At 62.3% G+C, this 55,793-nt stretch carries 54 protein-coding genes, 3 pseudogenes and 1 riboswitch (1 of these 58 only partly in view); of the genes and pseudogenes, 24 read left to right on the top strand and 33 right to left on the bottom strand.

The genetic code is table 11. The annotated features are described in order from the left end of the window. On the bottom strand, positions 1-219 hold the start of the coding sequence (locus tag NKJ37_RS01880) for a LysR family transcriptional regulator (RefSeq protein ID WP_127290810.1). 681 nt of this gene lie to the left of the window's left edge; the window shows 219 of its 900 coding nt (coding positions 1-219); it begins with the start codon at positions 217-219; the stop codon falls past the left edge of the window. Positions 220-347: 128 nt separating this feature from the next. On the opposite strand from NKJ37_RS01880, the gene NKJ37_RS01875 reads away from it, so the two are divergent. The 4 genes from NKJ37_RS01875 (at position 348) to NKJ37_RS01860 (ending at position 5,224) form a co-directional block, all read left to right on the top strand. Then, positions 348-2,087 (top strand): ABC transporter substrate-binding protein, encoded by a 1,740-nt coding sequence (locus NKJ37_RS01875; RefSeq protein ID WP_352772336.1) that lies wholly within the window; start codon positions 348-350, stop codon positions 2,085-2,087. A 526-nt stretch (positions 2,088-2,613) separates the two neighbouring features. After that, positions 2,614-3,846, top strand: a complete 1,233-nt coding sequence (locus NKJ37_RS01870) for a polysialyltransferase family glycosyltransferase (RefSeq protein WP_352772333.1) — start codon at positions 2,614-2,616, stop codon at positions 3,844-3,846. 36 nt (positions 3,847-3,882) lie between these two features. After that, entirely contained in the window at positions 3,883-4,764 is an 882-nt protein-coding gene (locus NKJ37_RS01865) for a hypothetical protein (protein WP_352772331.1), read from the top strand. 91 nt (positions 4,765-4,855) lie between these two features. Beyond that, a complete protein-coding gene (locus NKJ37_RS01860; RefSeq protein WP_352772328.1) occupies positions 4,856-5,224 on the top strand; it encodes a VanZ family protein in 369 nt (122 codons plus the stop codon). A 648-nt stretch (positions 5,225-5,872) separates the two neighbouring features. On the opposite strand, the gene smc is transcribed toward NKJ37_RS01860, so the two are convergent. The 3 genes from smc to NKJ37_RS01845 form a co-directional block, all read right to left on the bottom strand. Continuing rightward, on the bottom strand, positions 5,873-9,334 hold the full coding sequence (gene smc, locus NKJ37_RS01855; RefSeq protein WP_352721745.1) for a chromosome segregation protein SMC: 3,462 nt from the start codon (positions 9,332-9,334) through the stop codon (positions 5,873-5,875). 105 nt (positions 9,335-9,439) lie between these two features. Next, positions 9,440-10,183, bottom strand: coding sequence for a DsbA family protein (locus NKJ37_RS01850; RefSeq protein WP_352442782.1), 744 nt, complete (start codon positions 10,181-10,183; stop codon positions 9,440-9,442). 163 nt (positions 10,184-10,346) lie between these two features. Further along, a complete protein-coding gene (locus NKJ37_RS01845) occupies positions 10,347-10,847 on the bottom strand; it encodes a DUF721 domain-containing protein (protein WP_127290824.1) in 501 nt (166 codons plus the stop codon). Positions 10,848-10,900: 53 nt separating this feature from the next. Here NKJ37_RS01845 and mutY point away from each other — a divergent pair, with 53 nt between their 5' ends. From mutY to NKJ37_RS01830, 3 genes are read left to right on the top strand one after another with little or no spacing between them, the layout of a single operon-like run. Beyond that, positions 10,901-12,082, top strand: coding sequence for an A/G-specific adenine glycosylase (gene mutY, locus NKJ37_RS01840; RefSeq protein ID WP_352628650.1), 1,182 nt, complete (start codon positions 10,901-10,903; stop codon positions 12,080-12,082). Further along, positions 12,075-12,686 (top strand): HAD family hydrolase, encoded by a 612-nt coding sequence (locus NKJ37_RS01835; RefSeq protein ID WP_023808583.1) that lies wholly within the window; start codon positions 12,075-12,077, stop codon positions 12,684-12,686. The genes mutY and NKJ37_RS01835 overlap by 8 nt, the downstream gene beginning before the upstream one ends. 12 nt (positions 12,687-12,698) lie before the next feature. After that, positions 12,699-13,082 (top strand): WapI family immunity protein, encoded by a 384-nt coding sequence (locus tag NKJ37_RS01830; protein ID WP_023808584.1) that lies wholly within the window; start codon positions 12,699-12,701, stop codon positions 13,080-13,082. Between the two features lie 8 nt (positions 13,083-13,090). On the opposite strand, the gene NKJ37_RS01825 is transcribed toward NKJ37_RS01830, so the two are convergent. Then, entirely contained in the window at positions 13,091-14,224 is a 1,134-nt protein-coding gene (locus NKJ37_RS01825; RefSeq protein ID WP_023808585.1) for a site-specific DNA-methyltransferase, read from the bottom strand. Between the two features lie 176 nt (positions 14,225-14,400). Here NKJ37_RS01825 and NKJ37_RS01820 point away from each other — a divergent pair, with 176 nt between their 5' ends. The 3 genes from NKJ37_RS01820 to NKJ37_RS01810 all read left to right on the top strand — a co-directional run bounded on the left by NKJ37_RS01820 (position 14,401) and on the right by NKJ37_RS01810 (position 15,760). Then, on the top strand, positions 14,401-15,087 hold the full coding sequence (locus NKJ37_RS01820; protein WP_023808586.1) for an HAD family hydrolase: 687 nt from the start codon (positions 14,401-14,403) through the stop codon (positions 15,085-15,087). Between the two features lie 146 nt (positions 15,088-15,233). After that, positions 15,234-15,470 (top strand): transcriptional regulator, encoded by a 237-nt coding sequence (locus NKJ37_RS01815; RefSeq protein WP_023808587.1) that lies wholly within the window; start codon positions 15,234-15,236, stop codon positions 15,468-15,470. Next, complete coding sequence (locus tag NKJ37_RS01810; protein WP_023808588.1) at positions 15,470-15,760, top strand: type II toxin-antitoxin system RelE/ParE family toxin; 291 nt, start codon at positions 15,470-15,472, stop codon at positions 15,758-15,760. The genes NKJ37_RS01815 and NKJ37_RS01810 overlap by 1 nt, the downstream gene beginning before the upstream one ends. A 25-nt stretch (positions 15,761-15,785) precedes the next feature. Here NKJ37_RS01810 and NKJ37_RS01805 read toward each other — a convergent pair whose 3' ends face one another. After that, positions 15,786-16,517 carry a hypothetical protein gene (locus NKJ37_RS01805; RefSeq protein ID WP_023808589.1) on the bottom strand — a complete coding sequence of 244 codons (732 nt, stop codon included), beginning with the start codon at positions 16,515-16,517 and terminating at the stop codon, positions 15,786-15,788. Positions 16,518-16,645: 128 nt separating this feature from the next. Here NKJ37_RS01805 and thrC point away from each other — a divergent pair, with 128 nt between their 5' ends. From thrC to NKJ37_RS01785, 4 genes are read left to right on the top strand one after another with little or no spacing between them, the layout of a single operon-like run. Beyond that, on the top strand, positions 16,646-18,043 hold the full coding sequence (thrC, locus tag NKJ37_RS01800; protein WP_023808590.1) for a threonine synthase: 1,398 nt from the start codon (positions 16,646-16,648) through the stop codon (positions 18,041-18,043). A 14-nt stretch (positions 18,044-18,057) separates the two neighbouring features. After that, positions 18,058-19,350: a M16 family metallopeptidase gene (locus NKJ37_RS01795; RefSeq protein WP_127290840.1), complete on the top strand. Its 1,293-nt coding sequence runs from the start codon at positions 18,058-18,060 to the stop codon at positions 19,348-19,350. Positions 19,351-19,365: 15 nt separating this feature from the next. Next, on the top strand, positions 19,366-19,962 hold the full coding sequence (locus NKJ37_RS01790; RefSeq protein ID WP_352442778.1) for a GNAT family N-acetyltransferase: 597 nt from the start codon (positions 19,366-19,368) through the stop codon (positions 19,960-19,962). A gap of 3 nt (positions 19,963-19,965) precedes the next feature. After that, positions 19,966-22,854, top strand: coding sequence for an EAL domain-containing protein (locus tag NKJ37_RS01785; protein WP_128302499.1), 2,889 nt, complete (start codon positions 19,966-19,968; stop codon positions 22,852-22,854). Between the two features lie 298 nt (positions 22,855-23,152). On the opposite strand, the gene NKJ37_RS01780 is transcribed toward NKJ37_RS01785, so the two are convergent. Continuing rightward, positions 23,153-23,761 (bottom strand): YqgE/AlgH family protein, encoded by a 609-nt coding sequence (locus tag NKJ37_RS01780; RefSeq protein ID WP_023808594.1) that lies wholly within the window; start codon positions 23,759-23,761, stop codon positions 23,153-23,155. A gap of 170 nt (positions 23,762-23,931) precedes the next feature. Here NKJ37_RS01780 and NKJ37_RS01775 point away from each other — a divergent pair, with 170 nt between their 5' ends. The 3 genes and pseudogenes from NKJ37_RS01775 (at position 23,932) to NKJ37_RS01765 (ending at position 25,867) form a co-directional block, all read left to right on the top strand. Beyond that, complete coding sequence (locus NKJ37_RS01775; protein ID WP_352442779.1) at positions 23,932-24,738, top strand: protein-disulfide reductase DsbD domain-containing protein; 807 nt, start codon at positions 23,932-23,934, stop codon at positions 24,736-24,738. An 84-nt stretch (positions 24,739-24,822) separates the two neighbouring features. After that, entirely contained in the window at positions 24,823-25,299 is a 477-nt protein-coding gene (locus tag NKJ37_RS01770; RefSeq protein WP_023808596.1) for a peroxiredoxin, read from the top strand. A 91-nt stretch (positions 25,300-25,390) separates the two neighbouring features. Then, positions 25,391-25,867, top strand: a pseudogene (locus NKJ37_RS01765) (DUF2938 domain-containing protein). An 8-nt stretch (positions 25,868-25,875) separates the two neighbouring features. On the opposite strand, the pseudogene NKJ37_RS01760 reads toward NKJ37_RS01765, so the two are convergent. The 14 genes and pseudogenes from NKJ37_RS01760 to coxB all read right to left on the bottom strand — a co-directional run bounded on the left by NKJ37_RS01760 (position 25,876) and on the right by coxB (position 36,255). Further along, positions 25,876-26,186, bottom strand: a pseudogene (locus NKJ37_RS01760) (type II toxin-antitoxin system RelE/ParE family toxin). Further along, positions 26,176-26,457, bottom strand: a complete 282-nt coding sequence (locus NKJ37_RS01755) for a ribbon-helix-helix domain-containing protein (protein ID WP_127290846.1) — start codon at positions 26,455-26,457, stop codon at positions 26,176-26,178. The pseudogene NKJ37_RS01760 and the gene NKJ37_RS01755 overlap by 11 nt, the downstream one beginning before the upstream one ends. A 176-nt stretch (positions 26,458-26,633) precedes the next feature. Then, positions 26,634-27,164: a ribonuclease HI gene (rnhA, locus tag NKJ37_RS01750; RefSeq protein ID WP_023808602.1), complete on the bottom strand. Its 531-nt coding sequence runs from the start codon at positions 27,162-27,164 to the stop codon at positions 26,634-26,636. Positions 27,165-27,174: 10 nt separating this feature from the next. Further along, positions 27,175-28,137 carry a homoserine kinase gene (locus NKJ37_RS01745; protein WP_023808603.1) on the bottom strand — a complete coding sequence of 321 codons (963 nt, stop codon included), beginning with the start codon at positions 28,135-28,137 and terminating at the stop codon, positions 27,175-27,177. Between the two features lie 5 nt (positions 28,138-28,142). After that, on the bottom strand, positions 28,143-29,153 hold the full coding sequence (gene ispH / locus NKJ37_RS01740; protein ID WP_023808604.1) for a 4-hydroxy-3-methylbut-2-enyl diphosphate reductase: 1,011 nt from the start codon (positions 29,151-29,153) through the stop codon (positions 28,143-28,145). A 71-nt stretch (positions 29,154-29,224) separates the two neighbouring features. Then, positions 29,225-29,980, bottom strand: a complete 756-nt coding sequence (locus NKJ37_RS01735) for an SURF1 family protein (protein WP_023808605.1) — start codon at positions 29,978-29,980, stop codon at positions 29,225-29,227. Then, positions 29,977-30,363 carry a DUF983 domain-containing protein gene (locus NKJ37_RS01730; protein ID WP_352609452.1) on the bottom strand — a complete coding sequence of 129 codons (387 nt, stop codon included), beginning with the start codon at positions 30,361-30,363 and terminating at the stop codon, positions 29,977-29,979. The genes NKJ37_RS01735 and NKJ37_RS01730 overlap by 4 nt, the downstream gene beginning before the upstream one ends. A 21-nt stretch (positions 30,364-30,384) precedes the next feature. Then, positions 30,385-30,876: a L,D-transpeptidase family protein gene (locus NKJ37_RS01725; protein ID WP_352609450.1), complete on the bottom strand. Its 492-nt coding sequence runs from the start codon at positions 30,874-30,876 to the stop codon at positions 30,385-30,387. 92 nt (positions 30,877-30,968) lie between these two features. Further along, positions 30,969-31,850, bottom strand: a complete 882-nt coding sequence (locus NKJ37_RS01720; RefSeq protein ID WP_023808608.1) for a cytochrome c oxidase subunit 3 — start codon at positions 31,848-31,850, stop codon at positions 30,969-30,971. Between the two features lies 1 nt (position 31,851). Further along, positions 31,852-32,484, bottom strand: coding sequence for a cytochrome c oxidase assembly protein (locus tag NKJ37_RS01715; RefSeq protein ID WP_023808609.1), 633 nt, complete (start codon positions 32,482-32,484; stop codon positions 31,852-31,854). Continuing rightward, positions 32,484-32,648: a cytochrome c oxidase system small membrane protein gene (locus NKJ37_RS01710; protein ID WP_024503613.1), complete on the bottom strand. Its 165-nt coding sequence runs from the start codon at positions 32,646-32,648 to the stop codon at positions 32,484-32,486. Before NKJ37_RS01710 ends, NKJ37_RS01715 begins: the two co-directional genes overlap by 1 nt. Beyond that, positions 32,645-33,589 (bottom strand): heme o synthase, encoded by a 945-nt coding sequence (locus tag NKJ37_RS01705; protein ID WP_023808610.1) that lies wholly within the window; start codon positions 33,587-33,589, stop codon positions 32,645-32,647. The genes NKJ37_RS01710 and NKJ37_RS01705 overlap by 4 nt, the downstream gene beginning before the upstream one ends. Positions 33,590-33,664: 75 nt before the next feature. Beyond that, complete coding sequence (gene ctaD / locus NKJ37_RS01700) at positions 33,665-35,317, bottom strand: cytochrome c oxidase subunit I (RefSeq protein ID WP_023808611.1); 1,653 nt, start codon at positions 35,315-35,317, stop codon at positions 33,665-33,667. 38 nt (positions 35,318-35,355) lie between these two features. After that, a complete protein-coding gene (coxB, locus tag NKJ37_RS01695; RefSeq protein ID WP_031212224.1) occupies positions 35,356-36,255 on the bottom strand; it encodes a cytochrome c oxidase subunit II in 900 nt (299 codons plus the stop codon). 376 nt (positions 36,256-36,631) lie between these two features. Between coxB and NKJ37_RS01690 the strand changes: the two genes are divergently transcribed. Both NKJ37_RS01690 and tldD read left to right on the top strand, forming a co-directional pair. Further along, positions 36,632-37,186 carry an invasion associated locus B family protein gene (locus tag NKJ37_RS01690; RefSeq protein ID WP_023808613.1) on the top strand — a complete coding sequence of 185 codons (555 nt, stop codon included), beginning with the start codon at positions 36,632-36,634 and terminating at the stop codon, positions 37,184-37,186. Positions 37,187-37,343: 157 nt separating this feature from the next. Beyond that, the gene (tldD, locus tag NKJ37_RS01685) at positions 37,344-38,756 is read left to right on the top strand and encodes a metalloprotease TldD (protein ID WP_127811002.1); all 1,413 of its coding nucleotides are present in this window, start codon (positions 37,344-37,346) and stop codon (positions 38,754-38,756) included. Positions 38,757-38,952: 196 nt separating this feature from the next. Here tldD and NKJ37_RS01680 read toward each other — a convergent pair whose 3' ends face one another. Continuing rightward, positions 38,953-40,194 (bottom strand): class I SAM-dependent RNA methyltransferase, encoded by a 1,242-nt coding sequence (locus tag NKJ37_RS01680; RefSeq protein ID WP_023808615.1) that lies wholly within the window; start codon positions 40,192-40,194, stop codon positions 38,953-38,955. After that, entirely contained in the window at positions 40,191-40,955 is a 765-nt protein-coding gene (locus NKJ37_RS01675; protein ID WP_128302488.1) for a TlyA family RNA methyltransferase, read from the bottom strand. Before NKJ37_RS01675 ends, NKJ37_RS01680 begins: the two co-directional genes overlap by 4 nt. A gap of 325 nt (positions 40,956-41,280) precedes the next feature. On the opposite strand from NKJ37_RS01675, the gene NKJ37_RS01670 reads away from it, so the two are divergent. Both NKJ37_RS01670 and NKJ37_RS01665 read left to right on the top strand, forming a co-directional pair. Further along, complete coding sequence (locus tag NKJ37_RS01670) at positions 41,281-42,276, top strand: sterol desaturase family protein (RefSeq protein WP_023808618.1); 996 nt, start codon at positions 41,281-41,283, stop codon at positions 42,274-42,276. Positions 42,277-42,473: 197 nt separating this feature from the next. Next, positions 42,474-43,424 (top strand): GNAT family N-acetyltransferase, encoded by a 951-nt coding sequence (locus NKJ37_RS01665; protein ID WP_352772323.1) that lies wholly within the window; start codon positions 42,474-42,476, stop codon positions 43,422-43,424. Between the two features lie 89 nt (positions 43,425-43,513). Here NKJ37_RS01665 and NKJ37_RS01660 read toward each other — a convergent pair whose 3' ends face one another. From NKJ37_RS01660 to NKJ37_RS01635, 6 genes are all read right to left on the bottom strand, one after another. Next, positions 43,514-43,807, bottom strand: a complete 294-nt coding sequence (locus NKJ37_RS01660; RefSeq protein ID WP_023808620.1) for a hypothetical protein — start codon at positions 43,805-43,807, stop codon at positions 43,514-43,516. 148 nt (positions 43,808-43,955) lie between these two features. After that, entirely contained in the window at positions 43,956-45,869 is a 1,914-nt protein-coding gene (dxs, locus tag NKJ37_RS01655) for a 1-deoxy-D-xylulose-5-phosphate synthase (protein ID WP_128302487.1), read from the bottom strand. 130 nt (positions 45,870-45,999) lie between these two features. Next, on the bottom strand, positions 46,000-46,920 hold the full coding sequence (locus NKJ37_RS01650; RefSeq protein ID WP_352772321.1) for a pirin family protein: 921 nt from the start codon (positions 46,918-46,920) through the stop codon (positions 46,000-46,002). A gap of 39 nt (positions 46,921-46,959) precedes the next feature. Beyond that, complete coding sequence (locus NKJ37_RS01645; RefSeq protein ID WP_027035955.1) at positions 46,960-47,226, bottom strand: DUF2277 domain-containing protein; 267 nt, start codon at positions 47,224-47,226, stop codon at positions 46,960-46,962. A gap of 111 nt (positions 47,227-47,337) precedes the next feature. Next, complete coding sequence (locus NKJ37_RS01640) at positions 47,338-47,589, bottom strand: exodeoxyribonuclease VII small subunit (protein WP_127268720.1); 252 nt, start codon at positions 47,587-47,589, stop codon at positions 47,338-47,340. Positions 47,590-47,592: 3 nt separating this feature from the next. After that, positions 47,593-48,519, bottom strand: coding sequence for a histone deacetylase family protein (locus NKJ37_RS01635; protein WP_127290880.1), 927 nt, complete (start codon positions 48,517-48,519; stop codon positions 47,593-47,595). Between the two features lie 121 nt (positions 48,520-48,640). Then, positions 48,641-48,820: riboswitch (cobalamin riboswitch) on the top strand. Positions 48,821-48,835: 15 nt separating this feature from the next. Between NKJ37_RS01635 and bluB the strand changes: the two are divergent. Beyond that, positions 48,836-49,549, top strand: a pseudogene (gene bluB / locus NKJ37_RS01630) (5,6-dimethylbenzimidazole synthase); the annotation flags it as partial. A gap of 122 nt (positions 49,550-49,671) precedes the next feature. On the opposite strand, the gene NKJ37_RS01625 reads toward bluB, so the two are convergent. Both NKJ37_RS01625 and NKJ37_RS01620 read right to left on the bottom strand, forming a co-directional pair. Continuing rightward, complete coding sequence (locus NKJ37_RS01625) at positions 49,672-50,655, bottom strand: hypothetical protein (protein ID WP_352772318.1); 984 nt, start codon at positions 50,653-50,655, stop codon at positions 49,672-49,674. A 355-nt stretch (positions 50,656-51,010) separates the two neighbouring features. Further along, on the bottom strand, positions 51,011-51,619 hold the full coding sequence (locus tag NKJ37_RS01620; RefSeq protein ID WP_352772316.1) for a TetR/AcrR family transcriptional regulator: 609 nt from the start codon (positions 51,617-51,619) through the stop codon (positions 51,011-51,013). 121 nt (positions 51,620-51,740) lie between these two features. Here NKJ37_RS01620 and NKJ37_RS01615 point away from each other — a divergent pair, with 121 nt between their 5' ends. After that, on the top strand, positions 51,741-52,964 hold the full coding sequence (locus NKJ37_RS01615; protein ID WP_352772314.1) for an MFS transporter: 1,224 nt from the start codon (positions 51,741-51,743) through the stop codon (positions 52,962-52,964). Positions 52,965-53,001: 37 nt separating this feature from the next. Here the strand turns inward: NKJ37_RS01615 and ribB are convergent, their stop codons facing one another. Next, the gene (gene ribB / locus NKJ37_RS01610) at positions 53,002-54,102 is read right to left on the bottom strand and encodes a 3,4-dihydroxy-2-butanone-4-phosphate synthase (RefSeq protein WP_127268178.1); all 1,101 of its coding nucleotides are present in this window, start codon (positions 54,100-54,102) and stop codon (positions 53,002-53,004) included. Positions 54,103-54,203: 101 nt separating this feature from the next. After that, complete coding sequence (gene aroC, locus NKJ37_RS01605; RefSeq protein ID WP_352772311.1) at positions 54,204-55,313, bottom strand: chorismate synthase; 1,110 nt, start codon at positions 55,311-55,313, stop codon at positions 54,204-54,206. Between the two features lie 181 nt (positions 55,314-55,494). On the opposite strand from aroC, the gene NKJ37_RS01600 reads away from it, so the two are divergent. Further along, positions 55,495-55,755: a DUF1344 domain-containing protein gene (locus tag NKJ37_RS01600; RefSeq protein WP_352772308.1), complete on the top strand. Its 261-nt coding sequence runs from the start codon at positions 55,495-55,497 to the stop codon at positions 55,753-55,755. The last annotated feature ends 38 nt before the right edge of the window (positions 55,756-55,793 follow it).

Genomic DNA, 55,793 nt, shown 5'->3' with positions numbered 1-55,793 from the left:
GAGCAGGCTGCGCGCACGCGGAGCATAGTCGCGGCCCGCCTCGGTGAGGCTAAGACGCCTTGTGGTGCGATTGATGAGCCGGACGCCGAGGTCGTCTTCCAGTTCCTTGATGGTGCGGCTGACCGCCGTCGTCGACATGTTGAGATCGCGCGCCGCCGCCGACAGGCTGCCCAGCAGGCAGACCCGATCGAACACCCGCATCGCCGTCAGAAGATTCATCTTGCCTTTCCCTCGCCGTCGCGGCCCCGCCGCCATCGGCTGCGTCCTGTAGAAAACAGCGACCAGCAACGACGCGGCAAGGGCATTCCACCGAATTTGGGCGTAAAATCAACAATGGGAGAACCGATATGACATCCAGACCTCTTCATCCGGCGATCGGCACATTTGCGAAAGGCGCGAAGAGCGGCGCGCTTGGCCGCCGCGAGTTCCTGGCGCTGGCCAGCGCCTTCGGCGCCAGCACGGCGATTGCCTATGGGCTCATCGGTCAGCCGGTCCCGGCGCTGGCCGAGGAAGCCGCCCAACCCAGGAAGGGCGGCGTGCTGCGTGTTGCCATGCAGGTGATGGAGCTGGAAGACCCGCGCAAGTTCAAGGTTTCGCAGATGGGCAACATCGCCATGCAGTTTCTCGAACCGCTGGTGCGCTGGAAGCCGGATTTCACCTTCGAGCCGGTGCTGCTGCAGAGCTGGGAGATCAATGCGGACGCCACGGAATATGTGCTCAAGGTGCGCCCGGGGGTGAAATGGTCGAACGGCGACGATTTCACCGCCACGGATGTCGCCTTCAACATCACGCGCTGGTGCGAGAAGGATGCCGCCGGCAACTCGATGGCCGGGCGCATGACCGCGCTGATCGATCCCGACACCAAGGTGGCGCGCACTGGTGCCATCGAGGTTCGCGATGAGCACACCGTGGTCCTGAAACTGTCTCAGCCCGACATCACCATCATCCCGGCGATGACCGACTACCCGGCATTGATCGTCCACCACACCTTCAATCCGAAGGCAGCGCCACTGTCGGCCAACCCCGTTTCCACGGGTCCATTCGAGCTTAAAAGACTCGATGTCGGCGTTGCTGCTTCGGTGCGCAAGCGGCCGGACGGGTCGTGGTGGGGCGGCGAGGTGTTCCTCGACGGCATCGACTGGACCGACTACGGCACCGACTCGGCCGCCACCGTCTCCGCCTTCGAATCCGGTGAGATCGACCTGAATGGGCAGACGCAGTCCTATGACGTCGCCATGCTCGACAGGCTGGGCCTGAAGAAAAGCGAGATCGTCACTGCCGCCACCCTGGTCTCGCGCTGCAACGTCAACGCCAAACCCTATGACGACAAGCGCGTGCGCAACGCCATACAGCTTGCGGTCGACAACGAAGCGGTGCTGCAACTGGGCGCCGACGGCATGGGTATCGTCGCGCAGAATGATCATGTCGGACCGATGCATCCCGAACACGCCGACCTGCCGCCGATCAAACGTGATCCGGTCCGGGCCAGGGCATTGCTCGAGGAAGCCGGCCAGCTCGATTTCGAGTTTGATCTGATCTCGGTCGAAGCCGATTACCGCAAGGAAAGCTCCGATGCCGTCGCCCAGCAGATGCGCGACGCGGGCTTCAAGGTGAAACGCACCGTCATCCCGGAATCGGCATTCTGGAACGACTGGACGAAGTATCCCTTCGCGACCACCAATTGGAACGCCCGACCGCTCGGCATCCAGACCTATGCGCTTGCCTACCAGACCGGTTCGGCATGGAACGAGACAGGGTTCGCCGATCCCGACTTCGATGCCAAGGTCCACAAGGCCAACGCCATCGCCGATCCAAAGCAGCGCCGTGCGGTGATGAAGGAACTGCAGGTCATGCTGCAGGATTCCGGCATCATCGTTCAGCCCTACTGGCGAAAGCTGTTCTGCAGATGCATCAGGCCTATGAGCAGGATTTCACCCGGGCCTGGCTCGCCGCCTGATCGCGGGCAATCCCTCCGACAGGGTGGCGCATTTTCGGCGCCGCCCTTCGCCTGCTCACCGGGAAAGTTGCGCCGAAGCGTCGGCATCAAGGGCATTCGAGGAGCAGTGCGGGCTTCGCATCGGGCATGATGCGCAGGTGCGGCCACACGCGCCATGCCTTGGCAGGTCGGCCGGGATTCCGGGCCACCGCACCGGACCGGTTGGCACATCAAGCGGGTGAAACTTTTTGGTTTCCGCCTCTGTCATCATCAAGCTCCGGTTCATGGCTGGAGCTTACTTTTGACTGATGGAAGTGAAACCCGCTTTCCCGGGCAACGACCTTCCCGAAAACCGGGAGAATTGCGCTCCTTGGTGCCGACGGGGAACCGAAGCAGCAAGACGACCCGCATGAGCGGTCAGCCGCACCGGGTGTTTTTGCCGGATCTCAACAGGTCTCTGCCGCTCAGTTGAAGTGAATTCGCCGGCCTGTTGTGCGGAACTCCAGCCTGTCTTGGACGTTGGACACATCTGCAAGATATTTCCTGCTGACGCGATAGGCAGTATTATGAAGCGGGTGGGACGCCCCGAGCCACACGGCCTGTCGGACATGAAGCAATTTTCCGGTTGAGATCGCGGAACATGCAGCGTTATTTCCATCCGATCTGGAGATCTTAAATTGCCAGCTCGAATATGCTGCGTCTTTGGCAGCTGGCAATTGCTCAGCCTGGTTGCCTCACTTCGCCAATCAATAATGGATGGAAGCTCCCCGGCGGATGAGGAGCATGAGGATTACCTTCTGCTCTATGAAACGGCCGGCGTTTCCGAGCATTTCAAGACCGGTCTTGCTGAACTTGCGTCTGCAGTATGGACCTGGAGACGGATCATATGGGCGTACGACCTTCTGACGTCCGAGCGTAAATATGGGCAACTGCAAATTTTCCGGGTCCATCGTCTGATCCGAGACACAATTGGTCTCGACGCGAGTACCGCAGCTGAAATCTGGGCCTGCTTCGTTAACCGGCCATCGGAAAAAATACTGCTGGACTCATACCCAGAAGCCAAGATCATTTTGTATGAGGATGGCTTGACGTCATACCTTCCATTCGAAATGTCAACCACGTCACGGCCGCCAGGCACCAGGTTTAGACGGCGCATCACCGGAGCCTTGATTGCAGGACTCTCTACAATTTCACCGGCGTTCCGACTGAGGAAAGCGGCCGACAAGATAGAAAGACACCATCTGAGGCGGGTGACAAAGTTTTATTCTTTGCTTCACGAAATCCCCATTCACGATGCTCTGGAGAACGTACCAAGATTTCAGGTCGGCGCTTCGCTGATGCGCGACGTAATAGATCAAGCCTGCAGGGATGCGCTTTCCGGCGGCAAACATTGCCGTGCGTCAGCCAACCCACGGATCCTGCTGCTCGGCCAAGCATTGTCGCGAAACGGCATAATGTCGTACGCGCAAGAGGCGGCGATCTATAGACGAATTGCGGAGCAGATCGTCGAGAGGGGATACGACGTCGTCTGGAAGGAACATCCAAGAATAAGCACGCCCTTCTTCCCCGAATTGCTGGATACGGTCGGCAATGTGACGGCCGACGCCAGCACCAGGATCATGGAGGCGAGCCTCCCACACATATATCCGATAGAGCTTGTCGTATCCCGGATGAACATTGTTGGGTGCGTCTCCGGCACGTCAGCTGCCCTTCTCTACCTGAAGTGGCTTTACGGCATCAAAACATACACATTCGCGGAAACCTTGATCCCCCTGATGACCGGCGCGGATATTCTAATGAGCGAAATGGTGAAAGCCCATGCGGAGCCCTTTTCAGGGCTCCAATCTTTGAACGCAACCAAGGATCCGTTGAAAGGCGGCAGCCCGAACAGGTTGAACACGATCCTCTGAATCCAACTCAGGCAAACTCGATCTGAGACACCATCGATGTCAAAGCCGCTTTCAGTCCTTCAACGTGCCACCAGGGCCGACGTTCGATCGGAGCCGTTTCCACACATCATCCTGCGCGACGCCCTTCCCCTCGATCTCTACCAGGAGTTGGCCGACACGTTTCCCGCTCCGGAAGCGCTCGAAATCGATACGCGCCGCAACAACACCAGATGGGACTATGAGGCCCACCGCATTCGGTCGAACGAAGCTGTGCCGCAAATATGGCGCGATTTTATCGCCTACCATGTATCTCAAGCATTTTTCGCCGAGATCGCCGAACTGTTCTACGACGATATTCACAAGCTTTACCCTGATTATTACCCCAATTATGAACGCCTCAAGAATATGAAAGCGGGCATCAGGTTTAGTGACACCTATGCAACGCGCGACATACTGATGGATGCGATGCTCAGCGGGAACACGCCGGTAACCGATGCCGGATCGGTGCGGACAAGCCACATCGACAATGGCGACAAGCTATTTTCTGGCCTGTTTTATATAAGGCCGGAAGATTATGATGCCGTTGGCGGGGACCTGACAATTAGTCGTTTCAAGTCCAAATACGCCACACTGAAAGCCAAAGCGACACTCTTCAATGATGCCTATGTCGACGACATCCATTTGGAATGCATCGAAACAGTTAAATACGACAAGAACATTCTTGTATTGTTCATCAATTCGATTGAATCGGTCCACGGCGTCACAGTCCGCCAACCCACCAACAAATCCCGGCTTTTCGTCAACCTGGTTGGAGAAGTCGAAAAGCCATTCTACATCAAAGGAAAAAAGATACGGCCGCGCTACGTCCCGGCGCATCAAAACCAGGATGAGGCGGAACAGACCTGGCTGAAAAGGCTCAAGCAAAAATTGCGGCTTTGAAAGACAACGCCGTCGATCTGAGTTTGAGCCTGAACCGCCAATACCGAGCCGGATTCGACCTTTGCGGCGGCCAGGCACAGATTGGAACAGAATGAGATTTTATCCAGCCGCCGAACGGATCGCTTTTTTCGGCACGCTTATCGCTGTTCTTGCCCTTGCATTGCTGCCTATACCCCGACTCGAGGAGTATGGGATCGATATCGGTTTCCGGTCCGACAAGCTGAACCACGCCGGCGCCTTTGCCGTCATGACTTTCCTTGGAGGGCTCGGCTGGCCCGATCGCAAGACAAGGCTGATCGTCTTCCTCGCCATGGTTGGAGCGGCGATCGAGGTCCTCCAGGGCACGACGCTGATACGACGTGATCTGGATGTGTTCGACTGGGTTGCCGATTGCGCCGGCATCGCATGTGGCCTCGTGGCCGTGATCTGTGTGAACTGGATCTTGCGGCGCAGAGGTTGAGCCTGTTGTCAGGCCCGGAGTCCACGGCGTGGCCACAGGAGTTGAATTCCCGCTCCATTGACTCGATGAAATCGGATTGCGACGATCCGATCGGAGAGTGGGCGGGTTTCCCAATCACAGATGGACGAATGAAACTCCGGGTGCGGGCACCTGGACGGTGCCATTCAGCATTGAGGGATGATGACGATCAAGATCAGGCTTCCGGGTGGTGTGTTGAAGGTCAAGCAACGTCATGAACTGCGGCGGCGGGAGTACAAGGGCGAAGTCCCGGTCTGGCAGTGTGGCAAATATTTCGTCATCTGGTGGCCCAGTACAATTCCTGATCGACCCTCCAAGAGCTCGAATACTGACAAGGAGCTTGAAATGACCCTTCCACGACTGGAGAAGGCACGTAAGCTCTATGCATCATGGCTTTGCGAATCAGATTGCCGGGGGGCACACTGAAGGTGAAGACCTACCGCGAACTCCGTGATCGCGAGCGGGATCGCAGGGTGCCTGTGCTGAAGCTGGGATCACTCTATTTCGTCTGGGCTTCGGCCAAACTGCATTCGCACAAACACAATCCGACGCTCTGATTTTTTTGCCGGGGTTCACACTTTTCCCTGAAATCGCTCCAGAGCCGCCCATTCGCAGGTAGCGCGACCTGGGTCAGCTTGCCTCGCGCATCGCTTCGGCCGCCTGCAGGTCGACCGACACCAGCTGACTGACGCCCTGCTCGGCCATGGTCACGCCGAACAGCCGGTTCATGCGCGCCATGGTGATGGGATTGTGGGTGATGATGACGAAGCGCGTCTCGGTGGTGGCGGCCATCTCGTCCATCAGGTTGCAGAAGCGTTCGACATTGTGGTCGTCGAGCGGCGCGTCGACTTCATCGAGCACGCAGATCGGCGCCGGATTGGTCAGGAACACAGCGAAGATCAGCGACATCGCCGTCAACGCCTGCTCGCCACCGGACAGCAGCGTCATGGTCTGTGGCTTCTTGCCGGGCGGGCGGGCAAGGATTTCGAGACCGGCCTCGAGCGGATCGTCGGATTCGATCAGCTGCAATTCCGCCGTGCCGCCGCCAAACAGATGCGAGAACAGCCGCTGGAAATGCCCGTTGACGACCTCGAAGGCGGCCAGCAGCCGCTCACGGCCTTCGCGGTTGAGGCTCTGGATCGCCTGCCTGAGCTTGCGGATCGCCTCGATGATGTCCTCGCGCTCCGACACGATCGCCTCCAGCCGGTCGGATAGCTCCTTCTGCTCCTCCTCGGCGCGCAGATTGACGGCGCCGAGCCGTTCGCGCTCGATCTTCAGCCGATCGAGCTGACGCTCGATCTCGGCCATTTCAGGCATCGGGCTGTCAGCCTCAAGACCGGTGTGGCGGATGACCAGATGCGGTGGTGTGTTCAGCGTCTCCTGGATGCGCGCCTCGACCTCCAGCCGGCGTTCGTCGGCTGCGGTCAGCCGCTCTTCGGCGCGAACGCGGGTCTCGCGCGCCTCGGCCAGGAACTGGATGGCGCCGGCGGCGGCCTTGTCCAGTTCGGATTGCCGGTTCTCCGCTTCCTGCAAACGGTCGGCCGCCGCCTTGCGCAAGCTCTCGGCCTCGGTGAGCTGCGACAGCAAGGCACGCCGCTTGGCGTCGATTTCATCGGGAGCATCGGCCAGCCGCTCGCGTTCGGCCTCGGCCTCGGCCTTGCGTTCGCCGAGCGATGCGATCTGCGTCGAGGCGTTTTCGGCCCGCTCCAGCCAGTTGCTGCGCTCGGCGCCAATGGCATCGAGCCGGCGCGCGCGCGCCTCGGCTTCGCGCCGCAGCCCCTCATGCACGGCACGCGCATCGGCAAGCGCGGCGCGGTCGCGGGCGACATTGGCCGAGGACTGTTCGAGCTGCAATTGCAGATCGCCAAGATCGGGCGCGTCCTGCAGCAGCATTTCCGCCTCGGCGAAGGCGGCCGAAATCTCCTCATGGCTGTCGACGATGCGGGCGCGCGCTTCATCGAGCGCGGCGCGCCGGCTCTGCAATTCGCCGCCGGCTCTCTCGGCCTCGGCCAACGCATTGCGGGCAGCGTCCAGCCGATGCTGGGCGTCACGACCGGCCTGGCGCGTGTTGCGCTCGGCCTCGCTTGCCAGGCGCAGCGCCTGTTCAGCCTCTCCCAGCGCCTCCTCGGCCTGGCGCAGGACGAGCGTCGCCTGTATCGCCTCGGCATCGAGCTCAGCCAGCCGGTTCTTCTGCGCCAGCCGTTGTGCTGCGGCGGTCGGCGCATCGGCGCTGGCGGTAAAGCCATCCCAACGCCAGAGCGCGCCTTCACGGCTGACCAGCCTCTGGCCGGGAGCAAGCAGCGATTGCAACCGGCGGCCGTCGCCGGCGGTATCGACGATACCGACCTGCGCCAGGCGGCGGGCGAGCTGTGCCGGCGCGTGAACCACGCTGGCAAGGCTTTTTACGCCTTCGGGCAGGGCCGCGTCGCCGGGCTGGATCCCGCTTTCGCCCCAATGCACCGGAGCGCTGCGGTCGAGCGGCACGTCGAGATCTTCGCCAAGGGCCGCACCCAGCGCCGTTTCGAAACCGCGATCGACGCTGATCTGTTCCAACACGGCCGGGAAGAGATCCCCACTGGCGGCATTCAGGATTTTTGCCAGAGTGCGCGCTTCGGTTTCGATCCGTGCCAGCTCGGCCCTGGCATCCTGAAGCGGTGGCCGGGCGGCGCTTTCGACAGCGCGGGCATCGATGACCGACTGCTCGGCCTCGGACACGGCAGCCTCGGCCTCCTCCAGCAGCGCCATGGCCTGTTCGACCAGCACGCGCTTCTCGGCCGGATCGGGCAGGCCAGCGACCTTGGAGAGTATCTCCGACAATTCCCGGTCGACATCGGCAAGCTGACGCGCGAAGCGGTCGCGGCGCTCGGCGGTGTCGCGCAGCGTCCGTTCGATCTGGTTGCGCGAGGCGGCAGCCTCGGCCCGTTCGGCGGTCAGCGCGGCGAGCTTGGCTTCGCTTTGCGAAAGCGTCGACGCCGCCTGTTCGAACGCCGCACGGGTGGTGGCTTCGCGTTCGGCGGCGCCGGCATTTTCCGAATTGAGTGCTGCCTCTTCGGTGCGAAGGCGCTCGAGAATGTCCGCATTGTCGCGGACCATGCGCTCTTCACGTGCGATATCGCCGTCGAGCTGCTGCAGCCGGCGCTCGAGTTCGCTCTGACGGGCGCGGATGCGACCGGCTTCCTCCTCGATCTGCGACTTGGCGATCGACAGGCGCTGGAAGGCAGCGGCGGCGGCGGCTTCCGCGTCGCGCAGGTCCGGCAGCCTATGAGCGCCGATGCCTTGCTCCCTGGCGGCGGCCATCTGGGCTGCGGCGCGGTCGCCGACCAGTGCTGTCGCAACCGCCAGCGCCGAACGTGCCTCGCCTTCCTGGGTCTTGGCCAGTGTCCAGCGCAAATGCAAAAGCGTCGCTTCTGCCTTGCGGATATCGGCCGACAGGTTCTTGAAGCGGGACGCCTGGCGCGCCTGGCGCTTCAGGCTTTCGATCTGGCTTTCCAGCTCGCCGACGACGTCGTCCAGTCGTTCGAGGTTCTGCTCGGCCGCCTTCAGCCGCAGTTCTGCCTCGTGGCGGCGGGTGTGCAGGCCGGAAATGCCTGCCGCCTCTTCGAGCAGCGCGCGGCGTGCCTGCGGCTTGGCCTGGATCAGTTCGCCAATGCGGCCTTGACCGACCATCGACGGCGAACGCGCGCCGGTTGACTGGTCTGCGAACAGAAGCTGCACGTCCTTGGCACGGGCCTCCTTGCCGTTGATACGGTAAAGCGAGCCGGCCTCGCGCTCGATGCGGCGCGACACCTGCAGTTCGTCGGCATCGTTGAAGGCAGCGGGCGCCGAGCGGTCACTGTTGTCGAGGAAAAGCGTGACTTCGGCGGTGTTGCGTGCGGGCCGAGTGCCCGAGCCGGAAAAGATGACGTCGTCCATGCCGGACGCGCGCATGTTCTTGTAGGAGCTTTCGCCCATCACCCAGCGCAGCGCCTCGACAAGGTTCGACTTGCCGCAGCCATTCGGCCCGACAATGCCGGTCAGGCCGCGTTCGATGACGAACTCGCCGGGCTCGACGAAGGACTTGAAACCGAGGAGGCGAAGGCGCGAAAACTTCATTCGCCCCGCCCACTAAGCGGATTTCCGTGATTTTGCGAAAGGAATTCGCGGCACGACAGGAAGCCGCGCACGCCGAAGCGCCGCCGCCTCAGGGCTGACTGGATGTCAGAGCAGAGGGTCGATGATGGCCGACATTTCCTCAATCGACATCGCCCCTTTGTAGGTCTTACCGTTGATGAAGAAGGTCGGTGTCGAGTCGACCTTGAATTCATTGGCGCCGCGCTTCTGGACCGATCTCACATCGTCCAGAAGTTTCTGGTCCGTCAAGCAGGCCTCGAAGGACTCCTGTGTAAAACCGGCGAGCTTCGAGATTTGCAGCAGCGCATCCTTGGTATTCTGAACGCCAACCCAGTTCGCCTGCTGCCTGAACAGGACGTCGACCATAGGGTAATAGTTATCCTTGGCGCAGCGCGCCAGCATAAAACCGGCTTCGGCGCTCGGATCGAACGGGAATTCGCGCAGGATGTAGCGGACCTTGCCGGTGTCGATGTACTTGGTCTTCAGGTCCGGAAAGGTGGTCTCGGCGAAATGCGCGCAGTGTGGGCAGGTCATCGAGGCGTATTCGACGATGGTGACCTTGGCGTCATCCTTGCCAAGCTGCTTGTCGGGCAGCGCACCCGGCTTCATCAGTTCCGCCACATCCACGGTGCCCTGGGCCTCCGGCGCGGTGGCGGCGGCCGGCGTGGCCGCCTTCGCGGGGGCGGCCGGGGCCGCAGGCTTCACATCCGCGGCCTTCGCCTCCTCGCCAGAGTCGCTGCAGGCGGCGAGCAGGGCCACCGCCGGAATGGCGGCCAGCGAAGACAGGACATTTCTGCGAGACAAGCTTTGACCAAACGGGGGACGGTTCATACGAATCACCTGACAAGGGTTGGATTTTGCAATGCAAAGACACGAAAAGGCGAGAGTTGGCGCGAATTAAGGCATCTCGATCCCCAATCCAATCGCGAAACCTGACAAGGGCGATCACGAATGCGAGATATTGACGACGAATCCATGACTTTCTTCAAGACGCCTATGATTTTCTCTCCCCAATAATGGTCGCGCCAAGTTTCTCCAGCGAGGCGCGCAGTTCATCATTATCGACCAGGCCGACAGTTCCCGACAATTTCGTCTTCTCAGCCGCCGTCAGCGGCCTCAGGGCCGGTTTGCGCTTTCCTTTGTCGGCTGTCACCGGCTTCTGCAGGATCCTGATGCGGTTGATGGCGGTGAAGCCGAGGAAGGCGTTGACCCGGTTGATGATCTCGCCCGTCTCGTGCTGCAGATGAAGTGCCGCCATGCCTTCGCAGGCAATGACCAGCACGGCCGGCTCGAACGGATCGTCCTCATGCATACGGCGCGGCCACTGGATTTTTTCGGGGCGCGAATGGCTGGCCAGCCGCGGGCCGGCGATCTCGTCCCATGACTGGACGAGGCCGATCGAAATGCCGGCCCGCTTGCGCAGCACCGGATCGAGGATCCTGGTCGCGAGATCGCTGACCGGGACGGGATTGCCGTAGGGCGTTCTCCCTGCCATGTACGTCCTCCAGCGACGACCCAGCAGATACCGGCCAGGCCAATACAAGATCAATGGCACCAGCAGACCAGACCCGCAAGACCGCATCCTGGGATAGTGGCAAAGCCACATCCGGAGATAGCAGCACAGCTGCATCCGGTGTCAGCGACGATATCGCATCCCGCCTGCTCAGCTGGTACGATGTGCATCACCGTGAATTGCCGTGGCGCATCACACCAATTGAGCATGCGCGCGGCGTGCGGCCTGATCCCTACCGCATCTGGCTCTCCGAGGTCATGCTGCAGCAGACCACCGTCGAAGCGGTGAAGGCTTATTTCAAGGTATTCGTCGAGAAATGGCCCGATGTCGAAGCGCTGGCCGCGGCGCCCACCGAGGACGTGATGAAGGCCTGGGCCGGGCTCGGCTACTACTCCCGCGCCCGCAATCTCAAGGCCTGTGCCGATCTTGTGGCCGCGCGTGGCGGCCGGTTTCCCGACACGGAGACGGGTTTGAGAGAACTGCCCGGCATCGGCGCCTATACGTCGGCGGCCATCACGGCGATTGCCTTCGATCGCCCCGCCGCCGTTGTCGACGGCAATGTCGAACGTGTCATCTCCCGGCTGTTTTCGATCACAACCCCGCTCAGCGAAGCCAAGCCCGAGATCCGTGCCCATGTCGAGCGCATGGTGCCCGGGACAAGGCCTGGCGACTTCGCCCAAGCGATGATGGATCTCGGCGCCACCATCTGCACGCCACGCCGGCCGCGCTGCATGCTGTGCCCGCTGCGCGAAGACTGCAGCGCGGTCGTTTCAGGCGATCCCGAGCACTTCCCGGTGCGCCTGCCCAAGGCCGACAAGCCGCAGCGGCACGGCGCGGCCTTTGTCGCCGTGCGGGCCGACGGCGCCATCCTTCTGCGCAAACGGGCAGAGAAGGGTTTGCTCGGCGGCATGACCGAGGTGCCGACGACGGGCTGGACCGCGCGGATCGATGGGGCAACCACGGAAGCGGCCGCGCCCTTTCCCGCCGACTGGCGGCATGCGGGCCGCATTGCGCATGTCTTCACGCATTTCGCTCTCGAACTCGAAGTCTTTCACGCTCACATCAAAGGTGATGCGCCAGACGGGCATTTCTGGTCGCTCGCTCACGAGATTTCCGGCGAGGCGCTGCCGACTGTCATGAAAAAGGCAATCGAGGCTGCGATACCCGGCGCGACGAAAAAGCCGTCGCCACACAGTGCAAAGAGGCCCCATGACTGAAATACGCCACATCGTTTTCGACATCGGCAGAGTGCTGATCCACTACGATCCCAACATTCCGTTCAGCCGCCTCATTCCGGATGCCGAAGAGAGAAAGTGGTTTTTCGACAATGTCTGCACGCATGATTGGAACATCGAGCAGGATCGCGGCCGCACCTGGGAAGAGGCCGAGGCGCTGCTGATCGCGGACCATCCCGATCACGCGGAAAACATCCGCGGTTTCCGCCGCCATTGGCACGAGATGGTGCCGCATGCTTATGACGACAGCGTCGCCATCATGGTCGGCCTGATCGAGAGCGGCCACGACGTGACCATGCTGACCAACTTCGCCAGCGACACGCTGGCCGAAGCCCGCGAGCGCTTCGATTTTCTCAATCGTCCGCGCGGCGTCACCATCTCCGGCGAGATCGGCATGATCAAGCCCGATCGCGGCATTTACGATCATCACATCGCCGCCTTCGGCCTCGAACCGGCCGCGACGCTGTTCATCGACGACAGCCAGAAGAATGTCGACGGCGCCAAGGCGGCCGGCTGGCAGTCGGTGCTGTTCACCGATGCAAAGGCGCTTCAAGCAGACCTTGAGCGGCATGGCATCGCGACCTGATCGAGACCGGCAATGGGCAAGCTCGTTCTGACCTTCAACCCGGAATGGTCAATACTTGACGCCAGTGTCGAGCATGGCCACTTTCGAGGACGTGGCGATGCCTATTTCCCGACCGACGAGGTAAGCGAATTTATTGTGTCATTGCAGGCCTATCCGCTTAAACGCGCGGATCTGGTCCTGAGATCGCCCGGCCTGATAAGCATCTCGGTTTTCCCGGCGGATGGCGTCGGTCACCTGTTCGTCCGGATCGAGGTCGCGGAGGAGATCGAAGCCCGTGACTTCGCGCGTGTGCGACTCCGGACGGACTATTCGCGTCTGTCGCGTTTTGCCAGTCAGCTCTCACTGATGGCGAAAGGCGAGGTCAGCGAAATCATCCTGGAGGAAGACAAGGCCTGAGCTGCCGATCAGGCCCCTGCCCGCTCCATGCCGAGCCGCGCGATGCGGCGAAGCTCGTCGATCGGGGTCAGGCCACCGCTGCGCTCATAATGCCAGAAGGTCCAGCCGTTGCAGGCGTCCAGCCCCTGCACTTCGGCACCGATCTTGTGGATCGAGCCGGCGCTGTCGCCGATCGCCACCGTGCCGTCGGCGCGCACCTTGGCCGCCCAGCGCTTCTTGGCATCGTAGAGCGTCGCGCCCGGCATCATCAGGCCGGTGTCGATCAGGCTGACAAAGGCGACGCGCGGCTCGGCGCGCTTGCCCGTGAGAACGGTCAAGTCGGCCTCTTCCAGCGGCCGCACCGCGTCGATGCGCTCGTTGGCGGCGTCGATATAGGCCTGCTCGCGTTCGATGCCGACGAAATGGCGGCCGAGACGCTTGGCCACCGCGCCCGTGGTGCCTGAGCCGAAGAAGGGATCGAGCACGATGTCGCCCGGTTTGGTCGAGGCCATCATGATGCGGGCAAGCAGCGCTTCCGGTTTCTGCGTCGGATGCAGCTTGTCGCCATTGTCGTTCTTCAGCCGCTCGCCGCCGGTGCAGATCGGAAACAGCCAGTCGGAGCGCATCTGGATGTCGTCGTTGGACGCCTTCATCGCTTCGTAGTTGAAGGTATAGCCCTTGCCCTTCTGATCGCGCGTAGCCCAGATCATCGTCTCATGCGCGTTCTGGAAGCGGCGGCCACGGAAATTTGGCATCGGGTTGGTCTTGCGCCAGACGACGTCGTTAAGGATCCAGAAGCCGAGATCCTGCATCTTGGCGCCGACCCGGAAGATGTTGTGATAGGAGCCGATGACCCAGATGGTGCCGTTGGGCTTCAGCACCCGGCGCGCCGCCAGCAGCCAGGCACGCGTGAAAGCGTCATAGGCCTCGAAACTCTCGAACTGGTCCCAGTCGTCGTCGACGGCGTCGACCTTGGACTGATCGGGGCGGTGCAGGTCGCCGTCGAGCTGCAGATTGTAGGGCGGATCGGCGAAGATGACGTCGATCGATTTTTCGGGCAACCGGTCGAGCGCGGCGACGCAGTCGCCCTTGAGGATCGTGTCCAGCCATTCGGATTGCTGGGGAGCGTGGGATAGCTCGTCGAGAAGACGCACGGCAGACATTCTGACACCCAAGGCACGCGTTACTGTTTACTCTCCGTTATGGTTACCGATCAGCGTAAATATTCCGTGAAGGCCAAGGGACGGGTGTGGCGAATTTGCGAAGGCGGCCCTGTTGGTGTATGCCGCGCCGCCTGAGCCTTCCGAGGCCACTTCGCCCTCCTATTGTCCGGATCACCATGCCCCAGCCAGACCTTGTCATCTTCGATTGCGACGGCGTGCTCGTCGATTCCGAGATCATCGCCGCCCGCGTCGACGCCGAGCTTTTGACCTTGGCAGGATACGAGATATCGGCTGAGGAGATTTCGGAGAGCTATGCCGGCCTGACCTTCAAGGACATCATGCTGCGGGTCGAGGAAAAGTCCCGCATCCCCTTCCAGGCCTCTCTGATCGACAGGGAGGAACAATTGGTCGACCGCAAACTGCGCAGCGACGTCCGCGCCATCGATGGCGTGCGCGAGGCCGTTGCCGCGGTAAGCGTGCCGCGCTGCGTCTGCTCGAATTCACGCTCCGAGCGGATCGAATTCATGCTGGAAAAGGTGCATCTTCTGCCGTTTTTCACCGACCGGATTTTTTCGGCGATGGAAACACCGACCGGGAAAACGAAACCGGCGCCGGACGTGTTCCTGTTCGCGGCGGAGAAACTCAGCGCCAACCCGGCGAACACTTTCGTTATCGAGGATTCCGTGCACGGCGTTCACGGCGCAAGGACGGCGGGCATGCGGGTGATCGGCTTCACCGGAGCCGCCCACAGCTATCCCGGCCATGCCGACGCGCTCACCGAGGCCGGCGCCGAAACGGTGATCCGCCGCTGGGCAGAGTTGAAAAGCGTGATCGCGGCGCTGTCGGAGTGGTCGGACGCCTGAGGGCGATTGAATTTCGCCCTCGTGGCGGGACTTTTCTCGCCCGGTCGGTCTACCGTTCTCGTGCTTCAGAGTGGTAGGAGGCGATACTGCAATTTTGGGAGCTGGTTTTCATTTCAAAACCCTGATGGCTATGCGATGATTGCGTCATGACGATTGAGCTTGAAATCACGCCAGAGTTACAGGCCCGCATCGATGCTATCGCGGCGCGGTCCAGCCTGTCCGCGTCGGAAGTCGTTGCGGACGCGCTTGAGAACGGCCACTCCCTTGAGTGGCAGGAGCGGTTTTTAGACAAGGTGAACGCAGGAATTGAAGCGGCCGACCGTGGTGAATTTGCCAGCCGTGCCGATATCGAGCGGGTGTTGAACAAGTACCGCCCCACCTGATGCAGGTTTCATGGACGAGCGCCGCTCTCGACGACCTCGACCAGATTCAGGATTTTATCGCGCAGGACAGTCCCGTTGCGGCGTATCGGCTAACAGCCGATCTGATTGGTCGCACCGACGAACTCTTGGCGTCAAATCCCATGGTCGGACGCAAGGGACGAGCGGGCGGAACCCGCGAGCTTGTGATAGCGCGGACATCCTATATCGTTGTTTATCGGGTGCGCGGCAGTGACGTTGAAATCATCGCCGTTGTCCATGGGGCCAGAGAATGGCCGGAGAGCCTCACATAGCCCGCCCATGTCTTGTGTTCGCCGCTTAGTTCGTCGCGGCGGCTCTCTTCCTCTGCTTCTTCTTCGGCTTGTCGGCCGTTGCCTGATGCGCGGTTTCGTCATAGCCGGCAAAGGCCTGATAGTCCTGCGCCGTCGGCTCGGGCACGACAATATTGGAATCGGTGAAGACGAACTGCGTGGCGACCGAAGGATCGGTGACCTGGACCTGATACTGGTGGATCTGCGAATAGAGGACCTCGGTGCCATGCATCACAGCCGTGCGGATGGGCATGGTGATGGTGCCTGGAGAAAACTTCGGTCCGGGGACAATCTTGCCGGCGACCGCGATCTTCATCGTCAGCTGGCCGTTGGCACGGCTGCAGTCGCGTGTCACGTCGCTGACCGATGCCTGGTAGATGATGTTGGCCGATTCGTCGGGCGGAGTTGCAGCAGCGGCGTCAGCCTCGGCCTGGGCCGCGGCATCCTGCGCGGCGTCGCCGGTCTTCTTGATCCTGGGCTTGGGCTTCTGAGCTTCCTTGGAATAGGTGTTGAAGAAAGCCGTGCCGTCCCGCACCGTCACCCTGGGACAATAGGCCTGCAACTGGCTGGCCAGTATCTTGGGATCCTGGGGCGGCGGTGGCGCCGTCGGGTCCTCCTTCTTGCCTATGCCGAGGTTCAGGATGCCATTGTCGCCCGATTGGCAGCCGGCGGCGGCAAGCATAAAGCCGGTGAGCGCAAGACCCGCCAAAAAGCGACCACTGAATGTACGAAACGCCATGAAACTGCACTTCCCTCTCGCAAAGCTGGTGACGTATATCAACCGCGCGGCAAAAATGCGACTGAGCCAGCGCAGAAATTAACCACCTTGCGGTGGATGGAAAAGCCAAGCAGTAACGGAATTGTGACATGCATTATGTGAGTACCCGCGGGGAAGCCCCCGTTCTTGGATTTTCCGACGCCGTGCTGGCCGGGCTGGCGCGCGACGGCGGGCTCTACGTGCCGCGCGAGTGGCCACAGTTTTCCGCCGCCGAGATCCGCGCCATGCGCGGCCTTGCCTATCCCGAACTTGCCATCCGCGTGCTGTCGCCGTTCCTTGGCGACGAGATCCCGGCCTCCGTTTTCGAGCGGCTGGTGCGCGAAGCCTATGCCACCTTCCGCCACGAGGCCGTCTGCCCGCTGGTGCAGACCGGCCCCAACACCTTCATCCTGGAACTCTTCCACGGGCCGACGCTCGCCTTCAAGGACGTGGCGATGCAGCTTCTGGCCCGGCTGATGGACCATGTGCTTGCCGAACGCGACCAGCACGCCACCATCGTCGGCGCCACCTCGGGCGATACCGGCGGGGCGGCCATCGATGCCTTTGCCGGTCGCAGCCGGACCGACATCTTCATCCTTTTCCCGCACGGCCGCGTCTCGCCGGTGCAGCAGCGGCAGATGACGACGTCGACGGCTGCAAACGTCCATGCGCTGGCGATCGAAGGCAATTTCGACGATTGCCAGGGCCTGCTCAAGGACATGTTCAACGATCACGGATTTCGCGACCGGGTGGCGCTTTCGGGCGTCAACTCGATCAACTGGGCCCGGATCATGGCCCAGATCGTCTATTATTTCTCCTCGGCGCTGTCGCTTGGCGCGCCGGACAGGCCGGTCTCCTTCACCGTGCCGACCGGCAATTTCGGCGATATCTTCGCCGGCTACGCGGCCAAGAAGATGGGCTTGCCGATCGAGCGGCTGGTCATCGCCACCAACGACAATGACATCCTGGCGCGGACCTTCGCGACAGGGGAATATCGCACCAAGGGTGTCTTTGCGACCACGTCGCCGTCGATGGATATCCAGGTGTCGTCCAATTTCGAACGCCTGCTGTTCGAGGCCTCCGGCCGTGACGCGGCGACCGTGCGGCGCTACATGGACGGTCTGAAGCAGTCCGGCGCTTTCACCATCGAACCCCAGCAAATCGCCGGGATGCGGTCGGAATTCGACGCCGGCCGGGCTGATATGGACGAGGTCGCCGCCACCATCCGCTCGACGCTCGCGGCCAGCAACTATCTGCTCGATCCGCACACCGCGGCAGCTGTGCATGTCGCTGCGGGCAAGGCGTCAGGCGCCGTGCCGATGGTGGTGCTGGGTACCGCACACCCGGCAAAATTCCCGGCCGCCGTCGAAGCCGCCAGCGGCGTGTCGCCCGCACTGCCCGCATGGCTAGGTGGGTTGATGACATCGGAGGAAAAATACACGGTACTTCCCTCCGACCTGAAAATGGTGGAAGATTATGTCGGCCGCCGCGCGCGGGCGGCGCGTTAAGGAGTACTAGCCATATGGGTGTTGAGGTAAGCCGTCTGTCGAACGGCCTGACAGTCGCCACCGAAACCCTTCAAAGCATCGAATCGGTTGCCCTTGGTGCCTGGGTCAAGTCGGGTGCCCGCAATGAACGTGAGGACGAGCATGGCATGGCCCATCTGCTCGAGCACATGGCGTTCAAGGGCACGAAAAGGCGGAGCGCCTTCGAAATCGCCTCGGAGATCGAAGACGTCGGCGGCGAAATCAACGCCGCCACCAGCGTCGAAACCACTTCCTACTATGCCAGGGTGCTCTCCGACGACGTGCCGCTGGCCGTCGACATTCTTGCCGACATCCTGCAAGAGTCCGAATTCGACCCGCAGGAACTCGAACGCGAACAGCATGTGATCCTGCAGGAGATCGGCGCCGCGCACGACACCCCCGACGACATCGTCTTCGACCGTTTCACGGAAACCGCCTATCGCCATCAGACCATCGGCCGCTCCATTCTCGGCACACCCGAAACGGTCAAATCCTTCACCTCCAAGCAACTCCACGACTTCATCGAGCGGCAATATGGCGCCGAGCGCATGGTGATTGTCGCCGCCGGCGACATCAAGCATGACAATTTCGTGCGCGAGGTCGAAAAGCAACTCGGCGGCTTCCGCAGCAAGGCCGACAGCACCATCCCGCAATATGCGCAATATGTCGGCGGCGACTTCCGTGAGGACCGCGACCTGATGGACGCGCAGATCGTGCTGGGGTTCGAAGGCCGGGCCTATCATGTGCGCGACTTCTATGCCTCGCAGGTGCTGTCGATGATCCTCGGCGGTGGCATGTCGTCGCGCCTGTTCCAGGAGGTCCGCGAGAAGCGCGGCCTGTGTTATTCGGTCTATGCTTTCCATTGGGGCTTTTCCGACACCGGCGTCTTCGGCGTCCATGCCGCGACCGGCCAGAGCGACATCGCCGAACTGGTGCCTGTCATCATCGACGAGCTGCAGAAGGCCGGCGAGAAAATCCTGCAGGAAGAACTCGACCGGGCGCGCGCCCAATATCGCGCCGGACTGATCATGTCAGCCGAAAGCCCGGCCAGCCGCGCTTCGCAGATCGCACGGCAGCTGCTTCTGTTCGGCCGGCCGATCGCCAAGGAGGAACTGATGGAACGGCTGTCGGCGCTGACGGTCGAGCGGCTGACCGATCTATCGTCGCGTTTGTTCTCGACCAAGCCGACGCTTACCGCTGTCGGGCCTGTGGGCACACTGGCGCCATACGAGGCGATCCTCGAATCGCTCGCAGGCACGCAGACCACGGCCCGTAAGCTCGCCGTCTAAGCCCCTCGAAGCGTCGTGTTCGCGCTCCCTTTCTTCCGCCGCGACCTGCCGGCGCTGAAAGGCGACCGCGTCACGCTGCGCGTGCCGTTCACCAACGACTTCCGCGAGTGGGCGGCGGTGCGTGGCGATAGCCGCGCCTTCCTCGAACCCTGGGAGCCACGCTGGACTCCCGATGAACTCGACCGCAACGCATGGCGGCTGCGCATCAGCCGCTACCGCGAGGATTATGCGCAAGGAACCGCTATCGCCTTCTTCATCTTCGAGAGGAGCAGTGGCAAGCTGGCCGGCGGCATCACGCTCGGCAACATACGCCATGGCGTCTCGCAGAGCGGCCATGTCGGCTACTGGATCGGCGAGCGCTTCGGCGGCCGCGGCCTGATGACCGACGCGGTCAAGGTGGTGGCCCGCTTCGCCTTCGATACGCTGAGGTTGCACCGGATCGAAGCGGCCTGTATTCCCGACAATATCCGGTCGATCCGCGTGCTTGAAAAAGCCGGATTTCGGCGCGAAGGACTGCTGCGATCCTATCTCAGGATCAACGGCATCTGGCAGGACCACTACCTCTACGCCCGGATCGCGGACGATCCGCCGGGCGTTGGAACGAAGGACTGATTTTTGACGAATTTCCTGCGCAACGGGTCGCTGTTCGCCTTTGTCCTCGCGACACTCCTGACGCTGTGCGCGGCATCGTCGGCCTTTGCCGTCGAACCGATCAAGATTGCCCGCGACGACGTCGCGCTCGACCTTTCCGGCGCCGTCGAGATCTACCGCAACCAGGGCGAGAATTTCCAGGTGTCGACCGCGCCGGGTCCGGACGGTATCGTGCGGCGCATCGAGGTCGAGGCCAATGATGCCCGTTCCACCGGCGACTGGGCTGTTTTCGCGCTCGCCAACACCACCGACCAGCAACTCGACCGGCTGATCGTCGCACCGCATTTCCGCCTGGTGAATTCCGGCATCTTCTGGCCGGATCTCGGCTCGACCCGCATCGCCGCCATCACGCCCAGCGAAGGCTTCGCGCTCGATCGCCAGACCAGCCCCGACGCCGACGTTTTCCGGGTGACGCTGAACCCCGGCACGGTGATTACCTTCATCGCCGAACTGGCCTCGCCGAAGCTGCCGCAGGTCTACCTCTGGGATCCGGAATCCTACAAGGACTCGGTCAATTCCTACACGCTGTTTCGCGGCATCGTCATCGGCATTGCAGGCCTGCTGGCGCTGTTCCTGACCATCCTTTTCGTGGTCAAGGGAACCTCGATGTTCCCGGCAACCGCGGCACTTGCCTGGGCGGTGCTGGCCTATATCTGCGTCGATTTCGGCTTCCTCAACAAGATCATCGAGATATCGCCCGGCAACGAGCAGATGTGGCGAGCGGGAACGGAGGTGGCGCTGGCGGGAACCTTCGTGGTGTTCCTGTTCGCCTATCTCAACCTCAACCGATGGCACGGCCATTTCAGTTATGGCGCGCTGGTCTGGATCCTCGGACTGGTGCTGATCGCCGGCGTCGCCATCGTCGATCCGGCGGTCGCCGCCGGCATTGCCAGGCTGTCCTTCGCCGCCACCGCACTGACCGGGCTTGGCCTGATCATCTTCCTCGGCATACGCGGCTACGACCGTGCCATCATGCTGGTGCCCAGTTGGGTCATGGTGCTGTTGTGGCTATGCGGATCGTGGATGGCGATCACCGGCATGCTCGACAACGACATTGCCCAGCCGGCCCTGGGCGGCGGGCTGATCCTGATCATCCTTCTGATCGGCTTCACCGTCATGCAGCATGCTTTTGCCGGCGGCGCGCTGCATCAGGGCCTGTTCTCCGACCTCGAGCGGCAGGCGCTGGCGGTCGCCGGTTCGGGCGACACGGTATGGGATTGGGACGTGCTGCGCGACCGCGTCGTCACCAAGCCCGATGTCAGCATCCAGCTCGGACTGGCGCCGAACAGCCTTGGCGGCGCGGCCCGCAACTGGCTCCCGGTGCTGCATGCCGACGACCGCGACACGTTCCGCACCACGCTCGACGTCGTGCTCGAACACCGGCGCGGCCGGGTATCGCAGAATTTTCGCCTGCGCGGCGCCGACGGCCACTATCACTGGTTTTCGCTGCGCGCGCGCCCGGTCATCGGATCCGACGGCGAGGTTATCCGCTGCGTCGGTACCATGGTCGACGTGACCGAGCAGAAAAAGTCCGAGGAAAGGCTGCTGCACGACGCCGTTCACGACAATCTGACCGGTCTGCCGAACCGCGAACTTTTGATGAATCGGCTGGAAGCGATCATCTCGATCGCGCGCACCGAAGAAAAGGTGCGGCCAACCGTCTTCGTCATCGACATCGACCGTTTCAAGCAGGTCAATGACGGCCTCGGCATCTCGGCCGGCGACACCATCCTCTTGACCATCGCGCGTCGCCTGCACCGGCTGCTCAAGCCGAAGGATTCGCTGTCGCGCTTTGCCGGCGATCAGTTCGCGCTGATGCTATTGTCCGAACAGGACCCGGCCCGCATCGCCGCCGTGGCGGATGCCATCAAGCATGCCATCAACAACCCGATCACCTTTGCCAAGCGCGAGATCGTGCTGACCGCGTCGATCGGACTGATCACCTGGAATTCGCCGCAGATGTCGGCCGAGGACATGGTCAAGGATGCCGAGCTTGCCATGCACCAGGCCAAGCGCTTCGGCGGCGACAGGATCGAGCCGTTCCGTCCGGCCTTCCGCACTGTCGGCACCGACAGGCTGCAGTTCGAATCCGACCTGCGCCGCGCCATCGAGCGGCGGGAATTCACGCTTGCCTACCAGCCGATCGTGCGGCTTGAGGACGGCAGTGTCGCCGGCTTCGAGGCGCTGCTGCGCTGGGACCACCCGCGCCGCGGCATGATCCCGCCGGCGGATTTCATCCCGGTCGCCGAAAGCTGCGGGCTTATCGTGCAGCTCGGCCTGTTTGCCATGCAGCAGGCGGCGGAAGATCTCGCCAGCTGGCAAAAACAGATCGGTGACGCGCCGCTGTCGGTCTCGGTCAATTTGTCCAGCCGCCAGCTGATCCGCCGTGACCTGGTCAGCGACGTCCGCTCGGTCATCGCTCGGGCCAATCTGAAGCCGCGCTGCTTCCGGCTGGAGCTCACCGAATCGCTTGTGATGGACAATCCCGAGCAGACCGCCCATGTGCTGACCAAGCTGAAGCAGCTCGGCATCGGCCTGTCGCTGGATGATTTCGGCACCGGCTATTCCTCATTGGCCTATCTGACGCGTTTCCCCTTCGACACCATCAAGATCGACAAGAGCTTCGTCGACGACAACACGCCCAAGCGCGCGGTGCTGCTGAAATCGATGGTCAACATGGCGCATGAACTCGGCCTGTCCGTCGTCGCCGAGGGCATTTCGGACGAGAGCGACGCGCTGGAACTGCGCCAGATGGGCTGCGAATATGTCCAGAGCTTCATGTTCGGCGCACCAATGCCGGGCGACCAGGTGCTGAAGACGCTGAAGGAACAGTATCCGCTGACGCAAGCGTGATGGGATTCAGGCGCGCGTCGCCCAGGCGCGGACCTCTGCGATTGGCCGAGACGCCTATCGCTTCGTCATCCTAGGGCGAAGCAAGGAGCGCAGCGACGCGGCGCAGACCCCAGGATCCATGCCGTGAGGTTAAAGCGTTGAAAACGGTTCAGATTTCTTCGCCGCTGCATCCTTCGACATAGGTCACGGAATGGATCCCAGGGTCTCCGCGACGGAGCTTCGCTCCTGCTTCGCCCTAGGATGACGAAGGTGTAGGCGGCTTCGGCTAGCCGCGAATGTTGCGCATGACTGTTCGCGATTACGCGTGTCCGGCCGCCAAGCTGAGATGCGCAAGGTCGATACCGATCGAGGCGAGGATCCGGTCGTATTTGCGCTCGATGTCGGTGTCGAACAGAAGCTCGGCATTGGCCGGACAGGTCAGCCAGCCATTTTCGGCGATCTCGGTCTCCAATTGGCCGGCGCCCCAGCCGGAATAGCCGAGCGCCATCAGCGCATGACGAGGCCCGCGGCCGGACGATATTGCGCGCAATATGTCGACGGTCGCCGTCAGGCAGATGTCGTCGGAAACGGTCAGCGACGATTCCACCCGATAGTCTCCCGAATGCAGGACGAAGCCCCGGCTGCGGTCCACGGGGCCGCCATTGCGCACGACGAAATCGCGGGCCTGAGCCGGCAAGCGGATCGCCTCCTGCTCGTTCATGATGCCCAGTTGCACGAGCAGGTCCGGAAACAGCATCTGCTGCGTCTGGTTGATGATCAGGCCCATGGCGCCTTCATCGGAGTGTGCGCAGACATAGATGACCGAGCGCGTGAAACGGTCGTCCTTCATGCCGGGCATGGCAATCAGGAACTGATCGTCGAGAAAGCCGCGACTGGCGACCGTCTTCTTGTGGCGCAACAAGTCCATGAAGGGAGCGTAACGCGTTTCCAAAGCGCCGAAAAGATGCGCCGTGCTGGATTCGACCAAAGCCTGTTGCGGCGGCTCGAACATTCTTCTCCCTCGAAGTCACGCAAATATGATACCGGCAAGGCCATGAAATCATTGCGCGGCCACGAACGGACGATCAAATCACCGCCATGCGAAGCTTGAAAATCCTGCTGCTCGGAGCCGCCATCGGATCGGCAACCGCTCTTCCCGCCGCCGCCTCTTCGTCGGCGTGGTACAACAGTGAAGGCGGCAAGGTTCGGCTGGTTACATCAGGCAAAGCCGACGATGCCGGCCGTATCCAAGGCGTTCTCGATATTGCGCTCAAGCCTGGCTGGAAGACATATTGGCGCGATCCGGGCGACGCGGGCGTGCCGCCGCAACTCGACATTTCAGCCAGCACCAACATCGCCGACGCCACTCTGTCGTTTCCGGCGCCGCAGCGCCATGACGACGGCTATGGCAAATGGGCAGGCTACAACTATCCGGTTTCTCTGCCGGTGACATTCACGCTGGCGACGCCGAACCAGCCGGCGGTGATCGATGCCGACATCTTTCTCGGCATCTGCGAAACGATCTGCATTCCGGTGCAGACGCGGCTGACCGTCGACCCCGCCTCCGATCCGGACAATGTCGAGGACGCGGCGCTGGTGAAGGCGAGTTTTACGGCGCTGCCGACGCCCGCGAGGTCCGATTTCGGCATCAATGTGCTGCCGGGCGACCACGAGACGCTGATTGTCGAGGCGAGCTTTCCCGGCGATCCGGCGGCGGCGGATTTCTTCGTTGCCGGCGAGCGGGACTACATGTTCGGCACCCCGGCCCGCAGCGAAAAGGACGGCAAGCTGATTTTCACCGTGCCGATCCTCGATCGCCCCTCGACGACGCCGACCGATGGCGGGCTTCACTATACGCTGACGAGTGCGGCGGGCGCGGTCGCAGGGATTCTGCCTTTCCCTTGATCCAGCCTGTCCCAACGATTGCAGGAAGCCGTTGAGTTCGCTACGCAAAGACACGTCCTTCCCATTTTCCCAAGCGAGGAATCCATGACCATTTCCGTTGGCGACAAGCTGCCTGACGTGACCTTCAAGACGATGACCGCCGATGGCGCCAAGCCGATCACCGGGGCCGAGATTTTCTCGGGCAAGAAGGTCGTGCTGTTTGGGGTTCCCGGCGCCTTCACACCTACCTGCAGCAACAACCATTTGCCGGGCTATCTCGAGAACCACGATGCCATCCTGGCGCGCGGCGTCGACACCATCGCCGTCGTTTCGGTCAATGACGTCCATGTCATGGGTGCCTGGGCGCACTTCACCGGCGGAGAGGGCAAGATCCTGTTCCTCGCCGACGGCAGTGGCGATTTCGCCAAGGCGGTGGGCCTCGATTACATCAGCAACGATATGGGCCTGCGCTCGAGGCGCTTCTCAATGATCATCGACGACGGCAAGGTCACCGCGCTCAATGTCGAGACCAAGCCCGGTGTCGACGAGTCCGGTGCGGCTCATATTCTGGGGCAGCTCTGAACTTCAGCGACAACGTCGGGCTGGACCGCAACGGTTGCCGCCGCCCGACGATCGCCCTTGTATTCCAGGGATTGCCTTTGGGGGGACCTCGATGTTTGACATGTTCTGGCGTGCTATCGCGATCGGCATCGGCGCTACGGTGGCGATGGATCTCTGGGCCATCTTCCTGCACAAGGCGTTCGGGCAGCCACGGCCGAACTGGGGGCCGGTCGGTCGCTGGGTCTGGCATCTCCGCGACAAGGTCTTTCACGATGATATCGGCGGTGCAGCGCCCTACGCGCATGAAAAGGCGCTGGGCTGGGCCTTTCACTATTTTGTCGGCATCGTCTACGGCATCATCCTGGTGGTGTTGGCCGGAGCGGGCTGGCTTGCCGCGCCGACATTCCTGCCGGCCTTCATCCTCGGCATCGTCACCGTCGGCGCCGGCTGGTTCCTACTGGCACCCGGCATGGGCGCCGGTTGGGCCGCCTAGAAGCGGCCCAACCCGATGCTGATCCGTGCGCTGAACCTGGTGTCGCATACGGTGTTCGCGCTCGGGCTTTGGGGTACAGCGCTGCTGATCCGATAAACAGCTCGCTAGAATAAACGGTTCAGATCCCGCCGGCCGTCCACCACACGGACGATTTCAACCCACTCAACAGGGCCATCATCCGTGTCCGGAATCGTTTCGTAGAGCAGTACAAACGGCGCCTCCACCAGCATCCGTACGGAAGACCTGATATCGGGTGCCTAACACCCATGCGCGGATGGTCTGCCAGCTGCAAGGCCCGCGCTTCTAGTTGATCATAATAGCGATCGGCCGCTCGTATGTTTTCGCTGCCTATCATCACGTAGACGTCGATGAGGTCCGCCTTGGCCGCGGGTGACCAGACCAGCCTAACGGTCATTCCGCGAGGCTTCCGCCAGCCTTCGCCGAGCTTCCTTTCGCAACGCGTCGAAATCCACAGGCTCCGGCCTCCCACTTGCCTTGCCTTCATCCCACAGGTGCCTTAGCCGGCGGATATCGTCGTGCCGAAGTTCACGCTTGGCCAGCCAATCCCGCACCGCTTCACGCACAATCTCGCTTGCGGTGGCATACTCGCCCGCCTCGACAGCCTCACGCATCACAGCTGCTTGTTGCGGGGTCACAGCCACGCTCATTTTTTCTACGTTTGCCACGCCCGTTTCCTTATCGCATTTTGCTCTATGGTAGGAAATATTACTCCCTCCGTATTCTGGAGCAACTGCGACGCCACCAAAGGCCTTACGTCCGCTGGACGCTGGTCAAGGCAGCCTGTCGTCGGCCGTCAACCGTTGATAACGCGATGCGCGCCTAGCCGCGCCGCTCCGGAAATTCAATAGCTCTGGGTCGAGCGCCGCACTTTCGCGATTGCCGGTTGTTTGGCCGGCGCAGCAGGCTTTGGCGCGGCTGCAGGCTTGAACGGACCTTTCTTGAACGGTGCCATGCCTTCACGCGCAAGCTCGTCGGCGCGCTCGTTCTCGACATGACCGTCATGGCCCTTGACCCAGTTCCAGGTGACCTTGTGGCGCTTGTTGGCCTCGTCGAGCGCCTGCCAGAGTTCACCGTTCTTCACAGGCTTCTTGTCGGCGGTCTTCCAGCCGTTCTTCTTCCAGCCGTGGATCCACTTGGAAATACCGTCCATGACATACTTGCTGTCGGTGTGAAGGTCGACCGTGCACGGTTCCTTCAGCGCGTTCAGCGCCGAAATGGCGGCCAACAGTTCCATGCGGTTGTTGGTCGTCTCGGCTTCGCCGCCGGAAAGCTCCTTGGTGGTGCCGTTGAAGCGCAGGATCGCGCCCCAGCCGCCGGGGCCGGGATTGCCCGAACAGGCGCCGTCGGTGAAGATCTCAACCTGTTTGCTCATGATACTCATATCAGGCCAATCCATATTCCGAAGACGATTTGATCGCCCGGTGGAACCGCATCCTTCTGATGTATTCGGTCGGATCGCGTTTCATCACCAGCCCGCCATCGGGAACGGTCAACCAGTCGTACAGCCGGGTCAGCATGAAGCGCAACGCCGAACCGCGCGCCAGCATCGGCAGCGCAGCCTTTTCCTGGTCGCTCAGGGGCCGGAGGCTCTGGTAGCCGGCGAGCAGCGCCTTGCCCTTGGTGAGATTGAAGGAAAAATCCTTCTCGAAGCACCAGGCGTTGAGACAGGTGGCGACATCGTAGGCGTAGAGGTCGTCGCAGGCGAAATAGAAATCGATCAGGCCGGACAGTTTTTCGCCGAGGAAGAAAACGTTGTCGGGGAAAAGATCGGCATGGATGATGCCTTGCGGCAGGTCTTTGGGCCAGTTGCGCTCGAAATCGGCAAAGTCGGCATCGACCTCGGCGGCCAGACCCGGCTCGACCTCGTCTGCGCGATCGCGCGCTGCATCCCAGAGCTTGCGCCAGCCGTCGATGGCCAGGGCATTCGGACGCGTCATCGAAAAATCGGCGCCGGCCAGATGCAATTGCGCCAGCGCCTTGCCGACCTCGGCGCAATGCGTTGCTGTGGGCCGCCGCAACGAAAGCCCTTCCAGGAAGGTGATGATGACCGCCGGCCGGCCGGCGAGCGTGCCGATGACGCTGCCGTCATGCGCGGTCACCGGCAGCGGGCAGGACACGCCCTTGTTGGCGAGATGGCCCATTAGCCCCAGGAAAAACGGCAAATCCGCCTTTTCGACGCGCTTCTCATAGAGCGTCAGGATGTAGGAGCCGCTGGAGGTGTGCAGCAGGAAGTTCGAGTTCTCGGTACCTTCGGCGATGCCCTTGTAGGACAGGAGATCGCCGACCGGATAGTGCTTCAGGAATGCGCCGAGTTCGCCTTCCGCAACGTCGGTGTAGACCGCCATGTGGCTTACGCGGCTCCATTGACGAAGGCCATGTCGGCCCGCGTCAGTTCGACATCGCGCAATACCCGCATGACCGGAAAATCCTCCGTTTCCGTGGCCGTGATGGCCAGATCGATCGTGACATCGAAGCGCTGCCGGAACGCGTCGATGATCTCGTCGACGATGATTTCGGGCGCCGACGCGCCGGCCGACAGGCCGAGCGTCGAGATGTTGCCGATGTCATTCCACGGAATCTCGGCGGCGCGCTGCACGAGAAGCGACATGGTGGCGCCTGCACGCTCCGCGACTTCGACAAGTCGTCGCGAATTGGAGGAATTCGGCGCGCCGACGATCAGATAGAGATCGGCGCCCGGCGCGGTGTCCTTGACGGCTTCCTGGCGGTTGGTGGTGGCATAGCAGATCGATTCCGCCGCCGGTGCCTGCAGCGCCGGAAAGCGATCCTGCAAGGCGCGGATGATGCCGGCGGTGTCCTCGACCGACAATGTGGTCTGGGTAACGAAGCCGAGCGCCTGCGGATCGGCGGGCGAGAGCTTTGCGGCATCGGCTTCGGTTTCGATCAGCGTCACCGCTCCGTCCGGCAGCTGGCCCATGGTGCCGATCACCTCGGGATGGCCGGCGTGACCAATCAACAGCACATGACGGCCGAGCCGCTGATGGCGCATCGCTTGCTTGTGGACCTTCGACACCAGCGGGCAGGTGGCATCGAGATAGAAGAGATTGCGCGCCTTCGCATCCGCCGGCACCGATTTCGGCACGCCATGCGCCGAGAACACGACGGGCGACTGCCGATGTTCGGCCGGTATCTCGGAGAGTTCCTCGATGAAGACGGCGCCAAGGCTTTGCAGCCCCTCGACGACGTAGCGGTTGTGCACGATCTCATGGCGGACATAGACCGGCGCGCCATATTTCTTCAGCGCCAGCACGACGATCTGGATGGCACGGTCGACACCGGCGCAGAAACCGCGCGGCTGGCAGAGCCGGATCGTCAGAGGTGGTTTGGTGGTTGTCTGAAGCATTAAATCCGGGCCGGTTGATCAAAGCCGAAATGAGGTGCGCACCCCTGCCCTGTCAAGGGCATCAGCCGCGTTCATTCGTCTTTCGCGGGACGGCGAAGCCGCAGGATGAGCACGGCTGCGAGCGCCGCGGCAAGCCCGTACCAAGTCATCGCATATTGCAGATGGCTGTTCGGGAGGTCGATGATGGTGACGCCGCCAACCGGCAAGCCGCCCGGGTTTGGCGTCTTGTCTGCGTCGATGAAGATCGGCACCAGCGCGGCGCCCGCCGGCAGACCGGCGCTCGCAGCCATCACGTCGCGGTCCTTCCAGTAGAAGATGTTCTTCGCCACGTCGTTGTCGGGCAGCATCATCGACGGCTTCGCCGGCAGCGGGTTGCGGGCCAGCCCGGTCACGGTCACTCTGCCAGTCACCTGTCCCTTGGCGCGCTTGGCGGCGTCCTTCAGATCGTAAGGCACGAAGCCGCGATTGATCAGGACGAAGCGGCCGTCGTCGAGCGCCAGCGGCGTGTAGACATTGAAGCCGGCGTCACCTTCCCAGGTTGCGTAGAAATGGCGTTCGCCTTGATGCAGGAACGTGCCGGTGACGGTAACCGGCGTATAGTCGACATCCCCGGTGGCGGCGAACTCTTTCTCGACCGCAACCAACGGCAAGGGCGCCGAATGGGTACGCTGGTCGATGGTCTGCAGAAGGCCTTCCTTCCAATACAGGCGCTGCACTTGCCAGGTGCCGAGCACCAGCAGGATCAGGAACAGCATAAGGCCAAGGCCGAGCAGCAATGCCGATCGCGGTCGCGAACGACCGTCAGTTTTAACGGAAGCCTCGCTCATTCGCCGCGATCCAGCCGGCCCTCGGCCGCTTTGTTGCGGTATTGCAGCGTCAGCAGCACGCCCTTGATCAGCCGCAGCGTCGTCAAGCACAGCACGATAGCCAACGGAATCCAGACCAGCAGATGCAGCCAGAGCGGCGGGCTGAGCGTGACTTCTACCCAGAGCGCCAGGCCGACGATGATAAAGCCGATGATCAGGATCACGAACACCGCCGGCCCGTCGCCGGCATCAGCGTAGGAATAATCGAGGCCGCAATTGACGCATCGCTTGCCGACGGTGAGGAAGCCGGAGAACAACCGCCCCTCGCCGCAACGCGGGCAGCGGCCATGCAGGCCGGCCGAGATCGGATCGATCGGCGGCCAGATCGCCCTGTCTTCACTCATGGGAGCGTCGTCGCTCATTGCCTACCGCTCGATCTCGATCGGTGTGCCATCGGCCACCATCGCCCAGATTTCGTCCATATCGGAGTCCGTAACCGCAATGCAGCCGTCGGTCCAGTCGACCAATTGAAGCAGCCAGCCCCACCAGCCATAACCGTTTGGCTGGCCGTGGATCATGATCATGCCGCCCGCGTCGACATTGCGCGCCTTGGCGGCCGCCAGATCGTCGGTGTTGGGGTACGAAATATGGATCGATCTGTGCGCGATGCTGTTCGGGTTGCGCCAGTCGAGGACATAGTTCCCCTCGGGCGTGCGTTGATCGCCCTCCTGGTGCTTATGCCCGACAGGATCGCCGCCGAGTGCGATGCCGTAGCTGCGCAGGATCTTGCCGTCGCCGATCAGTTCCAGCCGGCGTTCGGCTTTGTGGACACGCACCAAATCCACCTTCTCGCCGGCAAAGGCCGGGAGTGCCGCGATCATCAATGCGCAAATGGCCCGGAAAATTGTCAGCCGCATTGGCTATCGATCAGCGATCATTGCGCCAAAAAGAAGAAGGCGGCCACGTTGCCGCGGCCGCCTTCTCGAAACGGAAATTCCTCAGGCCAGGATCAGTGGCCCTCGATCACCGCGCCGACCGATCCCCAGACGTAGATCGAGGCGAACAGGAAAAGCCAGACCACGTCGACGAAGTGCCAGTACCAGGCGGCCGCCTCGAAGCCGAAATGCTGCTTGGGGGTGAAATCACCCTTCATCGCCCGGATCAGGCAGACCAACAGGAAGATGGTGCCGATGATGACGTGGAAACCGTGGAAGCCGGTCGCCATGAAAAAGGTGGCGCCATAGATGGAATCCTTGAAGGCGAACGGAGCATGCATGTACTCGTAGGCCTGCACCATGGTGAACAGCATGCCGAGGCCAACAGTCAGCACCAGGCCATTGATCAGGCCTTTGCGATCGCCATGGATGAGCGAATGGTGCGCCCAGGTCACCGTGGTGCCGGACAGCAGCAGGATGACGGTGTTGTAGAGCGGCAAATGGAAAGGATCGAGAACTTCCATGCCCTTCGGCGGCCAGACACCGCCGGTAAACGCGGTGCGGGCATATTGCTGGGCTTCGCTCGGAAACAGGCTGGCATCGAAATAGGCCCAGAACCAGGCAACGAAGAACATCACCTCAGAGGCGATGAACATGATCATGCCGTAGCGCAGATGCAGCGACACGACACGCGTGTGATGGCCCTCATGCGCTTCCTTAATGGTGTCCGACCACCAGGCGAACATGGTGTAGAGGATGATCACGAGGCCGATGAAGAACAGCCATGGATTGGCGATGTTGAAGCCGAAGATCGGGAACGAGCCGCCCTTCAGGTACTCCATCAGGCAGACGCCGCCAAAGGCGGTGACAAGTGCGCCTACCGATCCCAGGAAAGGCCACGGGCTCGGGTCGACGAGATGATAGTCATGCTGTGGTTTTGCGTGCGCGTCTGCCATATCAACCCCCGAGATTTGCTTCGGTATTCGAAATTGTCTTGCTGTTGCCCTCGGCCGGCTCCGAGGAGGCGACCGGCTTGGTCTTCTCGACCGGGAACATCGTGTAGGACAGAGTGATCGTCTTCACGTCCTTGAGCTCCGGCACATTGACGATGTCGGGGTCCACGTAGAACAGCACCGGCATGTCCAGCGTCTCCCCGGGCTTCAGCGTCGTGTCGGTGAAGCAGAAGCACTCGACCTTGTTGAAATAGGGACCTGCCAGTTCAGGCTGCACGTTGAAGGTAGCGCGGCCGGTCACGGGACGATCGAACTTGTTGGTCGCCTGATAGTGCGCCTGCACGGTCTCGCCGATCTTCATCGTCATCGAGCGCTGGACCGGCTGGAACTCCCACGGCACGCCAGCGATGTTGGCATCGAAGCGGACAGTGATCTCGCGGTCGAGCACGCGGCCGGCATACTGCTTCTCGGCACGTTGCGTCGTGCCGCCATAGCCGGTGGCCTGGCAAAACATTTTGTAAAGCGGCACCGCGGCATAGGCCATGCCGATCATGCCGGTGAAAAAGGCGAGGCAGACAGCCGCGACGATGACGTTGCCGTTCTTGCCAGCCGTTTTTTTTGAGGTCTCGACGCTCATCACATCGTGCCCAGATTGTGGCCGAACTTCACGATCGTCGCGATGTAGAAAATGACCACCAGCAGCGCCAGCGCCACACCGATGGCGATAGAACGGCTGCGCTGCGCCTTCTTCTGACGCTCGGTCAACGTGACGGTCTCGAGCTTTTCCTCGATCATGGTCATGCTCCACCCATGGCAAGCGCGCGTTCGACAACGCTGTCGGCCAGATAGGCAGCGAAGATGGCGAAGAGGTAAAGCAGCGAATAGGCGAACAGGGCCTTGGCCGGTTTCATGACGCCGTCATCGTCGGCCATGCCAAGCACTTTCCACGCGTACCAGACAAAACCGACTCCCAGAAGCAGGGCGGCCACGCCATAGAACGGCGTGGTGTAGCCAAGCAGCCACGGCAGCACGCCGACCGGGGCCAGCACCAGCGCATAGGCGAAGATCTGGCGGCGGGTCGAAGCGTGGCCGGCGACGTTGGGCATCATCGGAATGCCGGCCTTGGCATAGTCCTCGGACTTGAACAGCGCCAGCGCCCAGAAATGCGGCGGCGTCCACAGGAAGATGATCAGGAACAGGACAATGCTTTCGAGGCTGACTGTCCCGGTCACCGCGGCCCAGCCGATCACAGGCGGAATGGCGCCGGCGGCGCCGCCGATGACGATGTTCTGCGGCGTCCAGCGCTTCAGCCACATCGTGTAGACGACGGCGTAGAAAAAGATGGTGAAGGCAAGCAGCGTCGCCGCCAGCCAGTTGACCAGTACGCCGAGCGTCATCACCGACAGCACCGACAGCACCAGCCCGAAGGTCAGCGCTTCGTGCGGCTGGATGCGACCGGCCGGGACCGGGCGGGTGGCGGTCCTGGTCATCACGGCATCGATGTCGGCATCGTACCACATGTTGAGCGCGCCGGAGGCACCAGCACCTATTGCAATAGCCAGGATGGCGATCACCGCCAGCAGAGGGTTGATGGTCACGGGTGCGGCGACAAGGCCGACAAAGGCGGTGAACACCACCAGCGACATGACGCGCGGCTTCAGCAGCGCGAAGAAATCGCCCGCCGTCGCTTCCGACATGCGAAAGCCCGCTTCGTCAATCAATGGGTCGTCGACAAGGGCCATGCGTACTTAAGTCCATCATCCGTTGGCCAAAACCGCCGGCGGACCGGCGGTTTCGTATTCGAGCGGGCAGCCGCCTTACTTGATTTTCGGCAGCTGTTCCCACTGGTGGAAGGGCGGCGGCGAAGGCAGCTGCCATTCGAGCGTCGTTGCGCCCTCGCCCCATGGGTTGGCGCCGGCGATCCGCTTCTTCTGGAAGGCCTCGAACACGCCATAGAGGAAGATCAGGACGCCGATGGCCGAGATATACGAGCCGATGGACGACACATAATTCCAGCCGGCAAACGCATCGGGGTAGTCGATGGTGCGGCGCGGCATGCCGGCGAGACCGAGGAAGTGCTGCGGGAAGAAGATCAGGTTCACGCCGACGAAGGTGACCCAGAAGTGGGTGTTGGCGATGACGGGCGAATACATGTAGCCGGTCATCTTCGGGAACCAGTAGTACCAGCCGGCGAAGATGGCGAACACCGCGCCCAGTGACAGCACGTAGTGGAAGTGGGCAATGACGAAATAGGTGTCATGCAGCGAGCGGTCGAGGCCGGCATTGGCCAGCTGGACGCCGGTGACGCCGCCGATGGTGAACAGGAAGATGAAGCCCAGCGCCCACAGCATCGGCGTCTTGAACGAAATCGACCCGCCCCACATCGTCGCGATCCAGGAGAAAATCTTCACGCCTGTCGGCACCGCGATGACCATGGTGGCGAAGACGAAATAGCGCTGCGTGTCGAGCGACAGGCCGGTCGTGTACATGTGGTGCGCCCACACGATGAAGCCGACGGCGCCGATCGCCACCATGGCATAGGCCATGCCGAGATAGCCGAACACCGGCTTCCTCGAGAAGGTCGAGATGACGTGACTGATGATGCCGAAGCCCGGCAGGATCAGGATGTACACTTCAGGGTGACCGAAGAACCAGAACAGGTGCTGGAAGAGGATCGGGTCGCCGCCGCCGTCGGGCGCAAAGAAGGTGGTGCCGAAATTGCGGTCGGTAAGCAGCATGGTGATGCCACCGGCCAGAACCGGCAACGACAGCAGGAGCAGGAAGGCGGTGATCAGCACCGACCAGGCAAACAGCGGCATCTTGTGCAGCGTCATGCCAGGCGCGCGCATGTTGAAGATGGTGGTGATGAAGTTGATGGCGCCGAGGATCGACGACGCACCGGCAATGTGGATCGACAGGATCGCCAGATCCATGGCCGGCCCGGGCTGGCCCGAGGTCGAAAGCGGCGGATAGAGCGTCCAGCCGCCACCGACGCCAAAGGCGCCCGGCGCGCTCGGCACGAACATCGAGGTGAGAAGCAGGATGAAGGCCGGCGGCAACAGCCAGAAGGAGATGTTGTTCATGCGCGGGAACGCCATGTCGGGCGCGCCGATCATGATCGGAACCATCCAGTTGGCGAAACCGCCGATCAGCGCCGGCATGACCATGAAGAAGATCATGATCAGGGCGTGCGCGGTGGCGAAGGCATTGTACATGCTCTTGCCGCCGTCGATCGCGGCGTCACCGTTCATGCCATAGACCATCTGCGCCAGGCCGCTGAAGATTTGGATGCCAGGCTCCTGCAGCTCCATGCGGATGGCGACCGACAAGGCACCGCCGATGATGCCGGCCATGATCGCGAAGATCAGGTAGAGCGTGCCGATGTCCTTGTGATTGGTCGAATAAACCCAGCGGACCCAGCCGTGATAAGGCTTGTGGTCATGCCCGTCGTGAGCTGCAGCGTCTGCCATGTTCCGCTCCGTTCCCTAAATCTTGCTAACCCGCGGCATCAGTTGCCGGCGGCCGCTACCTTGTTCTGGCCGTCGACCTCGGCCATCAGCGTCTTGTTGGCGCCGGGCAGATCGGTCTTGGCTGCCGCCAGCCAGGTCTTGAACTGCGCATCGGAGACGACGCGGATGGCGATCGGCATGAAGGCATGATCCTTGCCGCAGAGCTGCGAGCACTGGCCGTAAAAAATACCTTCCTTCTCCGCCTTGAACCAAGTCTCGTTGGTGCGGCCCGGAATGGCATCGATCTTGATACCGAACGACGGCATGGCAAAGGAGTGGATCACGTCGGTCGCGGTGACGAGCACGCGGGTCATGGTGTTGACCGGCACCACCAGTTCGTTGTCGACGGCCAGCAGGCGCGGATAGACCTTGCGGTCCTCCTTGCCGGCGCCGGCCCGATCACCGTCCTGGAGGATCGCGGAGTTGAAGGAGAGCGTGTTTTCGGTCTGGTACTCGTAGTCCCAGTTCCACTGGTTGCCGGTCGCCTTGACGGTCAGCTTTGCTTCTTCCGGCGGCGTATATTGCGCGGTCAGCAGCTGGAACGAGGGAATGGCGATGAGCAGCAGGATGACGACTGGCCCGATCGTCCAGATCAACTCGATCCACGTGTTGTGGCTGGTCTTGGACGGAACCGGGTTGGCGCTCGCGCGGAATCTGACGATGCAGTAGGCGAGCAGAAGCAGCACCAGGATGGTGATCGGGACGATGAACCACATTGTGTAGTTTCCGAACCACTCGATCTGCCGCATCATGTCGGTCGCCGGCGCCTGGAAGGTTGTCTCCCAGTTCTTGGGCTGGTCGGCATGGGCGGATGCGCCGGCGAAAAACGTGATAGCGGCACAAGCACTTAGAAACTTGGCACTTGCTGGAACCTTGGCGTTTGCCAGGAAATTTCTCATCGCCCTCATCGTCTCCCAGTTCCTCGCTGCGGTACTCACGAGAATAACGAACAATGCCGGGACGGGAATCCCGACAGTTTCAAGCTGGTTCAAACCATACTCTTTTTCCCTCCGCAAGAAAGGAGCGGACGAAACCGTGCGGCATTTTTGCGCGCAAGCCCGGATGTGCCTTTGGCGGCAGCCGCGGCAGCACCGAATCGCCTACAGTGAGCCCGCAGCAGCATTCCCGCGGGCCGCACGTGCCGAACGTCGCAATTCGGGCGAAATTGGCAGGGAAAAGCGCCCTATTGGCTTTTTCGGGGCAGACCTGGTGCGGTCTCGTCCTTTACTTGGCTTTGGCGCGGCTTAAAGTGCCGTGATTCGCAATGGAGCCGTCATGAATTACTGGCTTTCGAGAAACTCTCGGTTTTCGAGAAACTGGGCGAAGGTCATCTTTCTCGCCGCCCTGTCTGGCATCGGCTTGTCCGCGATCGTGTCCGGCACGGCCAACGCCGCGCAGCCGAGCGGCACCGTGCGCTCGACGCATGGCGCATGGTCGATCATCTGCGACACACCGGCCGGCGCCACCTCGGAACAATGCGTGATGATGCAGAACGTCGTCGCCGAGGACCGTCCCGAGATGGGATTGTCGGTCGTGGTGCTGCGCACCGCTGACAACAAGGCGGAGATCCTGCGCGTGCTGGCGCCGCTCGGCGTGCTTTTGCCCAACGGGCTCGGCCTCAATGTCGACGGCAAGGATATCGGCCGCGCCTATTTCGTGCGCTGCTTCCAGGACGGCTGCTATGCCGAGGTCATTCTCGAAAAGCCGCTTCTCGACACGCTGAAGACCGGCACGTCGGCCACCTTCATCGTCTTCCAGACCCCGGAAGAAGGCATCGGCATCCCGGTCGACCTCAAGGGTTTTGCCGACGGCTTCGCCGCGCTCCCCTGACAGCCCGGCGACATCACCGACTTCATCAACCAGAAGTGACATCGGCGGGCTGCTGGCAAACCGCTTTTGTCTTCACAATGCGGCAGAACGATTGTCTCGGCGCACCTTCGCGCCTACATCGTGGCAAAGACCCATTCCTCCTGTGAACGGACGCGCCATGAACAGCCTGATCGGCCAATTCGACATTTCAGACGATCGCATCAAGCAGATCGTCGCTGAGACCATCAACGGCGCCGATGACGGCGAGCTGTTCCTCGAATATAGCGAGAGCGAAGCGCTGATGTTCGACAACGGCCGGCTGAAGACCGCCAACTTCAACACCGACCAGGGTTTTGGCCTGCGTGCGGTTGCCGGCGAAGCCAGCGGCTATGCCCATTCCAGCGACCTCTCCGAAGCTTCGCTGCTGCGCGCGGCCGATGCCGTTTCAACCGTCAAGGGCGGTTATTCCGGGACGCTTGCCGCCGCACCCGCCCGCACCAACCGCCATCTCTATGGCGAAGAGAACCCGATCCCCTCGCCTTCCTTCGAGGCCAAGGCAAAGCTCTTGCAGGAAATCGATGCCTGGCTGCGCGCCGAGGATCCGCGCGTGCGGCAGGTTTCGGCATCGCTCGCCGCATCCTGGCAGCATGTCGAGATCGTGCGCGCTGATGGCCAAATGGTGCGCGACATCCGCCCGCTGGTCCGCATCAACGTCTCCGTCGTGGTCGGCGATGGTGACCGCCAGGAGAGCGGCTCCTACGGCATGGGTGGCCGCAAGGCGTTTGGCGAATTCCTGGTCGAGGACAGCTGGAAGCACGCCGCCAAGGAGGCGCTCAGGCAAGCTCTGGTCAATCTCGAGGCCATACCGGCCCCGGCCGGCACTTTCGACATCGTCTTGTCCAGCGGCTGGCCGGGCGTCATGCTGCACGAGGCCGTCGGCCATGGGCTGGAAGGCGATTTCAACCGCAAGAAGACCTCGGCCTTCGCCGGCCTGCTAGGCCAGCAGGTCGCCGCCAAGGGGGTGACCGTCGTCGACGACGGCACGATGCCCGAGCGGCGCGGCTCGCTGACCGTCGACGACGAAGGCACGCCTTCGGCCCGCAATGTGCTGATCGAAGACGGCAAGCTGGTCGGCTACATGCAGGATCGCCAGAACGCCCGGCTGATGGGCATGAAGGCAACCGGCAACGGCCGTCGCGAAGGCTACGCCCACCAGCCGATGCCGCGCATGACCAACACCTACATGACATCAGGCGACATGGAGCCGGACGAAATCATCGCCTCGGTCAAGAACGGCATTTATGCTGTCTCCTTCGGTGGCGGCCAGGTCGACATCACCTCTGGCAAATTCGTGTTCGGCTGCACCGAGGCCTACATGATCGAGAACGGCAAGGTGACGCAGCCGATCAAGGGCGCGATGCTGATAGGCAACGGCCCGGACGCCATGCACCGCGTGTCGATGATCGGCAACGACATGAAGCTCGACACCGGCATCGGCATGTGCGGCAAGGCCGGACAGGGCGTGCCCGTCGGCGTCGGCCAGCCGCATCTGCGCATGAATCAGATGACGGTCGGCGGCACGCGGGTCTGATGCGATGGCCACTGGAGAAAAATCCGTTGCCTCCAGTCAACCGCCGATCAGCTCACACGGCCTGCTCCGGTCTTTCCCCCAACGCGACCCGAGGATGTGTTCGGGTCGCTGCCCAACAGAGGCAAGTCGAAAACATTGAGAGAAATAGAAACGGGCGTGCTCGCGGAAGCACGGCGTCGCCAAACCAGCGAATGATCTACCGCCTCTTCTTCGGCTTCTCCAGCAGCGCCACTGCCTCGACATGCGGCGACCACAGGAACTGGTCGATCGGGGTGACGCTTTTCAAGGTGTAGCCACCGTCGAGCAGGATGCGCAAATCCCGCGCGAGCGTCACCGGATTGCAGGACACCGCCGCAACGTAGGGAACATCCGAGCGGGCGATCTGCTTCGACTGGTCCTCGGCGCCGGCGCGTGGCGGATCGAACACCAGGCCGTCGAACGCATTCAACTCCTTGAACGTCAGCGGCCGGCGGAACAGGTCGCGGCGTTCGCCCGTCACCCGCTTCAGGCCAGTGGCGAAACGCGATCCACGGTCGAGGGCCGAAAGGGCTGCCGCATCGCCCTCCACCGCATGGACTTCCGACTTCGCGGCCAGGCGCAGAGCAAAACTGCCGCAACCGGCGAAAAGATCCGCCACCTTCTTGGCACGCTTCAGATGCCCGCCGACGATATCGGCCATCGCCTGTTCGGCGGCCTCGGTTGCCTGCAGGAACGCGCCCGGGGGCAAGGCTACAGCGACGCTGCCGAACATGACCACCGGCTTCCTCGGCTCGATGATGATTTCGTCATCGATGGACAGCCTGGCAAAGCCCTGCGCCATGACGAAATTGGCAGCGATGCGGCGCTGATGCTCCCCCAGCTTGCCGGATTCATGAACCGCGACATCGAGACCCGAACCGGTCACGGTGACCGCCAGCCGGAACGATTTGGTGGTTGCGCAGACCAATTCGGCGAGCGCCTTCAACCGATCGAGCGAAGCGACGATCTCCGGCAGCGAGATCGGGCATTCCGATATGGCGATGATCTCTGGCGACAGATGGCGATGGAAGCCGAGCAGCATGCCTGTATCGGTGCGGCGGGCGGCAAGCACGACACGGCGGCGCGTCTGCGGCGCGCAGGCGACCAGGTCACCGATCTCGCAATCGATGCCTTTGCCCTTTAGGATGTGCGCCACCTTTTCGCGTTTCCACTGGCGATAGGCTTCGGCTTCGAAATGCTGGAGCGCGCAACCGCCGCATTCGGTGAAATGGTGGCAGGCGGGATCGATGCGCAGCGGCGATGATTCCAGCACCGCCATCAGCATGGCGCGATCCCTTTCGCGCGCGGCGGTAACCGTTTCACCGGGCAGTGTGAAGGGAATGAACAGATCCCCTGTCTCGGTCTCGGCGACACCGTCGCCCTGAGCGCCAAGTTTCCTGATGCTGAAGCGCGCGCTCATCGGTCCTTGATCCCACCGAGCAGGAATTCGCGATTGCCGTCGCCGCCCTCGATCGGCGACAAATGCAGGCCCAGCGAGCGCCAACCGGGAACGGAGTCCAGCCAATCCTGCAGCAGGCCGGCGACACGAGAGGCGTCGTAGGGATCTTTCAACAGACCACCCTTGCCGATCGCATCACGGCCCGCCTCGAATTGCGGCTTGACCAGAAACATGGCCTTGGCGCCAGCCTTCGCCAGACCAAGCGCCGGCGGCAGCGCCAGTTTCAGCGAGATGAAGCTGACGTCGGACACGATGAAATCCGGAATACGCCCGCTGAGATCGGCAACAGCGAGGTCGCGGGCGTTCAGTCCTTCGATCACCGTCACACGCGGGTCGCCGCCGATATCAGGATGCATCTGGCCATGACCGACATCGACCGCGGTGACATGGGCCACGCCGCGCTCGAGCAACACCTGGGTGAAGCCGCCGGTCGAGGCGCCGATGTCGAGCGCTTCACAGCCGGCAGGGTCGAGGCCGAAATGATCGAGCCCACCGATCAGCTTGAGTGCCGCGCGCGACACATAGCCTTGCGCCGGATCATCGATGGTAACAAGGCATTGCGGCAAAACGCTCTGGCCGGGCTTGCGCGCAATGACGCCGTCGACGGTCACCGTGCCACGCTCGACCGCGTCGCGGGCACGTGAGCGGCTGGCAAACAGCCCGCGCTGGACGAGCAGGTCGTCGAGCCGCTGGCGTGCGCTGGCTGGCAAAGGCGAATTCATCGGCCTTCATGGCGAAAGCCGACGACGATGGCAAGAGCGCCAGATGGAAGCATTTCGTCTCCCGTTCCATCGTCACACCCAGCATCTTGCACCGTGACGATGGTGAGGCGTTCCGTCCCGCCGACCATCCTTATGAATATCCATGCGTTACGCCCGTTGAGACGGATGACCGCCGAAGCATGGGGTCTCGCCGCCTGCGGATAAATACCAAACACCTAGAAAGCCTCATGATTTCTTAACCAATTTTCATCGCATTTGCTTGAGGACTTCAATGTTATGACCGCGACGACCGGAAAACCCGGATGGAGAGGCGGCAACCTTGGAAATGGCCAGCGATATCGTCTACAAGGTTCTTGACCGGATTTCCGGCGCCGGCCTGCTGGCGACCGGACTTCTGTTGCTGACTGCTTTGGTCAGCGCCCTGGTCGCCTACTGGCGCACGGTCGAGAAAAAGAGCTGGAAAGAGTTCTTCGAGTTCGCAGTCCCGCATGAGGTCATCACGCATCCCTCGGCGAAAGCCGACCTTTTGTTCTGGGTGACGCGGAAGGCGCTGATGCCATTCCTCATGCTGCCCGCCGGCGTCGTCTTCGTCAGCGCCGTCGGCTATGCGACGAACTGGTTGCTCTCCACGCTGCTGGCAATCCAGCCGCCCCTGATCAAAGGACCGGCAGGGCCGGTGACGGTGACGATCTTCACCATCACCATGCTGCTTGCCTACGACATTTCGTACTATCTCTATCACGTCGCCCAGCACCGCTACCCGGTGCTCTGGGAACTGCACAAGGTCCACCATTCGGCCGAGGTGATGGTCGGCATCACCAAGGATCGCGTCCACCCGCTCGACGAATTGATGAACCGGGCCTGGGACGGCGTCATTCCCGGCATCTGCTTCGGGATCTGGTCGCTGGTGTCGCTGAACCTCGTCGAGCTGACGGTCTTCGGCGTCAACGTCTACATCATACGCAACATCCTGATGATGGATTTCGTCAGGCACACGCATTTCAAGATCTCGTTTGGACCATTGAACAATCTGATCCTGTGTCCGCACTGGCATCAATTGCACCACAGCACCGACCCGCGCCACTACGACAAGAACTTCGGGCTGCTCTTCTCGTTTTGGGATCGGCTCTTCGGAACGCTATGCGTTCCCAGACCCGACGAGGACTTCAAGTTCGGTTTGATCGAACGCAACGTGCGCGACTACCAGTCGCTCGCAGGCCTCTATGTTCTGCCGCTGAAGCGGATGTGGCGGCAGATCGCCAGACATTTCCGCACCGACAAGCCCGAGCCACAGCAATCGCCGCAAGGGGGCAAGCCATGAACGGACCCGCCGTGTTCCGGATGCCGCGAACGCACCGGATCGAAATTGCGACGTCGTCAGCGCGACTGGCAGAAATCGCGCCCGCCTGGGCAGCGCTCTGGCAACGCGCCGGCGGCCTCGTTTTCCAGCATCCCGACTGGATCTCGGCCTGGTGGCACACCACACCGCATCAGGACCGCCGCGGTCTCAGGATCGGCATGGTCTGGAGCGGCGAGCGCCTCGAGGCCGTCATTGCGCTCGCGACCTTCTGGCGCTCGGGCATCCGTATGCTGGAGTGGGCGGCGAAAGATCACTGCGACTATGGCGATGTCCTGCTTGCTCCCGATGCCGAGCCACAGATCCTGCCGCAACTCTGGCAACATATCCTCGACGATGGCGGCTTCGATCTTGCCTACCTCAATCGTCTGTTGCCCGATGCCCGATTCCGGACCCTGCTCGGTCCCGCCGCCCCAGGCCAAGACAATATCTTGCAGCCAAGCCACCGCAGCGAGGTCAGCTATCGAGTTTCCGGCGCCGGGCAACGCGGCGCACAATGGTTTGAAAGCCAGTCGAAAAAAACCCGGCAAAACTATCGCCGTGGCTACAAATTCATGGAGGAAGGCGGCGCGCTGCGTTTCCGCCTGATGGACGCGCACGAAGCCCGCGAGCCGGTGCTGGAGCGCGTCGCGGCACTGAAGCGGGTATGGCTTGCAAAACACGGCCGCGTTTCGGACCTCTTCGACGAAGGTTCCCCCGCGCTGGCGGCACTCATATCCGTTCTGGCCAAGCTTGGATTGCTGCGCATCTTCGTGCTCGAACGCGAAGACGAGATCATCGCCATATCGATCAATTTCGAGCAGCATGGAACGATGATGGCTTTCGTCACCACCTATGATCCGGCCTTCGAACGGGCCTCGCCAGGCATGGTCTTGATGATGGATTACATCCAGTGGTCGTTTGACCGGGGCTTGACCACGATCGATTTTCTCTGCGGCGGCGAGGATTTCAAGCGCCGCTTTGCGACGCATTCGGTGACCTTGTCGTCGGTGGTGGGTGGACGAAACCTGCGCGGACGCCTAGCCGCCCTGGCAGACCGCGCCCGCCACGCGGCGCAATCCTGGCGCCCCGAGAAACCGGCGCAGCAAGCGGAGTTGGTTGCGGCGGAGTAGCATTGCCAGCGCCTTCTTAGATCACCCGCACAGCGGCAAGCACATTGAAACGATCGGGCAATCCCGATCAAGGCTTGCTGCTCTCCAGCTCAGAATACGCTTCGCGGAACCGGACGCTCGACGGCTGGAGACAACCCATCCTCACGCCCTCCTGAAGCTTGCTCGCGTGCAGGCTCGATGGCAACCGCAGGCGCGGAAACAGGGGCCGGCAGAACCACCAGTTGCGGCACCTGCTTGAATGAAAAGCCGCCGCGGATGTCGCCCATCTTGCCAGCGATGATGCCCATCGCCGCCTTTTCGAGGCTGCGATCATAGCGCGTTTCGGCTGTGGCCGGCGCGACGATGACGGCGCAAAGCGCTGCACCGCACAGAAGCGTTTTCATTGTTGTTGTCTCCCTGCCTGATCACGATCTAGCAGGGCGCCATTGAAAAACGGCCAACAGACACGGTAAGCAAAGCGCCAAACGTCAGCGTAAACAACGCGTTAAGATCGTTGGCCGGCAAACCGATTCAAGTCATTGAGACTTTGATTCAGGCGCGCTGGGCGTGGACTGTGTGCCCGAGTGCCACGAACACGGTGCGCACGATGCCGGCAGCATCGAGCCCGGCATCGGCATACATCTTTTCCGGCTTGGCGTGGTCGGTGAACGCGTCGGGCAGTACCAGCGGGCGCACCTTCAGGCCGCTTTCCAGTAGGCCTTCATGGGCGAGGAACTGCAGCACGTGGCTGGCGAAGCCGCCGACTGCGCCCTCCTCCACCGTCACCAGCACCTCATGCGAGCGGGCCAGCCGCCGGATCAGATCCTCGTCGAGCGGCTTGGCGAAACGGGCGTCGGCGACCGTCGTGGACAGCCCGGCAGCCCCTAGCTCCTCCGCGGCGATCAGGCAATCCTGCAGCCGCGTGCCGAAGGACAGCAATGCAACCTTGGTGCCCTCCTTGACGACGCGGCCCTTGCCGATTTCGAGAACCGAGCCGCGCTCCGGCATGTCGACGCCGACGCCGTTGCCGCGCGGATAGCGGAAGGCGATCGGGCCGTCATCATAGCTTGCCGCGGTGCGCACCATGTGGCGCAGCTCCGCCTCGTCGGCGGCGGCCATGACGACGAAACCCGGCAGTGTCGCCAGGAAGGTGGTGTCGAAGGCGCCGCAATGGGTGGCGCCATCGGCGCCGACGAAGCCGGCCCGGTCAATGGGAAAGCGCACCGGCAATTTCTGGATGGCGACGTCGTGGACGACCTGGTCGTAGGCGCGCTGCAGGAAGGTGGAATAGATGGCCGCGAACGGCTTGTAGCCTTCGGTGGCAAGGCCGGCGGCGAAGGTCACCGCGTGCTGTTCGGCGATGCCGACATCGAAGGTGCGCGACGGGAACGCTTCACCGAACAAATCGAGGCCGGTACCGCTCGGCATGGCTGCGGTGACGGCGACGATACGGTCGTCCTCGCGGCCCTCCTGGACCAGGCTTTCGGCGAACACCTTGGTGTAGGCCGGTGCGTTGGCTGGCGCCTTGGCCTGCGCGCCGGTGATGACGTCGAACTTGTTGACGCCGTGATATTTGTCGGCAGCGGCTTCGGCCGGCGCATAGCCCTTGCCCTTCTGGGTGACGACATGGATGAGCACCGGGCCTTCGCCATTGTCGCGGACGTTTTTCAGGACCGGGATCAGATGCTCCAGATTGTGGCCGTCGATCGGGCCGATGTGATAGAAGCCGAGTTCCTCGAACAGCGTGCCGCCGGTGACGTAGCCGCGTGCATGCTCGACTGCCCTTGTGATCGCACGATCCGCGCGCTTGCCGAGATAGGACGTCAGTTTCTTGCCGAAATCGCGCAGGCCGATATAGGCCTTGCCGGAGGCCAGCCGCGCCAGATAGGCGCTCATCGCGCCGGTCGGCGGCGCGATCGACATGTCGTTGTCGTTGAGAATGACGATCAGCCGTGCATCGAGCGCGCCGGCATTGTTCATCGCCTCATAGGCCATGCCGGCAGACATGGCGCCGTCGCCGATGACGGCAATGACGTTGTTGCGGCCGCCGGAGAGATCGCGGGCGGCGGCCATGCCGAGGCCGGCCGATATCGACGTCGAGGAGTGGGCGGCGCCAAAGGGATCGTACTCGCTCTCGGCGCGGCGGGTGAAGCCGGACAGACCGCTTTCCTGGCGCAGCGTGCGGATACGGTCGCGGCGGCCGGTCAGGATCTTGTGCGGATAGGCCTGGTGGCCGACATCCCAGATCAGCCGGTCGTCGGGGGTGTTGAAGACATAGTGCAGCGCCACTGTCAGCTCGACCACGCCAAGCCCTGCGCCCAGATGACCACCCGTGCGGGACACGGCGTCGACCAGCTCGGCGCGAAGCTCGGACGCCAATTGCGGCAGTTCACTTTCGGCAAGCGTGCGCAGGTCGGCCGGGATGCGGACCTTGTCGAGAAGCGGCGTATGCGGCGTTGCGTTCACGGTGCTCGGGCTTTCGGTTGATGGGCGAATAGGCCGCCGGCCGGCGAAAGTAAATGTGTGTCAGTGACGCGGATCAGGCCCTAGTCTTTTGTCTATGCATTTCGTTCTGCCACTTTTGGGTGACAGGGCATCAGCTTTCCGGCAGCGGAATAAACTCTTCCTCGTCTCCGGGAACGATGTCGAAGCGGCCCGTCTTCCATTCCTCTTTCGCCTGTTCGATGCGCTCCTTGGACGACGAGACGAAATTCCACCAGATGTAACGCTTCGAACCAAGAGAGGCGCCGCCGAACAGCATGAAATGCGCCCCGGTCTGCGACGACACGACGATCTCGTCACCGGGACGGAACACCAGCAGCCGTTCGGCTGGGAATACATCACCCGAAATTGAGACCTCGCCTTCCAGCGTATAGATGGCGCGTTCTTCCGCATTAGCAGGGATTTTCACGCTGGCGCCGGGCGCCAGGCGCAGGTCGGCGTAGAGCGTCTCCGTGTCGGCCCTGACCGGGGACCGCAGTCCCTGGAAATCGCCGATGATGAGGCGCCCGTTGACGCCTTCGGCTTCGATCTCGGGAAGCCGAAGCGCTGCGGTATTCTCGAAAACCGGTGCCACCTCTTCCTTGTCGTCCGGCAGCGCCAGCCATGTCTGCAGGCCGGATACCGACATCGGCGCGCCACGCAGTTCCTCCGGTGTACGCTCCGAATGGACGATGCCGCGGCCGGCGGTCATCAAATTCACGTCGCCGGGCTGAATGACCATTTCGGTGCCGAGTGAGTCGCGGTGCCGGATCTTGCCGTCGAACAGATAGGTGACCGTCGACAGGCCGATATGCGGATGCGGACGGACATCCAGTGCCTGACCGGCGCGCAGGACCGCGGGCCCCATGCGGTCGAAGAAGATGAAAGGCCCCACCAGCCGCCTTTTTGCCGTCGGCAGGGCACGGCGCACCTGAAAACCGCCGATATCCTTGGCGTTGGGTATGACCATCAATTCGATCTGATCGCTGGCGAAGGCATCGCCTGCCTCAGGGTCTTTCCCGGGGAAGAAGCTCATCGACTCTCCTTGTCGGTGGTCGAAGGCCGCCTGGCCGCATCAGGCAAAGCGGATCGCCGCCTTTGCCCGCAGCTTGGCCGCCACCTCTTCGCGATTACGCGGATGCTGGTGGGTTTCCAGGGAATCGAGCAGTTCGCGCGCCGAGGCGGCGATGGCTTCGACGGCATGGTCGAAGGCGTGCTGGTTCTGCTTCGAGGGTCGCGTGGTTCCGCTCAGCTTGCGGACGAACTGAAGAGCCGCGTCGCGCACCTCGTCATTGGTTGCCGGCGGATCAAAATTGAACAGGGTCTTGATGTTTCTGCACATCGCTTCCGTATCTCCTCTTGTCCTTGAGCTGTTTCAATCGGAACGAGTTATATCCTCGATCATGATCATGTCCAAAAACCGGTGAGGCGAGGCCATCGTTCGGACCGAGCCTCAATCCGCGTCGAGTGGCTCCGTTCCAACCGGCTTGCCGTCGCGCGACAGCCTGATCTTCTCGACCTTGTCCTCGGCGGCCTTCAGCAGCCGGTCGCAATGCGCCTTCAGCGCCTCACCACGCTCATAGATCTTGATCGACTGGTCGAGCGGCACGTCGCCACGCTCCAGATCATCGACGATCTTCTCCAGCGCATCGAGTGCCTGCTCGAAGCTCATCGCCTTGACGTCTTCGTTGGTCTCATCGGCCATCATTCATCCTTTCATCAGTCGCCCGACATGGGCGGCGACCGAAAATGCCAATCCCTGCAGATCGTAGCCGCCCTCGAGCAGGCTGACGAGCCGGTTGCCGCTGTGGCGTGCCGCGCGCTGCATCAGCTGGCCGGTCGCCCAGTCGAAATCATCCTCGGTCAGATTGATCTCGGCCAGCGGATCGCGGTGGTGCGCGTCGAACCCCGCCGAAATGATGATCAGGTCGGGCGCGAAATTGTCGAGCGCGGGCAGGACGCGCGACAGGAAGGCATCGCGAAACACTTCGCTGCCGGTCTGCGGCGCCAGCGGTGCGTTGACGATGTTGCCGGCGCCCGTTTCGGTCTTCGCTCCGGTGCCGGGATAAAGCGGCATCTGGTGTGTCGAGCAATAGAGCACCGACGGATCGTCCCAGAAAATATCCTGCGTGCCATTGCCGTGATGCACGTCCCAGTCGACGACGGCAACGCGCTCGACACCGTGTTTCTTCTGCGCATAACGCGCCGCGATCGCCGCCGTGTTGAACAGGCAAAAGCCCATCGCCGTGGTCTTTTCGGCATGATGGCCGGGCGGCCGGGCGGCGACGAAGACGTTGTCGGCGCGGCCCGAAAAGACATCATCGACGGCGGCGTTGGCGGCGCCGATCGCGGTGATCGCCGCTTGCCAGCTCTTCGGGCTGGCAGTGGTGTCGGCATCGATGCGGGCAATCCCCTCGTCGGGGATGGCGGCGCGCACGCGGGCGACGAAATCGGCGGGATGCGCGTAGAGGATGGTGGCCTCGTCGCCTTCCGGCGCCTGAATACGATCGAGCCCGGCAAAGGCTTCGTCGTCGAGCACGCGCTCGATGGCGCGTAAGCGGTCGGGCCGCTCGGGATGTCCGGGCGGCGTGAGATGCTCGAGGAAGATCGGATGGGTGTAGAGACGGGTGGTCATCGTCCTAATCTAGTGACCCGGATCGACAAAGGCCATGCACGGGCGGCCGATGACTGGGGAAAATCGCGACTGCGTCCATTCGCGTCGCCGCAGGCATTGGCCCCGCGGGCGCTTCGGCGTAAGGTCCCTGGTACTGCCTGGTGCCCGCCGCAAGCGGGAGAATCGGGAACACGGTTGAATTCCGTGGCGTGCCCAACGCTGTGAGGGGGACCGCGCCGGTAAATGCCACTGTCGATGACGGGAAGGCACCGGACGCGGGTTGATCCCGAGCCAGAAGACCGGCCTGGCAGGCATTGTCATCCGCGTGGTCAGGCGGATGGCATCAGAGCGACGTGCGTCTACTTGGACGCACAAAGTACGCTCTGTCAGTTTTGAATCTGCAATCGCAAGGGGACAAGCGATGCCGGAACACATGACCGCTGCCATTGACGATGGATTTGACCAGAATGCGCGCGATGCGGTCTACCGCGCCATGTTCACGCGGCGCGACGTGCGCAGCCATTTCCTGCCCACCGCGATCGATGACGACGTGCTGGCACGGCTGCTGCTTGCCGCCCATCACGCGCCATCGGTCGGCTTCATGCAGCCATGGAATTTCATTGTCATTCGCGACGTCAAACGACGGGCGGAGGTGCGCGACCTGTTCCTGGCCGCGCGCGAGCAGGAACTGCCGGCGATCGAGGCGGAAAAACAGGCGCTCTATCGCAAGCTAAAGCTGGAAGGCATCTGCGAGAGCGCGCTCAACATCTGCATCACCTGCGACCGGCAGCGCTCGAAGGGTTCGCCGCTGGGACGCTGGCACAATCCGGAGATGGATCTCTACAGCACGGTCTGCGCGGTGCAGAATTTCTGGCTGGCCGCGCGTGCCGAGGGTGTTGGTGTCGGCTGGGTCAGCATCATCGAGGCTGAGGCGCTGAAGCGGCTGTTGGCCATTCCGGACCACGTAACGCCGATCGCCTATCTCTGCGTCGGCCGTGTTTCCGAGTTCGCTCCCAAACCGGACCTTGAAACGCATGGCTGGGGACGGCGGCTGCCGCTGCCGGAGCTGATCATGAGCGAGACCTTTTCCGGGCAAGGCGAGACACAGCTCAAATCCACCGTGGCGCGCCTCAACACCGTTTCTGCCGCACCAGACACCACCCGCCCAGCCGATCAGGGTGTGGCGCCGGCCGTATCCCAGCGCGAACCGCCGAAGGAGGCGAGCGCCTTGTCCTTGAGCTCCCTGAACTTCGACGATGCCTCGGCCAGCCGGGCGTCCCAAGCCGGATCGGGCACCTGGCCCGCGATGGTCTTGAAATAGACCTGCATCAGGCAGGCGATGGCGAAAGGCTCGATGAACGCCGCCTTGAATGCCCAGGCGAAGACGATGGCGAGCACAAAAGCCCAGCCGGCGAGTTGGCCAGGCATCAGGAACAGAATCGCACCGGCAGGCGCCAGCATGATCAGAAAGATGATGAACGACATGCCCCACATGATGACCGCCAGCCAGACGGCGTTCTTGACCATGACCTTGCCGTTCTGGGCATAGAGCACGACGCCTTGGCGCGCCGTCTCGAAGGGCGAGGCTGAATTGATGCGGATGTTGTAGCCGAGGATGATCTCGTCGACATAGGTCAGCGACAGACGGATCACCGTGTTGATGAAGGAGACCAGGCCGCTCAGGCCTGGTATCGGCAGGAAGGCGGCGATACCGCCGAGCAGGCCGGTGATGGCACGGATGGCACCCTTGACGAGTTGGTCGACGACGAAAAGGATGTTGGCTTCGGCAAAACGCTGGGTGACGACATCCCTGGCGTAGGCGATCTGGTCCTGACCGCCGGGAATGTCGCGGCCGTCGATCAGATGAACCATGACGGCGATGTGGCCGGCCTTGACGATATAGAGGATGTATTCGCGGATCCAGTAGACCGCGATCGAGACGATGCCGAACCCGACCACGCCGCCCCACAGGGCAAAGGACATGGGCCCGTCGGGATCGGTGGAGATATGCCCGACACCATAGCCGACCGAGGCACCGGTGCCGGTCGCCATGATGTAGGCCAACGTGATGCCGAAATAGACGATCATGCGAAAGACGATGAACGGCCAGGTCCGCATCATGATGGACACCGACCTGCCTATATCGAAATCCCACATGCCCCGAATCTCCGCCTCAGAGATGATGGCAGAGGATGAACTCAACCCGGCGATTGTCAATTGCCGGCCCTGGCGCCACAGTGCAACGAACTCGGGTTAACGGTTTCCTTCGGAGCCCGCCGGCGCGTTGGCTGACGGAGCATTAGACGAAAAACCCGCCTGTGCGGCGGGTCACTGGCGCAAATCAGCACCATAGGCAAATATGTACCATAGCTGAGGTCACCCAGTCAAGAAAAAATTCCTATCGCGAGAAGCTACCGGCACAAAAGCTGCCAACACCGCCGAACTGGCTGCCGCCAGGCCTTTTGTTAAGCTAAGTTCGGAGCCCTGCCTGGCACCACGCCCGGTGGGAACTTCAATTCGACTGCGGGTCCGGCTTCTTGAGCAGGCCTTCGAGCAGTTGCTTGAACGCCGTCACCACCTTCTTCGACGTCGCTTCGGGGTCGGTCGAATTGGCGATCCGTTGCGCCGCCTGGCTGCTCGCTCCGTTGATCAGTCGCGAGGCCGTTTCGGGGTCGAGGCTGGAGACAACGACCCCCTCCTCCTGCAGCGCGGTCAGATGGTCGGTCATTGAAGCGATGCACGCACTGGCATTCGGCCATTGCGCTGGATCCCCCAGCACGGCCGGGCCATCGCGGAACATGATGCGCTGGATTTCCGGCTCCAGCGCCATCTCGATATAGGTGGAGCACTCGTCGACGAAATGTTGCCAACGGGTCGGCGCTCTCGACGCAACCTCATTGATGCGCGCCGCCATCTCGCCGTCAATCTGGGCTATGACCGCCTGCAACAGCCCCTTCTTGTCGCCGAAATGATGATAGAGCGCGCCGCGCGTCAGCCCGGCCGAAGCGGTGAAATCATCCATCGAGGCTTCCGCATAGCCTGTTGTGCCGAAGGCATGACGGGCCGCCGCGATCAGCTTTGCGCGCGTCTCGGCGATCATCTCCTTGCGGGGTCTGTGCATGGCTTCTGGCCCTATTTACATACGCAACGTATGCCAATTGACATACGCGACGTATGCTCTATCTAATGATCATACGCTCCGTATGTAATTGTCCAATCGTCCTTTGTCGAGGAACCAACCGATGCAAAATCCTTACGCGGAAATCTTTCGTGCCCCCGGCGCAAAGGGCTTTGCGGCCGCCGGCTTCATGGCGCGCCTGCCGATCGCCATGGCGCCCATCGGCATCGTGGCGATGCTGTCGCAGACGCGTGGCGAATACTGGCTGGCCGGAGCCGTCTCGGCGACATACGCGCTGGCCAACGCCTTCGTCGCGCCGCAAATATCGAGACTGGTGGACCGCCTGGGCCAGACACGAATCGTCGTGCCCACCACCATCATCGCGGTGCTGGCTTTCGCCGTCCTGATAGCGGCGGCCAACCAGGACTGGCCGGTGTGGACGCTGTTCGTGTCGGCACTCCTGGCCGCCGCCATGCCAAGCATACCTGCGATGGTGCGGGCGCGCTGGACGGAGATTTTCCGGGGGCGGCCGCAGATGAACACCGCATTCGCCTTCGAGTCCGTGGCCGATGAACTGGTCTATATCGCCGGGGCATCGCTGTCGGTCGGCCTCAGTGCTGCTCTGTTCCCGGAAGCCGGTGTTCTGGTGAGCACATTATTTCTCGCATTCGGATCAGCGGCCTTCATCCTGCAACGCTCGACGGAGCCGCAAGTGCGGCCGGTGGACCATGGCTCAAGCGGCTCGGCGATCCGCCTGCGGCCGGTTCAGATCATCACGCTTGCCCTGATCTTCATCGGCGCAACCTTCGCGACGACGGAAGTGACCACCGTGGCGATCACCAAGGAGCTTGGCCAGCCCGGCGCCGCCAGCCTTGTCATCGGCGTTTATGCGCTGGGATCGTTCGTGCTCGGCATCATCGTCGGCGCGCTCAGCCTGAAGGCGCCGCTGCAACGCCAACTGGCCATCGCAGTCGCCCTCGTCGCGCTCGGCACGCTGTTGCCGCTCGCCGCCGACACCGTGCCGCTGCTGGCGCTGACCGTGTTCATCAGCGGTGTGGCGATCTCGCCGACCTTCATCACGGCCTTCGGCCTGATCGAGCGGCATGTGCCGGAGGCGATGCTGACCGAAGGCATCACCTGGGTCATGACCGGCATCGGCATCGGCATGGCGCTGGGCTCGTTCGCGGCCGGCGCGGTGGTCGACGCGTTCGGCGCCCAGAGCGGGTTCTGGGTGTCGGTGGCTTCAGGCACGATCGCGCTGGCCACGGTGCTGCTTGGCCAGCGCAGCCTTGCCACGACTGAGTGCGAGATGGACGGATGTGAAGCGGCCGCGATTGCCGCGGAATAATCAGATAGCGCCCGGTTTCGAGCCGGGCGCTATCTGATTAGAGGATCTCGGTCTTGGCGATATGGATGCCAAAACCTTCGAGGCCGACATAGTGGCGTTCGCGCGAGGCGATCAGGTTGATCGAGGAGATGCCGAGATCCTTGAGGATCTGCGCGCCGAGCCCGATCTCGCGCCACTCGTTTTCGCGGCGGCGAGCCTCTTCGTGATCCTCACGGTCGCCGCTTGCCGGCCGTTTGCGTTCCTGATGCGCAACGCCGACGGAACCTTCTCTGAGATAGACGATGACGCCGCGCCTGCGCTCGCCCATTGCCTTCATGATGGCGTCGAGCCGGTGGCTGGTGCCGAAGACATCGGTCACCACATCCTCGGAATGCAGACGCACCGGCACTTCCTCGCCGTCACGAATGTCGCCGAAGACGATCGCGACGTGATGCATGGAGTCCCAGGGCAGCGTATAGGTGAAGACCTGTGCCTTGCCGCCGAGCGTGTCGATTTCCGAGCACGCGACGCGTTCGACCAGCGTCTCCTTGCGCTGCCGGTAGGCGATGAGGTCGGCGACCGAAACCTGCTTCAGCCCATGCTCCTCGGCGAAAGCCTGCACCTGCGGGCCGCGCTTGACGGTGCCGTCATCATTGACCAGCTCGGAAATGACACCGACCGGCGGCAGGCCGGCGAGCTTGCACAGGTCGACCGCTGCTTCGGTATGGCCGGAGCGCATCAGCACGCCGCCTTCGCGCGCGATCAGCGGAAAGATGTGGCCGGGTCGGACGAAATCCGAGCCACCGACATTACCGTTGGCAAGATTGCGAACGGTCAGGGTACGGTCCTCGGCTGAAATGCCCGTCGTGGTGCCGTGCTTGAAATCGACGCTGACGGTGAAGGCGGTGGTGTGGGCGGAATCGTTGTCGGCGACCATGGGCGCAAGGTTCAGCCGCTTGGCTTCCTCGCGCGGCATCGGCGTGCAGACGATGCCGGAGGTGTGGCGCACGATAAACGCCATCTTTTCAGGCGTGCAGTGGACGGCGGCGACGATCAGGTCGCCCTCGTTCTCGCGCCCGTCATCATCCATGACGACGACGATCTCGCCGCGTTCGAAAGCACGCAGGGCTTCGACGATTTTCTTCTGGTCGTAAGGCATGGGTACTCGCTTCGCTCGCAGGGGAATAAGGGAGTAGGGCAGTACGGGAGTAGGGAAAAGCAAAAATTTGGCTGACCGAGCTAAGAGCGCAACATATTCCCCTATTCCCCTATTCCCCTTCCCGTCTGCCCTCGATGCCGCAGATAGTGATCGGCAATCGCGCAGGCAACCATTGCCTCGCCGATCGGCACGGCGCGGATGCCGACGCATGGATCGTGGCGGCCCTTGGTCATGATCTCGACGTCCTTGCCGTCCTTGTCGATCGACTTTCGCGGCGTCAGGATCGACGAGGTCGGCTTGACGGCGAAACGGGCGACGATCGCCTGGCCGGTCGAGATACCGCCGAGGATGCCGCCGGCATTGTTGGACAGGAACACCGGCTTGCCGTCATTGCCGATGCGCATCTCGTCGGCATTCTGCTCGCCGGTGATACGGGCGGCCTCGAAACCATTGCCGATCTCGACGCCCTTGACGGCGTTGATCGACATCAGGCCGGAGGCGATGTCCTGGTCGAGCTTGGCATAGATCGGCGCGCCAAGGCCGGCTGGAACGCCGTCGGCGACGATTTCGATCACCGCGCCGACCGAGGAGCCCGCCTTGCGGATGCCGTCGAGATAGCTGGTGAAGACGGGAACGGAAGCCGGATCGGGGGTGAAGAACGGATTTTCCGCGTCGCCGATGAAGTTCCAGTTCCAGTTGGCGCGGTCGATCGATTTCTCGCCCATCGACACCAGCGCGCCGCGCACCACCACGCCCGGAACCACCTTGCGCGCCAAGGCACCGGCCGCCACCCTGGCAGCCGTCTCGCGGGCCGAGGAGCGGCCGCCGCCACGATAATCGCGCACCCCGTATTTCACGTCATAGGTGTAGTCGGCATGGCCGGGCCGGTATTGGCGGGCGATCTCGCCATAGTCCTTCGAGCGCTGGTCGACATTCTCGATCAGCATCGACACCGGCGTGCCGGTGGTGATCATCGTCTCGCCGTCCTCGTCGAGGATGAAGCCTGACAGGATCTTCACTTCATCTGGTTCGCGACGCTGCGTCACGAAACGTGATTGGCCCGGCCGGCGCTTATCGAGCTCGACCTGGATGTCGTCGCGCTTAAAGCGGATGCCAGGCGGACAGCCGTCGACCACGCAGCCGAGGGCGGCGCCATGGCTTTCACCCCAGGTGGTGACGCGAAAAAGGTGGCCGAACGTGTTGTGAGACATGGAAAGTGCCCTGCCCGGCAGCGGAGCCGGCTGAAGCCTGCCTTCTATTGGCGTTTTTCGCAGTGGTCAAACTGTCATCCCAGCCGTTTAAGTTTTGACACATTCGGCTGGTTTCTGCTTTCTTCCATCCGCCGTGAGTATCCGCCGCCACCGTGCCGGTGCAATGATAAGAGGAACGATTATGCGTACCCTGATTGGCGCCATTGCCGCCACGCTGCTGCTTTCCACCGCCGCTTTCGCCGGCCAGACCGAAGGCCTGATCAAGAAGATCGACAAGGACACGGCGACGCTGACGCTGGATGACGGCAAGTCCTACAAGCTGAACGCCGATACCGATCTCGACGCGCTGAAGCCGGGCATGGACATCGTCATCGCCTACGATGTAACCAATGGTGAAAACATCGTCACCGACATGGAACTGCCGGACAGCTCTGCCAACTAGAGCTTCCAACCTCAATTGAATGCAGTGTTTGCCATTCA

The sequence above is a fragment of the Mesorhizobium sp. M0140 genome (assembly GCF_040322475.1).
Classification (GTDB): Bacteria; Pseudomonadota; Alphaproteobacteria; order Rhizobiales; family Rhizobiaceae; genus Mesorhizobium.
The sequence above is the reverse complement of the archived record's forward strand: the minus strand, read 5'-3'. Positions and strand labels throughout refer to the sequence as shown.

What these genes read in the sequence shown, in the direction of transcription:
- NKJ37_RS01825 (WP_023808585.1), bottom strand. Translation starts at nt 14,224, where the DNA reads ATGTCTGCCGTGCGTCTTCTCGACGAGCTATCCCACGCTCCCCAGCAA.
- NKJ37_RS01860 (WP_352772328.1), top strand. Translation starts at nt 4,856, where the DNA reads ATGAGATTTTATCCAGCCGCCGAACGGATCGCTTTTTTCGGCACGCTT.
- NKJ37_RS01745 (WP_023808603.1), bottom strand. Translation starts at nt 28,137, where the DNA reads ATGGCGGTCTACACCGACGTTGCGGAAGGCGAACTCGGCGCATTCCTG.
- rnhA (WP_023808602.1), bottom strand. Translation starts at nt 27,164, where the DNA reads ATGAGCAAACAGGTTGAGATCTTCACCGACGGCGCCTGTTCGGGCAAT.
- NKJ37_RS01820 (WP_023808586.1), top strand. Translation starts at nt 14,401, where the DNA reads ATGCCCCAGCCAGACCTTGTCATCTTCGATTGCGACGGCGTGCTCGTC.
- NKJ37_RS01850 (WP_352442782.1), bottom strand. Translation starts at nt 10,183, where the DNA reads ATGAACCGTCCCCCGTTTGGTCAAAGCTTGTCTCGCAGAAATGTCCTG.
- smc (WP_352721745.1), bottom strand. Translation starts at nt 9,334, where the DNA reads ATGAAGTTTTCGCGCCTTCGCCTCCTCGGTTTCAAGTCCTTCGTCGAG.
- NKJ37_RS01715 (WP_023808609.1), bottom strand. Translation starts at nt 32,484, where the DNA reads ATGAGCGTCGAGACCTCAAAAAAAACGGCTGGCAAGAACGGCAACGTC.
- ctaD (WP_023808611.1), bottom strand. Translation starts at nt 35,317, where the DNA reads ATGGCAGACGCTGCAGCTCACGACGGGCATGACCACAAGCCTTATCAC.
- NKJ37_RS01830 (WP_023808584.1), top strand. Translation starts at nt 12,699, where the DNA reads ATGGGCAAGCTCGTTCTGACCTTCAACCCGGAATGGTCAATACTTGAC.
- ribB (WP_127268178.1), bottom strand. Translation starts at nt 54,102, where the DNA reads ATGCCTTACGACCAGAAGAAAATCGTCGAAGCCCTGCGTGCTTTCGAA.
- NKJ37_RS01805 (WP_023808589.1), bottom strand. Translation starts at nt 16,517, where the DNA reads ATGGCGTTTCGTACATTCAGTGGTCGCTTTTTGGCGGGTCTTGCGCTC.
- NKJ37_RS01865 (WP_352772331.1), top strand. Translation starts at nt 3,883, where the DNA reads ATGTCAAAGCCGCTTTCAGTCCTTCAACGTGCCACCAGGGCCGACGTT.
- NKJ37_RS01620 (WP_352772316.1), bottom strand. Translation starts at nt 51,619, where the DNA reads ATGCACAGACCCCGCAAGGAGATGATCGCCGAGACGCGCGCAAAGCTG.
- NKJ37_RS01810 (WP_023808588.1), top strand. Translation starts at nt 15,470, where the DNA reads ATGCAGGTTTCATGGACGAGCGCCGCTCTCGACGACCTCGACCAGATT.
- aroC (WP_352772311.1), bottom strand. Translation starts at nt 55,313, where the DNA reads ATGTCTCACAACACGTTCGGCCACCTTTTTCGCGTCACCACCTGGGGT.
- NKJ37_RS01615 (WP_352772314.1), top strand. Translation starts at nt 51,741, where the DNA reads ATGCAAAATCCTTACGCGGAAATCTTTCGTGCCCCCGGCGCAAAGGGC.
- NKJ37_RS01635 (WP_127290880.1), bottom strand. Translation starts at nt 48,519, where the DNA reads ATGACCACCCGTCTCTACACCCATCCGATCTTCCTCGAGCATCTCACG.
- thrC (WP_023808590.1), top strand. Translation starts at nt 16,646, where the DNA reads ATGCATTATGTGAGTACCCGCGGGGAAGCCCCCGTTCTTGGATTTTCC.
- NKJ37_RS01665 (WP_352772323.1), top strand. Translation starts at nt 42,474, where the DNA reads ATGGTCTGGAGCGGCGAGCGCCTCGAGGCCGTCATTGCGCTCGCGACC.
- NKJ37_RS01780 (WP_023808594.1), bottom strand. Translation starts at nt 23,761, where the DNA reads ATGGACTTGTTGCGCCACAAGAAGACGGTCGCCAGTCGCGGCTTTCTC.
- NKJ37_RS01600 (WP_352772308.1), top strand. Translation starts at nt 55,495, where the DNA reads ATGCGTACCCTGATTGGCGCCATTGCCGCCACGCTGCTGCTTTCCACC.
- NKJ37_RS01835 (WP_023808583.1), top strand. Translation starts at nt 12,075, where the DNA reads ATGACTGAAATACGCCACATCGTTTTCGACATCGGCAGAGTGCTGATC.
- NKJ37_RS01660 (WP_023808620.1), bottom strand. Translation starts at nt 43,807, where the DNA reads ATGAAAACGCTTCTGTGCGGTGCAGCGCTTTGCGCCGTCATCGTCGCG.
- NKJ37_RS01725 (WP_352609450.1), bottom strand. Translation starts at nt 30,876, where the DNA reads ATGCGGCTGACAATTTTCCGGGCCATTTGCGCATTGATGATCGCGGCA.
- NKJ37_RS01705 (WP_023808610.1), bottom strand. Translation starts at nt 33,589, where the DNA reads ATGGCCCTTGTCGACGACCCATTGATTGACGAAGCGGGCTTTCGCATG.
- NKJ37_RS01875 (WP_352772336.1), top strand. Translation starts at nt 348, where the DNA reads ATGACATCCAGACCTCTTCATCCGGCGATCGGCACATTTGCGAAAGGC.
- ispH (WP_023808604.1), bottom strand. Translation starts at nt 29,153, where the DNA reads ATGCTTCAGACAACCACCAAACCACCTCTGACGATCCGGCTCTGCCAG.
- NKJ37_RS01775 (WP_352442779.1), top strand. Translation starts at nt 23,932, where the DNA reads ATGCGAAGCTTGAAAATCCTGCTGCTCGGAGCCGCCATCGGATCGGCA.
- mutY (WP_352628650.1), top strand. Translation starts at nt 10,901, where the DNA reads ATGGCACCAGCAGACCAGACCCGCAAGACCGCATCCTGGGATAGTGGC.
- NKJ37_RS01730 (WP_352609452.1), bottom strand. Translation starts at nt 30,363, where the DNA reads ATGAGTGAAGACAGGGCGATCTGGCCGCCGATCGATCCGATCTCGGCC.
- NKJ37_RS01625 (WP_352772318.1), bottom strand. Translation starts at nt 50,655, where the DNA reads ATGTGGGATTTCGATATAGGCAGGTCGGTGTCCATCATGATGCGGACC.
- NKJ37_RS01680 (WP_023808615.1), bottom strand. Translation starts at nt 40,194, where the DNA reads ATGAGCGCGCGCTTCAGCATCAGGAAACTTGGCGCTCAGGGCGACGGT.
- NKJ37_RS01650 (WP_352772321.1), bottom strand. Translation starts at nt 46,920, where the DNA reads ATGAGCTTCTTCCCCGGGAAAGACCCTGAGGCAGGCGATGCCTTCGCC.
- tldD (WP_127811002.1), top strand. Translation starts at nt 37,344, where the DNA reads ATGAACAGCCTGATCGGCCAATTCGACATTTCAGACGATCGCATCAAG.
- coxB (WP_031212224.1), bottom strand. Translation starts at nt 36,255, where the DNA reads ATGAGAAATTTCCTGGCAAACGCCAAGGTTCCAGCAAGTGCCAAGTTT.
- NKJ37_RS01845 (WP_127290824.1), bottom strand. Translation starts at nt 10,847, where the DNA reads ATGGCAGGGAGAACGCCCTACGGCAATCCCGTCCCGGTCAGCGATCTC.
- NKJ37_RS01735 (WP_023808605.1), bottom strand. Translation starts at nt 29,980, where the DNA reads ATGAGCGAGGCTTCCGTTAAAACTGACGGTCGTTCGCGACCGCGATCG.
- NKJ37_RS01815 (WP_023808587.1), top strand. Translation starts at nt 15,234, where the DNA reads ATGACGATTGAGCTTGAAATCACGCCAGAGTTACAGGCCCGCATCGAT.
- NKJ37_RS01645 (WP_027035955.1), bottom strand. Translation starts at nt 47,226, where the DNA reads ATGTGCAGAAACATCAAGACCCTGTTCAATTTTGATCCGCCGGCAACC.
- NKJ37_RS01690 (WP_023808613.1), top strand. Translation starts at nt 36,632, where the DNA reads ATGAATTACTGGCTTTCGAGAAACTCTCGGTTTTCGAGAAACTGGGCG.
- NKJ37_RS01640 (WP_127268720.1), bottom strand. Translation starts at nt 47,589, where the DNA reads ATGGCCGATGAGACCAACGAAGACGTCAAGGCGATGAGCTTCGAGCAG.
- NKJ37_RS01720 (WP_023808608.1), bottom strand. Translation starts at nt 31,850, where the DNA reads ATGGCAGACGCGCACGCAAAACCACAGCATGACTATCATCTCGTCGAC.
- NKJ37_RS01670 (WP_023808618.1), top strand. Translation starts at nt 41,281, where the DNA reads ATGGCCAGCGATATCGTCTACAAGGTTCTTGACCGGATTTCCGGCGCC.
- NKJ37_RS01770 (WP_023808596.1), top strand. Translation starts at nt 24,823, where the DNA reads ATGACCATTTCCGTTGGCGACAAGCTGCCTGACGTGACCTTCAAGACG.
- NKJ37_RS01710 (WP_024503613.1), bottom strand. Translation starts at nt 32,648, where the DNA reads ATGACCATGATCGAGGAAAAGCTCGAGACCGTCACGTTGACCGAGCGT.
- NKJ37_RS01675 (WP_128302488.1), bottom strand. Translation starts at nt 40,955, where the DNA reads ATGAATTCGCCTTTGCCAGCCAGCGCACGCCAGCGGCTCGACGACCTG.
- NKJ37_RS01795 (WP_127290840.1), top strand. Translation starts at nt 18,058, where the DNA reads ATGGGTGTTGAGGTAAGCCGTCTGTCGAACGGCCTGACAGTCGCCACC.